The organism is Haloarchaeobius iranensis (genome assembly GCF_900103505.1).
In the GTDB taxonomy this organism is placed as follows: Archaea; Halobacteriota; Halobacteria; order Halobacteriales; family Natrialbaceae; genus Haloarchaeobius; species Haloarchaeobius iranensis.
Genome location: NZ_FNIA01000002.1, coordinates 54,273 through 107,508, shown reverse-complemented (window position 1 = coordinate 107,508; position 53,236 = coordinate 54,273). Strand labels below are relative to the sequence as shown.

Below are 53,236 nucleotides of genomic sequence, written 5' to 3'. Positions count from 1 at the left end.
CATTAATTTCACGGCAGTTCACCTATCAATCATATCGCGTGGCGGCGAGTCGGTCGGCTCCTTCGACACGCTTAATGTGGGGCTGTCCGAATCGGCGCGCATGAAGCGGCTCATCATCGACGGGGACCCCGGCATCCGGAAGGACGCCATCATCGACTACGACGGCGACGAGGTCCACTGTTTCTCGGTGACGCGCAACGGCGACTGGCACGGCCCCGAGCGCGTCCAGCTCTGGTGCATCGTGGGGAGCGAAGACGAGCACGACGACTTCATGCGGCGGAACTTCATCCCGCACCACCTGGACGTCGACCGCATCGAGGCCGAGGCGGTCGACGTCATCAAGGGCAAGGGCGAGCTCTCGGTCTGAGTCCCCTTCTCATCGACTGCTGTTCGCCGTCGCGAGTGCCGACTGGTCGACCTCGTAGATCACCACGTCCCCGAAGCGCTCCGCCACGGAGATGTAGGGCTCGTCGGCGAGGTCGTCGACGGGCTGGTGCTGCCGCTCGTGCGGGCCGACGTATACGTACTGCACGTCGTACCGGGCCAACACGTCGGCTCTGGCGGTGCTGTTGCCGGTGTACACCGTCCGGACATCGGCGACACGTGCCCGCCAGCCCGCCTCCGTATGATAGTTCGAGGCGTGGGTCCAGCCGGCGACCGTCGGTAGTCCGGTCATCGAGGAGACACCGCTGACCAGCTGTGTGGCGGGGGAGTTGACGCCGTAGACGTGCTCTCGGGTCGGCTGTTCGACGACCACGGGCCGGCCCTCGCGGTCGTCCAGCCACTCGATGGCCGCCGACTGGTTCGGGTAGGTGCCCTCGGTCCACGCCGTGCTGTCGAGCGTGTCCGCGCCCCGGCCTTCGAAGTGGCCGCCGAGCGCCAGCCCGCCGTACACGGAGAGCGAGACGACGAGGAGGACGGCGATGCCGACCGACGCGACCTGTCCGACGCGCCGGCCGCTCGGGGCCCGTCGCGCCGCGAGGCGCTCGCCGATGCCCCAGTCGGGCCACTGGCGGGCGACCACGTCGACGAGCATCACGCCGGCGGCGGTGCCCCAGAGCACCCACACCTGCATGTAGAACTTGAAGACGGTGTTGTAGCGCCCGCTGCCGGCCCGCTCGGAGACGAAGACGAACTCGACCATCGTCACGAGGCCGACGGCGGCGACGAGCAGCACCGTCTCGTAACCGAGGTCGCGGCCGAGTCGGAGCGTCACCCAGCCGAGCGCCAGCACGGGCGCGACGACGGCGAGCACTGCGAGGTCGACGACGATGGCTGCCGCCGCAAGCACGAGGAACACTGCCGCAGCGAGTGCGACGACCTGCGTGTCCGAGTCGAAGCCGGAGACGGCCGCGCCGACGGCGACGACGATGGTCGCGCCGTAGACGCCCAGCGTGCCGAAGGGCGAGCCGAGCGCGCCCGTCGCGGCGACGGTGACGCCGAGTGCGAGGACGAACAGCAGCGCGGCGGGGCCGCGTTCGTCGGGCTCGACCTGCGTGACCGCGAGCACCCCGACCGCGCCGACGAGCGGGACCGGCACCGGTATCCAGCCGCCGAGGGCGTTGGCGACGGCGACCGTAGCGAGGACCACGAGTGGCGCGACCATCCCGAGGTCGGGTTCGAGGTCCGGGTCGACCCTCGGTGCGAGGAAGGCGACGGAGACGGCCAGGAACGCGCCGTGGACGAGCAGCAGGCCCGCCGCGCCGCTGCGGTCGGGCAGTAACGCGAGCGACTGGCCGCTCGTCGCGCCGGTGAAGAAGGGGAACGCGACGAGCGCGCCGAGCAGGCCGACGGCGATGCCGGCGACGCCCGCTCCGAGCATCCGCAGTATCTCCGAGACGACGGGGCTGTCGGTCGCCGGCTCGACTCGCTCCCGGACCGACGCCGGCAGGAGCGAGACGGGGTGTGCCCCCGCGAAGAGCACCGCGAGCGTCGTCAGCCCGGCGACGGAGGGGTAGCTCCACGTATTCACCACCGCGAGCAGGCCCGCGAGCAGGGGCGCACACACGAACACGTACAGGCGACGACGCCGGACCTGCGCGGCGGGCGTCAGCCAGTAGGCGAAGCCGACCGCGGCGGTCAGCAGCAGCAGCGGCGTGCTCATCATGTGCGCGTGGAGGTCCCCGTTGATGAACGCGAACAGCGGGAACTCGTTGATGGTGTTCGGGATGACCCGGCTCGCCGGCCAGTAGTTGAACTGGTCCGGGCCGAGCGCGAGGTCAGCCCACGTGTGGCCGAACGCCCGGACCGCCTCCGGGCCGTCCTGTGCCGCGGGGTTCCTGTCGACGTACGTCTTCAAGCTCTCGGGCAGCAGCCAGACGACGAGCCGTGCGACCGGCGCGAGGTTGCTCGCAAAGCCGACGAAGAACAGCGCGAGCGCGCCGGCGATGGTCCGGGGAAGGTCGCGCTCGGCCGCGAGGTTCCGCGCGAGGCCGAACGCAGCACCGACGAGCGCGCCGTAGAAGGTCGCCAGCGCGAGGTTGTACGCGTACCGCGGCGCGATGCCGGTCAGGCGGGTCAGCTGTGCGGCGATGAGGTGGCCGCCGTAGTAGTACTGCACCCGGTCGCCCGCGAACCAGAAGTCCTCCGGCGGGAGGCTGTCGGCCCGGACGAGCGTCTTCAGCAGGCCGAAGTCGAGGAACTTCTCCCCGCCGCCGGCGTAGATGCCAGGCTCGGCGTTGCGGATGGCGACGACCAGCCCGAAGCCGACGGCGACCGCCGCCAGGCCGAGGCCGACCGACGACCAGTCCGGTTCGTGGTCGCGAGTCAGTGCGAACGCCGAACCGCCACCGAGCACCAGCAGCGACGCGCCGAGCGCCGGCCAGCCGAACGCCACCTGTCCGACGAGGTAGCTGACGACGCCGACGACGGCCAGCGCGAAGGGGAGGGCGAGGGTCCCGCCCCGGTCGGAGAGGGGCGCGAAGACCAGCGACGCGAGGGGTGCGGCGATGGCGGCCAGCCCGGCCACGGTGAGGAACCACAGCAGGACCAGCCCGTACTCCATGTTCGAGAACGGAGGCGGCGGCGGGTAAGGACTTTTCCCTTCGCGGTGTCGGTGGCCGGACGACACCGCCGTCGCCCGATGGCTGTCCCGTCGTCCCGGCCGGAAACGAATGGTTTTACTCCCCTGGGGGACGCGTTCCGAACAGATGAGCCGGTCCGTCGGCGTCGTCATCCCCGCGTACGAACCGGTGGTCGACAGTCTCGTCGACTACCTGCACGCCCTCCACGACCACCTCGACCCGGCGACGGTGCGTGTCGAGCTCGACGCCCCCGACGCGGCGACGGTCGCCGCACTCGAGGACGAGCCGTGTACCGTCCACGCGGTCGACCGGCGTCGGGGCAAGGGTGCTGCAATCACCTGCGGGTTCGAGGCGCTCGACACCGACGTGCTCGCGTTCGCCGACGCCGACGGCGCGACGCCCGCCGAGTCCATCGTCGACGTCGTCCAGCCCGTCGTCGACGGCTCCACGAAGCTCTCCGTCGGTTCGCGCCGGCACCCAGACGCGAACGTCCTCTCCCACCAGACGGTCGCCCGGCGCTATCTCGGCGACGGGTTCGCCTTCCTCGCGCGGACGCTTCTCTCCGTCCCGCTCTACGACTTCCAGTGCGGCGCGAAGGCCATCGACGCCGAGGCCTGGGCCAGCGTCCGCGACCACCTCTACGAACCCGGCTTCGCCTGGGACATCGAACTCGTCGCCATGGCGGGCGCGCTCGGCTACGAGCCCGTCGAGGTGCCGGTCACCTGGGAGGACCAGCCCGAGTCGACGGTCTCCCCGGTCGGGACGACGCTCGAACTCGGCGTCTCGCTGCTGAAGTCACGCCACCGCGTGAAGCGTCTCCAGGGGAGCGGCCTCCACCGCTTCGTCGCGTCCCGCCGGAGCACCCGCCTCTCCCTCGTCGACCGCCTCGGAGCCGAGACCGATGAGTGAGGACGATTCGGTCGCCGGGCCGGCGGACTCCGACGACGCCAGCGTCGACACGCTCGGCAACCGCCTCTCGGCGCTCGTCTCCGGCACCCGGTTCGGCCAGTTCGCCTCCGTCGGTGCCGTGGGCGCGCTGTTCGACGTGACCACCGCAACCGCACTCAGGGAGTTCGGCATCTTCCCCGAGCTCGCGGTGTTCGTCGGCATCGAGGTCTCGGTGCTGGTCATGTTCCTCCTGAACGACAACTGGACGTTCTCCAGGCAGGGCCACGGCGGGCTCGTGCCGACGCTGCGCCGGCTCGCCCGGTCGAACCTCGTACGCGTCGGCGGCATCACCGTCCAGTTGCTGACGTTCCGGCTTCTCTACCGGGTCTTCTTCGTGGAGGTCGCCGTCGTCGGGCTCGACGGCTGGTTCGTCGTCGCGAAGGTCACGGGCATCGGCGTCGGCATGCTGGTCAACTACGTCGCGGAGAGCCTGTTCACCTGGCGCGTCCACGCGGAATAAAGAGGCTGTCGGTCCCGATGCCTGGTGGGACGAACCCGCATACGGCGACCCAAACACAACCCTTAACTAGTGGACCGGGTTACGTGATGGTAGCGGGATGGGATAGCCAGGAGATTCCGGCGGGCTCATAACCCGCAGATCGGTAGTTCAAATCTACCTCCCGCTATTTTCCGACGCACAACGACGAGGAGCGTAGCGACGGGTCCGTTCGTCGGAAGATAGTTCGAGGAGATTCGAAGTCGGCGTAGTTCAAATCTACCTCCCGCTGGTTTCTGACGTGGACCAGTTACGTAGTGAAGCGACGCGTGTGGTGCCCGTCGCACGGAGCGGCCAGGGGTCTCCGGACGACTTTTCGCCGGCGTCCACGACACCCGAGTATGGACGTCAGGAACCCACGAGAGCGCTACGACGACCTCCTGACCGAGCGGCGCACGTGGGCGGTCGACGCGGAGACGTCCGCCGCCATGGACGACAACGAGGCGTACACGGCAGGCTGGGTGACTATCGATATCGCCTTAGACGACGACGGACGTGTGCTGCTGGTCTACAACGGTGACGACCGAAGTGGGGAAGGTCCTCGGCGAGGACGACGAGGCAATCGAGCGAGCGGACTGGTTCGACGAGTTACCCGACGAGACGCTTGAGCGGGAGTTCGCCGCGCGACTGCTGGACCTGATTCGAGAATAGCTGGAGACGAGAGAGGCGGGTTCGCTAGTCGTCGGCGACCTCGCTCGTCGCGGTCTCGACCGTCTCGGTACCGTCGACGAGGTGGCAGGCCGCGACGTGGTCCTCGTCGGTCCGTTCGAGCGCCGGCTTCTCGCGCTCGCAGACCGTGGAGAACGTGTCCGAGAGACGGTCGGCTGCCGATTCGAGGTCGTCGTCGAGCACGCTATCGACGGCGGCGGCGACGCTCTCCTCCGCAGTGGGGTCGTCGAGTTCGTCGGGGAGGTCGAACTCCGCGCGGAGCGCACGCCGGCGGTCGTCGCGGGTGATGTCGCCGGTCGCCGCGTCGCTCCGGCGGGCACGGGCGAGTTCGGCCGCGCCGTCGGCGTCCACGTCCCCACCCTCGACCTGGTGGCGGAAGTCGAGCGCGCGGCGGAACTGCTCCTGTGGCAGGTCGAGGTCGTCCGGCTGGATGACCTTGGGACAGCGCGTGTGGAACCGACAGCCCGACGGCGGGTTGTCGGGGCTGGGCACGTCGCCGGTGAGCTCGATTCCGAGGCCGCGCTGGCGCGGGTCCGGCGTCGGGATGGACGCCAGGAGCGCCTGGGTGTAGGGATGCTGCGGGTTCCGGAACAGCTCCTCGGTGGGTGCGACCTCGACGATCTCGCCGAGGTACATCACGGCGACCCGGTCGCAGATCTCCCGGATGACGCCCATGTCGTGGCTGATGAACAGCATCGACAGACCGAAGCGGTCCTGCAGGTCCCGCATCAGCGAGAGGATCTCGGACTGGATGGAGACGTCGAGCGCCGAGACCGGCTCGTCGGCGACGACGAACTCGGGGTTGACCACGAGCGCCCTGGCGAGCGCCACGCGCTGTTTCTGCCCGCCGGAGAACTCGTGGGGGTAGCGGTCGTAGTCGTCGGCGTCGAGGCCGACGCGGTCGAGCAGGTCCTCGGCGATCTCCCGGCGCTCCGCGGTGTCGTCGAGCCCGTGGATGAGTAGCGGCTCGGCGACGCTCTCGCCGACGGACATCCGCGGGTCGAACGAGCCGGTCGGGTTCTGGAATATCATCTGGGCCTTCCGGCGGAACCGCTTCAGCTGGGACCGCGAGAAGCCGACGATGTCGTTCGGCTCGCGCGCCTCCTCCTCGCCCCGGATGGCTCGGAGCTTCTCCATCGGCGTCTTGCGGTTCGTGTCCTCCGGGACCTCGCCGTGGTAGATGACCTCGCCGTCGGTCGGCTCCTCGAGTCGGAGCAGCGAGGTCGCGGCGGTCGACTTCCCGCAGCCGGACTCGCCGACGAGCCCGAGCGTCTCGCCCTCGTAGAGCGTGAAGTCGATGCCGTCGACGGCCTTCACGCGGCCGACCTCCCGGCGGAGGATGCCCTTCGTGACGGGGTAGTGCTTCTTCAGCCCCCGCACGGAGAGCACTGGCTCTCGGTCGTCGCTCATCGTCTCGTACCTCCGTCCGCGTCGCCCGAATCAGTTTCGGCACCGTCGACCGGTCCACCGTCGGCGAAGGTCTCACCGCCGGCGTCCGGGTCGGCGTCGCGGTCGGCCGGCGAGCGCACCACCGACGCGTCGTAGCCCGCCTGATAGAAGAGACAGGCGGCCTCGTGGTCGCCGCCGGAGACGGGCACGAGCGTCGGATGGTCGCCCGTGCGACAGTCGTCGATGGCGTGCGGGCACCGGTCGGCGAACCGACAGCCAGCAGGCGGCTCCTTCGGGTCGGGGAGCGACCCCGGGATACCGTCCGAACCGCCACCACGGCCGGGCAGGCAGTCGAGGAGCCCCTGCGTGTAAGGATGCGAGGGGTTCTCGAACACCTCGAACACGTCGCCGGACTCCATCACCTTCCCGGCGTACATGACGACCACGCGGTCGGCAACCTCGGCGACGACGCCGAGGTCGTGGGTGATGAGCAGGATGCCCATGTCGAGGTCGTCCTGCAGCTCCCGCAGCAGGCGGAGGATCTGCGCCTGGATGGTCACGTCGAGTGCGGTCGTCGGCTCGTCGGCGATGAGCAGGTCGGGGTTGGCCGCGATGGCCATCGCGACGACGACGCGCTGTTTCTGCCCGCCGGAGAACTCGTGGGGGTAGTCGTCGTACCGCTCGCCCGCCTTGGGGATGCCGACGCGGTCGAGCAGGTCGACCGCCCGTTCCCGCGCCGTGGCTTTCGAGACATCCTCGTGCAGACGGATGGCTTCCGCGACCTGCCTGCCGACGGTGTAGACCGGGTTCAGCGAGCCCTGCGGGTTCTGGAAGACGTGTCCGATGCGGTCGCCCCGGATATTCCGCAGGCGGCGCTTCGAGAGCTGCATGAGGTCGCGCTCGTCGAAGGTGACCCTGTCGGCGGTGACCCGCCCCGGCGGTTCCTTCACCAGTCGGGTGATGGACTCGCTGGTGACGGTCTTGCCGGAGCCGGACTCCCCGACGATACAGACTGTTTCGCCCCGGTCGACGTCGAACGAGACGCCGTCGACCGCGTGGACCGTGCCCGAATCGGTGTCGAACGTGACCTCGAGGTCACGCACTTCGAGTAGCGACATTATGAATCACTCCGTGGGTCGAGGACGTCTCTGAGGGCGTCACCGAGCACGCTGAACGAGAGCACCGTCACCGAGAGCACGATGACCGGGATGGTCGACATCCACCAGCCGTCGGGGATGTACTTCAGCTGGCTCGAGATGGTCTCCCCCCACGAGGGGAGCATGATGTTGTTCAGCGCGAGGAACGCGATGGCCGCCTCGGCCAGGATGAGGTTCGGTATCTGCCGCGTGACCGAGGTGAGGACCGTGTTCGACACGTTCGGGAGGATGTGCCGGCCCATGATGCGCCAGTGCCCCGCGCCGGCGCTCCGTGCGGCCGTCACGAAGTCCTCCTCGCGTCGCTGGATGACCTCCGAGCGGACGAGCCGTGCCGCGCCGGCCCACGAGAACAGCCCGAAGACGACGACGAGGACGAACAGGCTCCGGCCGTACACGTGGATGGTGATCATGTAGACGATGATCGCCGGCACCGTCTGCTGGATGTCCGTGTAGCTCATCAGCAGGTCGTCGACGACGCCGCCGACGTAGCCCGCGACCGTCCCGACGAACGTCGCAAGCGGGACGATGAGCATCGAGCAGATGAGCGCCACCTGGAGCGAGACGCGCATCCCGGTGAACACGAGGGGGATGAGCCCCTGCCCGTAGCGGGCCGTGCCGAGCGGGTAGTCCCAGGTGCCGTAACAGGTGGTTCCACGGCCGGGTGCCTCGGCGTACGCCGGGCAGGAGGTCGAACTGGCCCCGCCGGCGATCGGGTCGAACTGCAGCAGGTCGTAGACAACGACCTGGAGCAGTTCGATACCGACGACCAGCACGAGGCCGAACGCCGCCAGCACCAACGCGGTCGCGCGAAGCTGCTCGAATCCGAACGAGCGGCCGGAGAGGACCGCCCAGCGAAGGCCCCACGCGACACCAACCACCGCAGCGATACCGGCGGCGGTCCGGAAGCTCGACAGGGAGAACACGTTGAACACCGTCCCGACCAGCGTGAACGTCGCGAGGAAACCGAGCCCGACGCGGAGGAGCACGCGAGCCACGTCCCCGAAGCTGCCGAGTTCCCGCTCGCGGTCGAGCCTGTCGAGGAGCCCCCACGTCGCGAGCGCACAGAGCGAGCCCACGACCAGCAGCGAGAACAGGTCCACCCGCCCGAGCGGCGTCGCGGCGGACACCGGCGGTCGTGACGTCGCCGGGATGTCGGGACTCGGCTGCCCGGCCAGCAACGGCCCGAACACGCCACCGAAGAAGAACAGCGTCACGTAGCCGAGCGCGAAGGTCGCCGGCCGGTTGTTCGTCAGCTCGGCGAAGTACGCCTTCGTCCGGTCGAGGTTCTCGTACATCGGATACAGCACGTAGAAGACGAAGACGAGGAGCGACACGCTGAACAGCCAGTCGATACCGCGGACGTCCCAGGTGAACGGCGCCTCGAGACCCTCCGCGAGCCCCACGTTGTAGAACAGTGGGTCCGGCGACGCGACGGCGAAGTCGTACCAGAACGCCGCGAGGACGACAGCCAGACTGGCGAGGAACAGCGCCGAGCGCCGGCCGAACCCACCACCCGACGGTTCGACGGCGTCCCAGTCAACCTGCTCGAACCGTGCCCGTTCGTCGGCGTCACTTGTCGCCATCTATCCGACACACCACCTGATGACCGCCATGTTCACGACACCCAGATTCCATGCTGCTCAGTTCGTTCACAGAGGTGGATAAAAAAGCTAATAGAGGCTCAAATCCGGGCTTGACATATCCTCACGTCCGCGTCTTGCGATTCCGACCGGTTCTACCGGCGACGCCCCCCGTATTTATTAGCTCTGCTCCGACAGTCTGGGTCGAATGCTACGACAGGGTCACGGGTCGGTGGTGCGACCGTGAGCATGATCTGGCGGCTGGTGCGGCGTGGGGTGTTCGCGGTCGTCTCCGCCTACATCGTCATGACGGCGGCGTTCGCGGTCATCGCGTTCACGAACGACCCGAACGTCGGCCAGGTCGCGTGGGAGGCGTCGAACACGGGGCGTAACATCACCGAGGCCGTCCAGGCCTACCGGGAGGCGCGGAACCTGAACGACCCCATCTTCCAGCGCTGGGTGTCGTGGCTCGTCGGCATCACGACCGGCGACTGGGGGCTCTCCTACTCCACCGGCCAGCCCGTCCTCGACGTCATCTGGAGCCGGATGAAGTACACGCTGTTCTACCTCGTCCCCTCGGTCTTCGTCGCGACCGTGATGGGGATCAGCTTCGGGCTGTTCTCCGCGTTCAGACAGCACTCGTTCAGCGACCGCATCGTGACTGCCGCCGCCTACCTCGGTCTCGGCATCCCGAACTTCTGGCTGGCGACCGTGCTGTTCAGTGCCGCAGTCGCACAGCACCAGATCATCGCGTTCCCCGAGCTCCCCATCACCTCGGCGGCGCTCTACTCGTTCGACTTCACGCTGCTGTACGGGTTCATCCCGTGGCTGGACCCGAACACGACTCAGGGATTCTTCGTGCTCCCGGTCATCACACTCACGACCGCGCTCCTCGCCGGGCAGCTTCGCTACACGCGCTCGGAGTCGCTGGAGTACATCGACATGGAGTTCGTGAAAATCGCCCGCGCGAAGGGTGCTGGGCCGTTCCGTGTCGCGCGACACGTCCTGCGGAACGCCGCCATCCCGCTGCTCTCGCTGTTCCTCACGGAGATGCTCAGCGTGCTCGTCCTCGGCGTCCTGGTCATCGAGGAGGTGTTCAACATCCCCGGCTTCGGCAGTCTGATGCTCCAGGCGGTCGGTGCCCGCGACATGCCGCTCATCATCGGGGTGACGATGGTCGTCGCGTTCATCGGCATCGTCGGGAACTTCCTGCAGGACGTGGCCTACACCGTACTCGACCCGCGCGTCGGGAGCGAAACCGACTAGTCGTCCCCGTCGTCGTCGACGATGACGACCTCGCCGTCGACCACGTCGACGTTGATGAGCGTCTTCACGCTGTACGGCGACGACTCGACCTTGTTCTCGCCGCCGACCTTCTTGATGACCGCGACGGAGTCAACGACGTCCGCGCCGATCTCGTCGAGGGCGCCGAGCACCGCCGCCAGCGTGCCGCCCGTCGAGAGCACGTCGTCGAGCACGAGCACGCGGTCGCCCGCATCGACGTCGTTGATGAACATCTCGTTCTCCGAGTAGCCGGTCTGCTGGGCCAGCGACACCTCACCGTCCAGTCCGTACTCGCGCTTCCGGATGACCGTCAGCGGGATGTCAGTCATCAGCGACACCGCCGTCGAGATGTGGATACCCATCGCCGCCGGTGTGACTATCTTGTCGACGTTCTCCAGGTCCGCCTTCCGGATGATTCGGATGACGATCTCACGGAGGAGTCCGGGGTCCAACTGCGGCACGCCGTCGCTTATCGGGTGGACGAAGTAGTGGTAGCCGTCTTTCTCGATGATGGGCGCATCGCGCAGGGACTGGCTGAGTCTGTCCATGTCGTAGCTACACGAAGCAGTAATAAAAGCTGGCGATTGTGACCGCCGTTGCGCCCGTTCACCCGATCTGACGCTCGCCGAGGATGGCGGACTGCCCGTCCTTCTCCCAGACGATCCGGATCGTATCACCGACGGCGACGTTGCTCGAGTTCGTCTCCAGCGCGAGGCTGTCGCCCCCCTCGAGCCCGTCCGCCCACTCGTCGGCCCCGCCCAGCACGTAGTTCGAGCCGGTGCTGCCACCCTCCCAGGCGACATCGCCCTCGACGTACACGGTGACGTACTGCGCGTCGACGGGGTTCCCGCCCTCCTGTGTCAGCGTCAGCGTCTCGTTACCGCTCCCGTCGACCGCGAACTCGTACTGGACGACCGCGTTCGGCGTCTGCTGGGTCACCTGCGACCCGATGCCCAGCACGAACACGCCGACAGACGCGGACAGCACGACCGTCAGCGCGACCATGAGGACCACGCCGATGACCGGCGACAGTGCGTCCTCGTCCGCCAGCATCCCCCTGAAGTTCATCGGTCCGGAGTTGTCGGTGAGGCATGATAAGACAAGTGGCCAACTGTGGTAGACGCGTGGTCGCGACGCCGGCGCTGTCGGGTAGTTCGGAGGAAGAGAGGCGTCGTCGATTGCACTCGCTACGGGCCGACGCTGCTGCTGGTCCGGGACTGGCCGCTCGAAGCGGATTCCCACCCCGGTTCCAGCATGTCGCCCGTCGCAGCCGTGTCGTTGCGGTAGTCGACGCCGTGGTCACTCGAAGTCCAGCTCGGACGGGACCTCCAGGTCGCCGAGGCGCATGTTGCGTTCGTAGTAGATGTGGACCGAGGCGGAGACCGTCAGCGTCAGCGCGATGAGCGTCGCCCAGGCGACGTCGGGGAGGAGCGTGAAGGGGTAGACTCCGCCCCAGATAGCCGCACAGAGCGCCGTGCTGACCGCGCCGAGGGAGAGGTAGTACTCGCGCCACGGGAGCTCGCTGCCGGGGACGATCTCGAGGTAGATGGAGAGGTCCTGGGTCCGTGCGGTCGGCTCGATGAGCCCCGAATCGGAGTCGTAGTCGATGATCTGTGCCTCCGCCATCCGCGGGAGGTGCGTCTGCTGGAGCGTCGTGTACACCCGCTTTCGCTGCTCGGAGCTCACCTCCTCGCAGGGGGTCCGGTACTCCCAGGACGCTACTCGTGTGGCGAGGTCCCCGAGTTCGACGGGCTCGCCCTTTCGCTTGAGGTACTGGAGGACGTACCGACGTCGCTGGTTCCGGAGGACGTCGAATATCTCGCCCTTCGACAGGCCGCCGTCGGGCAGAGCTGTGGAGGTATCAGCGTCGGCGGAATCCTCGGGCATTGGTGTGCGGACCTCGTGTCGGGGCTTGGAGCGGTCGTACGTTGTTGCCTCCGCCGTACATTCTATCCTACCGTGCACCCGGAGTGTACATAACGTTTCGTACTGCGGTCCGACCAACGCATCGAAGTCGATGCTGGATGATGGTCTCTAGCAGGAAGTACCACGTTCCCGTGTCCTCGCAGACTCTGAAAGACGGGTCGCTGGCGACGCCGTTACCACCCCGTCTAACCCATTTGAGAACTCTTAAGGTCCGCATTTCGTTCTACTCGACTAGCAATGACACCGGACCTCTGGGTCCTCCTCGCCCTCGTGGGACTGCCGTTCCTCGGGGCCGCGGCGGTGCCCCTCGTCTATCGCATCCTCGGGGAGCGCACGGCGTACTTCGCGGCGCTGGTCGCACTCGCCTGTCTGGGCCTCGTCGGGTTGCTGTACGGCACCGAGGGGGCACAGTCGGTCGACTGGGTACCGGCGCTCGGCATCGAGCTGCGCTTCTACGTCGACGGACTCGCGCTGCTCATCGCCACGCTCGCGAGCGGCGTCGGCGTCTGTATTCTCACCTACTCGGGCGGCTACATGCACGGCGAGCCGGGCCAGCCGAAGTACTACGCGACGCTGCTGGCGTTCATGGGCTCGATGCTCGGCGTCGCGCTGGCGGCCGACCTCATCACGCTGTTCCTGTTCTGGGAGCTGACCAGCCTGACCTCGTTCCTGCTCATCGGCCACTACACGACGGAGTCGTCGTCGCAGTACGCCGCCCGGAAGTCGATGCTCATCACGGTCGCCGGGGGGCTGTTCATGCTCGTCGGCTTCGTCCTCCTGCACGCGGTGAGCGCCGACGCGCTCGGGTCGGCGACCTGGGCGCTCGCCGGCGAGGGGTCGATGCTCGAGAACGCCGGGGCGATGCGGGAAGCGCTCGAGTCCGAAGGCCTGTTCGTCGTCGTGCTCGCCCTGCTGGGTATCGGCGCGGCCGCGAAGTCCGCACAGGTCCCGCTGCACATCTGGCTGCCGAACGCCATGGAGGCACCGACCCCGGTCTCGGCGTTCCTCCACTCCGCGACGATGGTGAAGGCCGGCGTCTACCTCGTCGGCCGCATGCGGCCGCTGTTCCTGCCGGCCGACGCCCACCCGGGGAGCCTCGAACTGTGGACGCTCGGCTTCGCCGCGCTCGGTCTGCTGACGATGACCGTCACGGCCATCCTCGCGGTCGCCGCGACCGACATCAAGGAGCTGCTCGCGTACTCGACGGCGTCCCACCTGGGCCTCATCATCGCGGGCTTCGGCTTCGCGGGCCACCTCGGCGCGGAGACCGGTGCGTTCCACATCCTGAACCACGCGTTGTTCAAGGCGACGCTGTTCCTCGTCGCCGGCATCGTCGCGCACGAGGCCGGTACACGGAAGATATCGGAGCTGGGCGGGCTGCGCGAGGACCTGCCCATCACGGCGGGTATCGCGGCCATCGCGTCGCTCGGGATGGCCGGCGTCCCGCCGTTCAACGGCTTCTACTCCAAGGAGTTCCTCTTCCACGCGGCGTGGGAGACGGGCGCGGCATCGGGTGGGCTCTACTACCTGATTCCGGTCGTCGCCGTCTTCGGGAGCGTGTTCACGTTCCTCTACTCCATCCGGTTCCTGATGCTGTTCTTCGGCGAAAAGCCGGACGAGCTCGGACACGTCCACTCGCCGCCGGTGGCGATGCTGGCACCGCCAGCGCTTCTGGCGGCGCTCGCGGCCGTGGTCGGTATCGGTGGTATCACAGGGACGTTCGACGTGCCGCTCGGCCCGCTCGAGGAGTTCGTCGGGAGCGTCATGCACGCGGTCGAACCCGCGGGCGCGGAGGAGACCTCGTTCCACTACTACCTGCCGACCACGGTGACGCCCTGGGCGATCATGAGCGCGCTCACCATCGCGTTCGGGGCGGCGCTGTACCCGCAGTACGGCCGGCTCCACGACGGCATCCGGTCGCTGCTGCGTGGTCCGGTCCGCGCGAACTGGTGGTACGACACTGCCACGGAGGAGCTGAACCCGACGAGCACGGCCGTCCGCGACCGCGTCCAGAACGGGTTGCTGCGGACGTACGCGACGTGGGTCGCCGCCGCCTTCGCCGTTCTCACGTTCGCGGGCTACGTGGGGGCCAGCGTCGACGTCCCGGTCCCACAGGAGCCCGCGACCTACCTGCCGCTCGCGCTCACGGCTGTCGTGCTCGTCGCATCGGTGACCGTGTTCGGAGACCTCTCACTGCGTGTCGCGACCACGGTGGCCGGCGTGCTCTCCGTGCTCGCGCTCGGAATCTTCGCCTGGGCCATCTTCGGCCTCGGCCTGACGCCAGCCGAACTCGCGACCCAGCCGCCGGTCGTGTTCGTGCTCGCGCTGGCGGCCGTCGCGGGCATCGCAGTCTCGCGTGCCCCGTCACACATCGCCGGCGTACTGACGCTCTCCATCCTCGGGTTCATGGTCGCAATCTTCTACATCCTGCGCGACGCACCGGACCTCGCGCTGACCCAGCTGGTCGTCGAGACGCTCGTGCTCGTGATATTCCTGCTCGTGCTCGACAAGCTCCCCGCGTTCTACGGCGGCTGGGACCGGGGGCGGATGGCCAGAGACGGCGTGCTCTCGCTCGCTGTCGGCGCGGTCGTCACGACGACCGTACTCGTCACGACTGCGGCCAGTCCGAACGAGGAGTCCGTCATCGCACGCGGCCTCGCCGAGGCCTCGTACCCCGAAGCCGGCGGGAACAACATCGTGAACGTCATCCTCGTCGACTTCCGGGCGTTCGACACGATGGGCGAGATCGCGGTCGTCTCGATGGCCGCGCTCTCTATCGTCACGCTCATCGCCCTCCGGGAACGAGGTGAGACGAGATGAGCTACGGCGACGACACGACGGTCATCGCACGAACCGTTGCCCGCATCACGCTGCCACTCGTGCTCGTGGTCGCCATCTCGCTGCTGTTCCAGGGGCACAACCTGCCGGGCGGCGGGTTCATCGCTGGCGTCCTCACAGCGGCGGCGTTCGCGCTGGTGTACATCGTGTTCGGGATGGAGTACGTCCAGGAGACCATCTTCGGCGACGAGTACGAGCCCGACGGTAGCGTCGCCGGCCCGGCGGTCGTCGACCGCTACCGGACGCTGTTCGGCGTCGGACTCGCGGTCGCCGCCGGCACCGGCCTCGGTGCGATGGCGTTCGGGAAGCCGTTCCTGACCCACACGGACGAGGTGGTGAAGCCGTCCACCGAGTACGTCGCCTGGATTCCGGGCGCCGACTTCATCTTCGGGACGCTGTTCAAGTTCCACTGGGCGACGGCGTTCCTGTTCGACATCGGCGTCTACTTCGTCGTCGTCGGTGGGCTCCTCGCGATTCTCGCGGTGGTGGGGGGCGAATGACCGAGTTCGTCCTCGCCCTCGTGCTCGGCCTGCTGTTCGCGCTCGGGACGTTCCTCGTCCTGCGGCGCGACGTGGTCCGGGTCGTCTGGGGCGTCTCCATCATCTCGCAGGCCGCGAACGTCTACCTGGTGACGATGGGGCTGCTCGACGGGTCGGTTCCCGTGCTCGAGGGCCACGGCGAGGGTGCAGGGGCCGTGACGGACCCGCTCGTGCAGGCGCTCGTCCTGACGGCCATCGTCATCGGCTTCGGGACGACCGCGTTCGCGCTCGTGCTCACCTATCGGGTGTACGAGGAGCACGGCACCATCGACCTGCTCGAACTCGGAGGTGAGACCGATGGCAACTGAACAGCTCGTCGTCGCGCCGCTGCTCGTCGCGCTCGTGACGGCCATCCTGACGCTCGTCGTCCACCGGTACGTCCGTGCCCAGAAGGCCGTCAGTGCACTCGGCGGAGTCGCGTACGTCGGTGCGGTCGCGATGCTGATTCAGCGAGTGCGCTCCGGTGCCGGCTCGCACGGCGTCGAGGGCGTCCTCACCTACCAGCTCTCCAACTGGGGCGCGCCCTTCGGCATCACGCTCGTCGCCGACGACCTCTCGGCGTTCATGCTCGGCCTGACGGCCGTCGTGAGCCTGCTCGCGCTCGCGTTCTCCATCCTGTACGTCGACGAGGCGGGTCAGCGCGTCTCGTACCACCCGCTGTACCACTTCATGCTGGTCGGGGTGACGGGGTCGTTCCTCACAGCCGACATCTTCAACCTGTTCGTCTGGTTCGAGGTGATGCTGATGTCGAGCTACGTCCTCGTCGTCTTCTACTCCGGCCCGCGACACACGAAGGCGGCGCTCCAGTACGTCGTGCTCAACCTCGTCGGGAGCGCGTTCATGCTGCTCGCCATCGGCGGCCTCTACTCGACGACCGGCACGCTGAACATGGCCGATATGGCGCGCCGGCTGGCCGACCCCGCGAGCTTCGGAATCACCCTCGCGCCCGTGCTCGGCCTCTCCGCGGTGCTGTTCGTCGTGTTCGCGCTCAAGGCCGGTATCGTCCCGTTCCAGTGGTGGGTGCCCGCGGCGTACCGTGCCGCCCCCGCCCCTGTCTCGGCGATGCTCGCGGGCGTCGTCAAGAAGGTCGGCATCTACGCCATCATCCGGCTCTACTTCACCGTGTTCGCCAACGCCGCGCCGATGGACCTCGCACTGCCCGGTGTCGTCGGCGAGTCCACGCTCGCGTTCTTCGGCCCGGTGCTGTTCATCATGGGTGCGGCGAGCATCATCCTCGGTGGGGTCGCCGCGGTGAACCGCGACAACGTCGACGACCTGCTCGCGTACTCCAGCATCGGCCAGGTCGGCTTCATCGTCATCGCGCTGGCGTTCGCCGCCGGCGGCGTCGTCGCCGGCTGGCAGGCACCCGAGCCGTACGGGAGCGTCGCGGTGCTCGGGCTGGCGGCCGCACTGGTCTACTCGCTGAACCACGCCCTGGCCAAGGCCGCGCTGTTCCTGGCCAGCGGCGCGGTGTACGAGTCGGTCGGCTCCATCGAGTTCGAGGACCTCGGCGGCATCGCCGGCCGCATGCCGCTGCTCTCGGCCGGCTTCTTCGTCGCCGCGCTCAGCCTCGTCGGTATCCCGCCGCTGGTGGGCTTCTTCGGGAAGTTCCTCGTCTTCGACGCGGCGGTCAACGCCGGCTCGAACCTCGGCATCGGGCTGGCGCTGCTCGGGGCCATCCTGACCATCGCCTACGTCACCCGCGCCTGGAACCGCGGGTTCTGGGGCGAGCGTAGCGAGGCTGTCGAGCAGGCGACGCCGCAGTACGGGCTGTTCGCGACGGTGCTCGTGCTCGCGGTGGTCGCCCTCGGGGTCGGCGTCGCGTTCGACCCGGTCGTCGAGGCGGCAATCGACGCAGCGAACGCCGCACTCGAGACCGGCGACTACATCGAGGCGGTCGGGCTGGAGGACAGCCTCACGAGCGACGGAGGTGGTCACTGATGTCCCAAGACGAGACGACGAGCGTCGAGGAGACCGACACGGAGACGTACGACATCGAAGAGAACCAGGCCGAGCGGGCGCGGAAGTGGCCCGCCATCGGCGTCGCACTGGCGGTCCTCTGGCTGTTCGTCCGGGGCGTCCACTTCATAGACAAGCCCGGCCTCGCTGCCGGCGAGTTCGTCATCGGGCTCGCGGTGGGGCTCCCCATCGCCTACGGCATCCGCGGCATCTACGCGCCGACGTACGGGCTGCGACGCTCGCTGTCGGTGCTCCCGGCCGCCGGCATCTACCTCAGCCTGTTCCTCTGGGAGCTGGTGACGGCGAACGTCGACGTCGCACGTCGGGTGCTCTCGCCCTCGATGCCCATCGAGCCGAACGTCGTCGAGGTGCCGCTGCGCGTCGAGTCGGACGTCGCCATCACGACCATCGCGAACTCGATCACGCTCACGCCTGGCACACTCACCATGGACTACGACGAAGAACGCAACTCGCTGTTCGTCCACGCGCTCGCCGCGACCGACGAGGAGTCGGTCGTCGAACCGATCCGCCGCTGGGAGGACTACGCGCTCGTCATCTTCGACGAGCGCCTCTCCCCCGGCTCGCCGGTGCCGGAGCCCGAGGGGGGTGCGGACGATGCTTGACGCGGCCGTCGGAGACTGGTTGTCCGTCGTCGCGCTGACGGCCGGCCCAAGCGGCCCTGACTGGCTCGTCCCGTTCCTGAACCTCGGGCTGTTCGTCGCAAGCGCCGTCACGCTGCTCTGCGCTTACCGGGTCGTCCGGGGCCCGACGACGCCCGACCGGGTCGTCGCGCTCGACACCATCGGCACCAACGTCGTCGCCATCGCCGTGCTCTGGGCGATGATCCGCGGACGGGGTCTGTTCGTCGACGTGGCCCTCGTGCTCGCCATCATCGGCTTCGTCAGCACCATCGCCGTCGCACGCTACGTCACGGAGGGTGACATCGTCGAATGACGCTACTCGAGACCATCCAGTACGCCGCAGTCGCCGGGTTCGTGCTCGTGGGAAGCTTCTTCCTGCTCGTCGGGACCATCGGGCTCATCCGCTTCCCGAACGTCTACAACCGCCTGCACGCGACGAGCAAGGCGGCGACGCTGGGCGCGGCGTCGATGTTCGTCGCCGGCTTCATCTACTTCGGCGGGCAGGGGGTCGCTCTGGAGGCGCTCGTCGCGATCGTCTTCCTCTTCCTCACCGCGCCGACCGGCGGCCACCTCATCTCCCGCTCCGCGCGGAAGATGGGCGTCGACTTCACCGACGACGTCGAGTGGCCGATCCACGGTGCGGGCATCGAGCGCGAGGAACCCGAGGAGACGGAGGACTGAGGGGCCGGGCCCCAGCGAGCTGTGCCTCTCGAACCAGCGGCTCTCGGTCGTCGCTGCCTCGAAAGCGTACACTGACCGGACAATCCCTCGTCAGAACGTCGCTGCGAGCGCCCGCGCGACCTCCAGCCCGAGCGCGGACTTCTCGCCGCTGAACTCGGAGTACCCCTCCTCGTGGACGAGCAACGCGCGGCTCGACTCGCTGCCCATGACGCTCGCGTCGTTGGCGACGACGAACGCGAGCCCGGCGCGCGAGGCCGTCTCCCTCGCCGCCGCGACCATCGCCTCGTCGTCGCCGCTCGTCTCCGTCTTGAACCCGACCATCCGCAGGTCGGAGTGCTCGGCGCGAACGCTGTCGAGCAGCTTCGGCGTCGGCGACAGCGACAGGGAGAGCTCGTCCTGCCCGGAGCGGATCTTCTCCTCGGCGGGTTCGACCGTGTAGTCGCCGATGGCCGCGACCGAGACCAGTGCGTCGGCCGCGGTCCCGCCGTCGCCGTCCGCCCCGTCGCTCTCGACTGCGGAGAGCGCGGCTGCCGTCATCTCCGCAGCGCTCTCGACCGGGACGAGTTCGGCGAAGCGGACCGTCTCGACGGCCTCGCCGGTGGTCAGCGCGTGCGGGCCGACCGCCCCGTGAATCAGCGTCACATCCGCACCGAGGACGTAGCAGGCCCGGGCGACCGCACGCCCCGTCCGCCCCGAGGAACGGTTCGTCAGCACGCGCACCGGGTCGATGGCCGCCACCGTCGCGCCGCTCGTGACGACGACGTGCCGGTCGGCCAGGGGTGCGTCGCCGGCAGCTCTGGCGACGCCGAGCGCGATGGCGTCCTCGGTCGCTATCTTCGCCTTCCCCTCCTCGACGCGCGGGTCGACGAAGTCGACGCCCCACGAGCGCAGGGTGTCCATCGCCTCCAGCACGCCCGGGTGGTCGTACATCGGCTCGTGCATCGCCGGCGCCACGACGACCGGCACGTCGGCCCCGAGCGCGGTCGTCGCACAGGTCGTGACGGGCGTGTCGTCGACCGCCGACGCTACCTTCCCGACCGTGTTCGCCGTCGCCGGCGCGAGCAGGAGGACATCGGCCCAGCCCTCGCGGCCGCAGAGCTCGACGTGTTCGACCCGTCCGGTTATCTCGCCGACCACGTCGTTCTCGGTGGCGAACTCGACCGCCCACGGGTGGATGATTCCCGTCGCACTGTCCGTCATCACGGCACGGACGGACGCCCCGCGGCGGCGCAGCTCGTGTGCCAACTCGACCGTCTTGACGGCGGCTATCGACCCGGTGACCCCAAGGGCGACGTTCACTCCGTCGAGCATAGCCCCGGCTTCGTGGCCCTGGCTCATGTGTGTTCGGTGCCCTCCCGGTCGGCCGCGACGCTCGGATGCATCGTCGGGTCGTCGTCGAGCGGCTCCGTGTACGCCCGGAGCGCGTCGCGGGCGCGCTCGTCGCGCTCCAGCCGCTGCGCATCGGCGATCTCCTCACAGCCCGGCGGCACCTCGCGCCCGCGCTCGGTGAAGTACCCCTCCGGCGTCACCCAGTCGTGGTAGAAGTTCACGTCGGAGTCGTGGACGATGGTCCGCCCGACCGTCGCCCCGTGGCCCGCACAGACGATAGCCTGGTGGTACTGGTCGGCGAGGCGACCCGCGGCGTAGATGCCGTCGACGTCCGTCCGCCCCTCGCGGTCGACCTGCACGAACGTCTTGCTCCCGCGTGTCTCCGTCTCCACGCCGAGTCCGTCGAGGTACGACGCGTCGGACCACGATGCGGCGACGACCCGGTCGGTCGGGAAGGACGCGTCGTCGTCGACGGTGACGGTGAAGCCGCCGCCCGGTCCGCCCTCGACGTCGGTGACCAGCCCGTCGCGGAACGAACAGCCCCCGATGCGGGCCTGCTCGCGTGTCCGTTCCAGCAGGCGGCGCGCGTCGACCCCGAGCGGGAACCCCGGGTAGTTCTCCAGATGGGCGTTCCGTCGCAGTATCGACTCCTCGTCGTCGACGACTACGGTCGCCAGGTCAGCACGAGCGGTGAAGATGCCCGCGGCCAGCCCAGCGACCCCGCCGCCGACGATGCAGACGTCTACGTCCATACGTGCGGGTCGGATGCGAGAGAAGATAAAGCGGTCGAGAGTTATCGGACCCGCCGCCGTAGGAGCGAGACGACGGCGAAACCGGCGACTACCCAGAACGCGGGGTTCGCCGTGCGCATCGTCGGGTCATCGACCGGGGAGCTCATCGCACCGACCGCGCCGAGGACACCACCGCTACTACCACCGTCACCGCCATCGCCGCCGCTTGACTGGTCCAGAAGCGGATTGCCAGTGTCGCCGGCTGCGGCGTCGCTGGACCCGCTGCTGCCCCCGTTCGCAGCCGAGGCGGGGTCGCTTCCGGGCTCGTCGCTGACCTGCTGTTGGTCGCCGGACTGCTGGCTCCCGTCGGTGGACTGCCCGCCGTCCTCGCTCTCCGGTCCTCCCGAGTCGGTTCCCTCCGACTCGTTGGCACCCGCGTCGTCGCTCGACTCGTTCCCAGCCACGCCGTCGTCCCCGCCACTGCTGCTCTCGTTCCCCGTGACACTCTCGTCCGTGGCGTTCTCGCCAGTGTTCTCCCCTGCGTCGTCCCCGCCGTCGCCGCTCTCACCGCCGCTTCCCTCGTCCGCGTCGTCGCCGATACTCCCGTCTTCGGTGTTCTCGTCCGTGGTGCCATCACCGTCGCTGCCGTCGGAACTCCCGTCGTCGCCGCTACTCTCGTCGTCAGTTCCGTCGTCACCGCCGGAACTCCCATCGTCACTGCCGTTGTCACCGCCGGAACTCCCATCGTCACTGCCGTTGTCACCGCCGGAACTCCCATCGTCACTGCCGTTGTCACCGCCGGAACTCCCGTCGTCGCCGCCCCCTATCTCACCGCCGCTGTCACCACCGTCGCGACCATCGCCGCCGTCACCACCATCGCCACCGCTGCCACCGTCGCCGCTATCGTCGCCGTCGTCGCCACCGCTGCCACCGTCGCCACCATCACCGCCGTCGTCGCCACCGCCACCGTCACCATCGTCGCTATCGTCACCCTCGTCACCGCCGCCACCGCCGGCACTTCCGACGGTGACGGTTGTCTCGTTCGTCGCGGTGTTCCGGTCGGCGTCGCCCACGAACGCCTGGATCGTCACCTCGCCCGTCGTTGCGTCCTCGGGGACTGACAGGGTGACCGTCGGCGATACCGACTGTCCAGCCTCGAGCGATTCCCACGCCCAGCCGACGCCCCGGCCGGAGAACTGGCCGCCGTCGTCGCTGTGTCCCGTGATGGACCAGTTCCGGGGGGTCTGTGCCTCGACCTGCACGTCGCTCGCAGCTTCGTCGCCCTCGTTCGTCGCAGTGAACGAGACCGTGACGGTTCCGCCGGGCTCCACGGTCCCACCCTCGACAGCGATGTCGAAGGTAACGGCCGTCTCGTTGCCCCGTTCGCCCGATTCACTCGCGGTCGCCACCGGTGCGAGCGGGAGCGTGCATGCGACGACGACCAGCAGCAGCGCCGTCACCCAGCGTTTCTTTACCATCTGTTATTCGAAATTTTAAGCCGTGGTTGTGTTTATATCTTTTTGTCGCGCGGGCGTCATCGCCGACTTCGCTGACGGAAAGGCTTACGTTCGAACTATCGGTAGAACTAGTGTGGAACGCGTCGAGGTCACGACGGTCATCTACGCCCCGCCAGAGCGTGTCTTCGAGTTCCTCGTGGACTTCCCGGGCTACGCGCGCTACTCCGAGTATCTCAAGGACGTGCGGCAGAACGGTGACGGAGGTGCCGGGACCCGGTACCAGCTCGAGTTCGCCTGGTGGAAGCTGACCTACACCGCCCACTCCGAGGTCACGGCCATCGACCGCCCGGAGAGCATCGAGTGGCGCATCCTCAAGGACATCGACGCCGTCGGACAGTGGCGCGTCGAGCCCGACCCGGACGCAGCTCCGGAGGGCGAGGAGCACGCCTGCAGGGTCCACTTCGTGGTCAAATACGATCCGGACTCGGCGCGCGCCGGCGACATCAGGATACCGCGATTCGTCTCCATCTCGTGGGTCATCGACAAGGTCAAACCGAAGATCCGCAGCGAGGCGAAACGCATCGTCGAGCGGGTCGTCAGAGACGTCGAGGGACGCTATCGCGATGTCGAGGTAACCATCGACACCAGTGGGGATTGAAACCCGAACCCTCTTGTCACCCCCAGCGGTAGACGCGTGCAACTGGACTGAGGTCGGATGTACGTAATCGTAATCGGAGCCGGCGAAGTCGGAAGCAACATCGCGGCGAGCCTCGCGGACTCCCACGAGGTGGTCCTCATAGACCGCGACGGGGACGTGGTGGACTCGCTCACGTACGAACTCGACGTGCTCCCGCTGGAGGGCGACGGCACCTCCCTGGACACGCTGGAGGAGGCCGGCATCGCCCAGGCGGACATGGTCATCGCCTGCACGGACGGCGACGAGACGAACATCGTCGCGTGTGCGACGGCGAAGACCGTCAGCGACGCGTTCACCATCGCCCGGGTGAAGCGCACCGAGTTCCTCGACACCTGGAGCGGGGTCGAGGGGGCCTTCGGCGTCGATTTCATGGTCTGTACGGACCTGCTGACCGCACAGAGCATCGTCCGCATCGCCGGTCTGCCCGGCGCGCGCGACGTGGACTCGTTCGCCGACGGCTGCGTCCGCATGGCGGAGTTCGAGGTGAGCGAGGGCTCGCCCATCGCGGACGAGACCGTCGCCGACGCCGACCGCTTCGAGTCGCTCACCTTCGCGGCCATCCTCCGGAACGGCGACGTGACCATCCCCCGCGGTGACTCCGTCATCGAGGTCGGCGACAAGGTCATCGTCATCGGCAACCCCGAGAGCGTCCGGCAGTTCGCTCGGTCGCTCACGCCAGCCGAAGACCTCGGTGAAATCGAAGACGTGTACATCATCGGCGGGAGCGAGATCGGCTTCCAGACCGCCCGCCTGTTCGAGGAACGGGGCATCAGGCCCCACATCGTCGAGGCGGACCCGGGGCGCGCTCGCGACCTCGCCGAAGAACTCACTCGGAGTATCGTATTCGAGAACGACGCGACGGACGTGGAGTTCCTCCACGAGGAGCACGTCGACGAGGCCGACCTCGTCGTCACCACGCTCGAGTCCGACGAGAAGAACCTGCTCGTCTCGCTGCTGGCCAAGCGCGTCGGTGCCACACGCACGGTCACCGTCGTCGAGAACGGCCGCTACGTCGACCTCTTCGAGACGGTCGGCGTCGACGTGGCCGTCAACCCGCGCGAGGTGACCGCGGAGGAGATAACGCGGTTCACCCGCGAGGAGCATACCGAGAACATCGCCATCATCGAATCCGACCGCGCGGAGGTGCTGGAGGTCGAGGTCGACGGCGAGAGCCTCCTCGCGAACCGGACGATCGCCGACGCCGCCGCCGACCTCCCCGAGGGCGTCGTCGTCGGTGCGGTGACCCGTAACGGACAGTTCATCACCCCCCGCGGGAACACGGTCGTCGAGGTCGGCGACCACGCGGTCGTGTTCGTGGACACGAACGTGCTCGACGACGTCGCGAGTCGATTATGAAACTGCGGGTCGACTGGCGGGCGGGCGTCAGCCTCGTCGGCACCGTCCTCAAGTACCTCGCCGTCACGATGGTCGTCCCCATCGTCACGGGGCTCGTCTACGGCGACGCGTTCGTCCCGTACATCCTCCCGTTCTTCGTGACCGCCGCGATTGCCGTCGGGCTGGGTGCGGCGATGGAACGACTCGACCCAGACCCTGACATCGGTGCCCGTGAGGGCCTGCTGATGGTATCCCTCACCTGGCTCGTGGTCTCCATCGTCGGTGTCGTCCCGTACGTCCTCGAAGGACTCACCTACCAGAACGGACAGCTCGTCTACCTCATCGACTCGACGCTGCACCACCCCGAGAACGCCCTGTTCGAGTCGATGAGCGGGTTCACGACGACCGGCGCGACGGTGATGGGGACCATCGACCCCACCTACCACTCACGGGGACTGATGCTCTGGCGACAGATGACCCAGTGGCTCGGTGGCATGGGAATCGTCGTCCTCGCGGTCGCCATCCTCCCCGAACTGTCCGTCGGTGGTGCACAGCTGATGGACGCCGAGGCTCCCGGCCCCGGCATCGAGAAGCTGACTCCGCGTATCGCGGAGACGGCACGGGCGCTGTGGGTCATCTACGCCGGTATCACGCTCGTCGAGATACTACTGCTCTACGGGCTCAACGAGGCCGGCATGGCCCCGAACATGACGCCGTACAACGCCATCTCCCACGGCTTCACGACGATGTCGACCGGCGGCTTCTCCCCGGAGGCCCGCAGCATCGAGGCGTTCGGCGCCGCGGTCCAGTGGCTCATCGTTCCGTTCATGGTCGCCGCCGGCACGAGCTTCCCCCTGTTCTGGCACGTCTCGCGTGGGAACGTCCGCAAGCTCGTCGATGATCCCGAGTTCCGCCTCTACACCGGCGTCATGGGTGCCCTGTCCGCACTCGTCGCCGGCTTCCTCTTCGTCGACGTGGGGCTGACCGACGCGGCGACCGAGGCGACCCGCGCGGCCTACGAGGGCGTCAACGAGAATTTCCTCCCCCATACGTTCCCCATCGCCGGTGACGTCGAGGCCGCGCTCAGGCAGGCGACGTTCCAGGCCGTCTCGCTCACGACCTCGACGGGCTACGCGACGATGGACTTCAACACCTGGTCCGGCCCGGCGAAGTACGCGCTCGTGTTCGCGATGTTCATCGGCGGCTCCGCCGGCTCGACCGGTGGGGGCATCAAGGTCGTCCGCTGGCTGGTCATCCTCAAATCGCTGCGCCGAGAGCTGTTCAGCACCGTCCACCCGTCGGCGGTCAAGCCGGTTCGTCTCGGCGGCCGCTCGCTCGACGAACGCGCGATTCGAGGTATCTACGGGTTCACGTTGCTGTACATCGTCATCTTCTTCGTCGGCGCGCTGGTGCTCGCCGCGGACGCTGCGTTCTTCGGCGCGGGGAACCTCGCGGTTGACGAGGCCATCACGGCCTCCGCCGCGACGCTCGGGAACATCGGGCCGGGACTGGGGGCCATCGGCCCGATGGGGAGCTACATCGACTTCACGCCGCAGTCGAAGCTGTTCATGGTCGGGCTGATGTGGGTCGGCCGCCTCGAGATCTTCCCCGTCCTCGTCCTGCTGACGCGGGCCTACTGGCAGTCCTGACGGGGACGAAGGTTCAAGTACCGGGCCGCGGCCAACGACGGCGTGTCCTGACGAACCGCCGTCCGTCGGTTCCGCGGGTGCGTGGCACCCCGACGGACGGGCGACCGTGCCGCCTGTTCGCCCCTACGGATTCAGCCCCTTGAGTGCCGACCGCGCGAGCACCAGCACCGGGATGATCTCCAGTCTGCCGACCCACATGTTGAACAGGAACATCACCTCGGCGACCACGGGCATCTCCGGGCCCGTGATGCCCGCCGAGAGGCCGACGTTGCCCTGTGCGCTGGCCACCTCGAACAGCGCGTCGGCGTAGCTCGCCCCGGTGACGTTCACGAGCATCAGGCTCGACCCCAGCAGGAGGATGACCCACAGGAGGCTGACGATGGCCGCCTCCGCGAACTCCCGGTTCATGTCGTCGGCGTCGAGCCTCCGGCCGTCGAGCTCTGTGCTGACGACCGCGCTCTTCGGCAGGAACACGCGGGAGAACTGCCACTGGATGCCCTTCGAGACGGTGTAGCCACGGATGATCTTGATGCCGCCCACGGTCGACCCGGCAGCACCGCCGATCGTCATCCCGACGGAGATCAGCAGCTTCCCCCCGTCCGACCACTGCCCGATTGGTGAGGACTGGAAGCCGGTACACGTCAGTGCGCTTATCCACTGGAAGGTGCCGTCGCGGATGGCGTCGAACTCGGCGGTCGAGAGGGTCGGAACCGGCGAGGGGACCGTCGCACGGTAGCCCTCGACCGGGAGCTCGACCAGCAGGTTCTGCGCCGAGAGCGCCACGACCCCCGCCGCGAGGAGCAACAGCAGCCAGCGCGTCTGGACGTCCTCGTACAGTTCCGAGTACTCCCTGTCGTGGAGCAGGCCGTAGTGGATAGGGAACGCGATAGCGCCGAGGGTCATCATCGGCAGTAGCACCGTCTCGACCAGCGGTGAGTTGTACGTCTCCATCGAGTCGTCGGTGACGGAGAACCCACCCGTGGAGAGCCCGGTCATGGCGTGGTTGAGCGCCTGCCAGAACGTCTCGAAGAGCGGCAGGTCCTGGGTCCACCAGAGCGCCAGGAAGAGGACGCCGATGGAGAGCAGCGTGTAGCCGACGAATATCTTCCACACCGTCCGGACCGTCGATACGACCGATGGGTGGATCTTCTCCTCGCGGGCCTCCGAACGGTAGAGCGCGTAGCTCCCGCTGCCCGGTCGTGAGAGGATGGTGACGGTGAGGACGATGACACCCACGCCGCCGACGTACTGGATGAGCGAGCGCCACCACTGTACCGAGCGCGGCAGCGACGGCTCGTGGGCCGCCATCGTCAGGCCGCTACCCGTCCAGCCGCTCATCGACTCGAACATCGCGTGCAGCGGGTTCCGGAAGTAGAGCAAGCTCGACCGGCTCGTCGCACCGGCGACGGCTACCGGGTCCCAGCTCGCGCCCGCCGGCACGTAGCCCGCCATCGTCGCCACCGGTGTCAACCAGGCGACCAGGAAGAACGCGAGTCCGCCGAAGACGGCCGTCGCGAACCAGCCGCTCGCCGCGATAACCATCCCGTGTTTCATCTTCGGGTCGGGTGCGTCCGCGAACAGCCGACGCCAGCTCTCGCCGACGCCGGCGGCGACACCGCCCGCGAGCAGGAAGCCGAGCGCGGGCGCGAACTCGCCGAAGACGAGGGCGACGACGACCGTCAGCGACAGCAGCCCGGCCTGCATCAACAGCAGGGTTCCAACGTCACGGAGGATGACGGCGAGGTCGGCCGGCACGCCCGCAACCCGTTGATTCCGTGGCATCTATTTCAGCTCGTGGTCCTCGTAGTGTCCGAACACGTCCGTCACGTCCGGCGTCGCCCCCTCGGCGGCGTAGACGGTCAGCAGGTCGCCGGCCTCGATGCGGGTGTCGCCCCGCGGCGTGATGGGCGAGCGGTCGTCGACACCGTCGCGCTCGATGGCGACGATGAGGAAGTCGTCCGTCAGCAGGTCGCTCTCGTTCGCCTCACGGAGCGTCTTGCCGTCGATGGGTGCGTCAGTATCGACCGTGATCTCGAACACCTCGGCCGTGTCCCCGACCTTCATGTAGTCCTTGATGGATGGCCGCTTCACCGCCCGGTAGAGGTACTCCGCGATGAGGCTCTGTGGGTTCTCCATCGTGGAGACGCCGATTCGCTCGAACAGCTTCATGTGTTCGGGGTTGTGGACGACGCTGACGATGGCGGGAACGTCGCGTTCCATCGCGAGCAGGGAGACCATGATGTTCGTCGCGTCCTGGTCGGTCGTCGAGATGAGGGCGTCCGCGCGCTCGATACCGGCCTCGTCAAGCGTCTCGGAGACGGTCGCGTCGGCGTTGAGGACGAGACAGTCGTAGCGAGTGGCGGCCGCCTCGGCCTTCTCGGAGTTCCTCTCGACTACGACGACTTCGTTCCGGTCGCCCGTGGCGATCTCGATCAACGGGGTCCCGATGTTCCCCGCGCCGACGATGATGACGTACATGACTGCTCGCTTCCTGCGGGACGAAAGAAAACCTACCGTTCGGTCGCTACTGCGGGGTCTCGTAGTCGCCGCCGTAGCGGAGGAACAGATACGCGAGCGAGAGGGTCGTCAGCATGGCCGCGACGGTACCTACGGCGAGGGACATCGCGCTGTCCGGCAGGCTCGGGCCGCCGCCACCCTCACCGCCCGGTGCCTGACCGGACTCGTTGACGATGATGGTGCCCTTCATGCCGAGGCCAGCGTGGGGGTCGCACTGGTACTCGTAGGTGCCCATCGTCTCGAACGTGTACTCGTAGCTGAACCCGGTGTTCTCGGTGGGCATGTGGCCCTCCCAGTCCGAGCCCTCGGGCACCGACGTCGGGTTGATGTTGTGGTTGTCAGACTCCCACTCGAACGTCACCGTCGTCCCCGGACTGATGTAGAGCGGGTCCTCCGTCCCCGGCGTGTAGACGTAGTCGCCGTTCGGGCCGACCGCGACCGTCGCGCTGCCGCCGCCACCGCCGTCTTCGCCCTCCTGTGCGGTTGCGACGCCAGCGGATGCGGCGGCCGCCGTCGCGCCGGCCGCTCCCTGCAGGAATCGCCGACGCGAGACCGGTGTGTCTGAGTTCATAGCCGGAGGTTAGGGATGCCCCGTACTGAATTCTTCGATACGGGTCACAGCGTGTAGTCGTGCGACCCGTCCTCGTCCTCGAGGAACGCGGCGGTGAGCTCGATGGTACCCGAGATGTCGTCGGCGTGTGCGACCTCGGTGGGCGTGTGGAGGTACCGCGTCGGGATGGAGACCGCGCCGACCGGAACCGAGCCGTGTGCGCGCTGGAGGCCACCGGTGTCGGTGCCACCGGTTGGGAGCACCTCGAACTGGTGGTCGATCCCCTCCTGCTCGGCAACCTCGCGGAGCCGGCGGTGGACCTTCCGGTTCGTGATCACCGAGGAGTCCTTGAGCTTGATAGCGGTCCCGGCACCGAGGTCGGTCACGTGGTCGTACTCGTCGAAGTCGCTGAGGTCGTTCGCGACGGTCGTGTCGAGCGCCAGCGCGAGGTCCGGGTCGAGGTCGACGCCGATGGTCTGCGCGCCGCGGAGGCCGACCTCCTCCTGGACGGTGGCGACGAAGTGGATCGTCGCGGTCGGGTCCTCGATGCGGCGCGCGAGTTCGAGCAGCGCGAAGACGGAGACGCGGTTGTCGATGGATTTGCCGGAGATGCAGTCACCGAGTGGCTGGGTGCGCTGGTCCATGGTGACCAGGTCACCGACGTCGACGCGCTCCTCGACCTCGTCCGTCGGGAGGCCGACGTCGACGCGCACGTCGTGGACGTCGCGCTCCTCGCCGTCGTCGCTGCCCCCGGCGTGGGGCGGTACGGAGCCGATGACGCCCGGCAGTTTCCCCTGTTCCGTCTGGACCACGACGCGCTGGGCCCGGAGGACCTCGGGGTCCCAGCCGCCGAGGGCGTCGATGGCGAGGAACCCCTTCTCGTCGACCCGGCGCACCATGAAGCCGATCTCGTCCATGTGGGCGGCGACGACGACCTCGCGGTCGGCCTCGCCCTCGACGGTACCGACGACGTTGCCCATCGCGTCGCTCTCGAGGCTGTCGACCTCGTCCTCGAGCTCGCGCCGGACGATGTCGCGGACGTTGCCCTCGTAGCCGGGCGGGCCGTGGGTCTCTGTGAGTTCGACGAGGAGTTCGTAGTCGAAGTCGTACGGATACATGCCATCGAGTCACGGTCGGGGGGACAAAAACGAGTCGGAAGCGGCCGTCCGGGAGGCGCGGGGTAGCTTGCCGCTGGCCGTCAGCGACGGAGCCGTGCCAATCGGCCGACGGAGAGCCGGTGGAGCAGGTCGCGCTTGATGAGCGCGAAGCCGGCGAAGATGACGACGAAGCCGAGCAGCGTGGTCCCGTCGACCACGCTCCCGAGGACGACCCAGGCGACGACGGTCGCGACGACGGGTTCGAGGTAGCCGACGAGGTTGAGTTCCGTGGGCCCGAGTCGCTCCAGCAGCTCGAAGTAGAGCAGGAAGGCGACGACGCCGGACGCGAGCGCGAGGTAGGCGAGCGACGCGACGGCGGTGCCGGTCCACTCGATGGCGAGGACGGACTCGCCGCGGACAGCGCTGCCGACGTGGAGCATGGCCGCCCCGACGAGCATCGCCCAGGCCTGCTTCGTCTGTACCGGGAGGCCGGTGTCGAGCGGGCGCGTCAGTACCGAGCCGAGGGCGAAGCTCGTTCCGGCGCAGAACACGAGGAGTACGCCGACGAAGCTGGACGACAACGCGGTCCCGGGCTCGGGCTGGACCACGACGAAGACGCCCGCGATGCCGACGAGGAAGCCGACCGCGCCGAGCGGCTGGAGCGGGTCGTCGACGTCCAGCGCGCTCCCGAAGCCCGCGGTGAGGATGGGCGAGAGACTGATGACGACGGCGGCGACCGCGCCGGAGACGTGCTGTTCGCCGAGGTAGAGGAGTGCGTGGTACGCGGCGAAGACGAACAGCGCCGTGACGCCGGTCTGGAGCCACTCCGTCCGCCCCCGGGGCCGCCAGCGGTCGACCGACCAGACCGCGTACGCGAGGACGAGTACACCGGCCACGTCGTACCGGAGCGCGGCGAACAGGAGCGGGGGGAAGTGGTGGAGTCCGATCTCGATAGCGACGAACGACGCCCCCCAGAGGGTGGCCAACAGTACGAACAGTCCACTCGTATCCGGGACTGCCTTCGACTGAATCGCATCTAGCATAGTGAAATCTGCAAATGTGGGCGGATAAAAAGGAATCGGGTCAGACGCTCTAACCTGCCAATTCTATTGTATGGATGCGAATATAATAGAACTGGGTTCAAAATTCGGGCTTGGAATGAATTTCGTATCTAAAATTCTCTGTGGCAAACCTTCTTTAGCACGCCCCTGCACGGAGGAACCATGGACGAGCGCGACATCAGGCTCCTGAAGGCGATCGCCGAGCTGGGAACCGGGAGTCCGGACAAGCTCCACGAGGAGACCGGGATTCCGGTGTCGACGATCCACTATCGGCTGAACAACCTGCGGGAGGACGGCATCGTCGAGAACGACCTCTACGACCTCGACCTGGACGCGTTCGGGCTGAGCGTCACGGTCATCGTCGAGGTGCTCGCGGATTACAGCGGTACGCACTCCGACGTGGCCGACGGCATCCGCGAGATAGAGGGCGTGACACAGCTGTTCTCGACAATGGGCGAGACGGACTTCATCGCCATCGCACGCGTCGGGGACGCCGACATGGTCGGCGACTTGATGCGCTCGTTCGAGGAGGTGCCCGAGATCGAGCGCACGAACTCGACGTACGTCATCGACACGCTCTGGGACGACGCTCGCGGGCTCGAGAGCTACAGCATGGAGACGCTACTGTCCGAGTTCACGGACGACTGAGAAACCTGGCGCGGTTCGGGTCGACCGAGGAACGGCCCGGTCAGTGGCCGACCTGGGGGTCCTCGGGGAGCTGCCGGCGCTGCTCGCGCAGTTGGCGGGGCATCTCCTCGTAGACGTGCTCGAACATCTCCTCGGGCTCGTAGCCGGTGTGCTCCTCGGCGGCCTCGACGGCCCGGGCGACCTCCTCGGTGGCCCACTGCTCGACGGCCTCCTGGTCCTCGTCGGACCAGCCGAACTCCTCCTCGAGGTACGTGCGCGAGCGGTCGAGCGGGTCCTCCTGGAGCCAGTCGGCAGCGTCGTCCTCGTCGCGGTAGACGGACGGGTCGTCAGTCGTGGTGTGCGCGCCGCGGCGATACGTGACGGCCTCGATGAGCGTCGGGCCGCCGCCGTTTTTCGCCTTCTCCAGCGCCTCGGTCACGACGTCGTGGACGGCGAACACGTCGTTGCCGTCGACGCGGACGCCCTCGAAGCCGTACGCCTGAGCCTTCTGGGCGATGGTGGCGCTGGCGGTCTGGCGCTCGCGCGGCACCGAGATGGCGTAGCCGTTGTTCTGACAGAAGAACACGGTCGGGGTGTCGAAGACGCCGGCGAAGTTCATCCCCTCGTGGAAGTCGCCCTCGGAGGTCGCACCGTCGCCGAAGGAGACCAGGGAGGCGACGTCGTCGCCCTTGTACTTCGCCGCCATACCGACGCCGACGGCGTGGGGTAGCTGGGTCGCGATGGGGATGGAACTGGTGAACGTGGTGAGGTCGTCGCCGTCCTCGCGGTCGACGTACTGGCCGTCGCCGAGGAGGTGGAGCAGGACTTCGCGAAGGTCGATGCCGCGCTCGACGAACATCGCGTGGTCCCTGTAAGTCGGGAACAGGTAGTCCGGGTCGGCCATGGCGGCGGCCGCGCCGACCTGTGCCGCCTCCTGCCCGCGCATCGGCGCGTACGTGCCGATACGGCCCTGCCGGTGGAGGCTGATCGCCTTCTCGTCGAATGTCCGTGCGAGCACCATGGACTCGTAGAGCGCTTTCGCTTCTGTCTCCCCGAGCTGGCGATCTCCGACGGCGGAGCCGCCCGGCGACATCACACGGACCAGGTTTTCAGCCTCACTTGACATTGTAGTTCACCTGAGAGTCTATCGGACAATCGGCCCTATACGTAATAAAACATCGCCCCACTGCCGCTTCGGTGTGGAATTTATTGCCTTATTTATATACTATCCGGATTCTCGCCAGGATTCGTCGGTGAACCTCGGCAGGAATCTGACGAATCGTAACTCGTGTGCCGGAGTCACAATCCTTACGCGGGGCCGCAGCGAGTGGCGGATATGAGCAACTGGATCGGTCGTACCTTCACGAGCGACACCGGGTGGGAGCACCTCGCGACGCTGGTCGACATCGGCAATCGGATGGCCGGAAGCGAGGGCGAACGGGCCGCCGCGGCGGCGACACGGGACGCACTCGCAGCGGTGGGCGCACGCGACGCACACCTCGACGAGTTCGAGATACAGGGCTGGGAGCGCGGCGACAGCGCGGTCCGTGCCGACGGCGCGACGTACGCCGAGGCCCACGAGTGCATCGCGCTGCCGCGCAGTCCCGCCGCCGAGGTCTCTGGGGCCCTCGTCGACCTCGGCTACGGCCTCCCAGCCGACTTCGAGGAGGCGGACTGCGACGGGAAGGTCGTCGTCGCCCGCAGCGACGTGCCCGACCACTACGACCGCTACCTCCACCGCCGGGAGAAGTACTACCACGCCGTCGAGGCCGGCGCGGCCGCCTTCGTCTACCGCAACCACGTCGAGGGCTGTCTCCCGCCCACCGGCTCCGTGGGGACCGACGAATCACCTGTCGGCGACATCCCCGCGGTCGGCGTCTCCGCCGAGACCGGTGCCCAGCTGGTCCGCCGTCACGAGGGCGACGAGCTCACCGTCTCCGTCACCGCGGAGACGCCCGACGCGACCAGCCAGAACGTCCACGCCGAACTCGGCCCCGAGACCGACGACGTGGTCTACGTCACCAGCCACGTCGACGCCCACGACATCTCGACCGGCGCGATGGACAACGGTGCCGGCACCGCGATGGTCGTCGAGCTCGCCCGCATCCTCGCGGAGCTCGAGTCCGACCTCGAGACCCGCGTCCGCTTCGTCGCCTTCGGTGCCGAGGAGGTCGGCCTCGTCGGCTCCGCGCACGAGGCGGACCGGGTCGACCTCGACGACGTGACGGCCGTCGTCAACGCCGACGGCGTCGCCCAGGGCCGTGACCTCGCGCTCTACACCCACGGCTTCGACGCACTCGAGGACGCCGTCGAGACCGTCGCCGACCGCTTCGAACACCCCGTCGAGACCGTCCCGAAGCTGGGCCCCCACAGCGACCACTGGCCGTTCACCCAGTGGGGCGTCCCCGGCTACCACGCCTACGGCAAGAGCGAGGGCTCGGGCCGCGGCTGGGGCCACACCCACGCCGACACCCTCGACAAGCTCGAGGTCCGGGACCTCCGCGAGCAGGCCATCCTGCTGGGCGCGCTCACGGTCCACGTCGCGGCCGAGGCCGTCGAGATTCCGCACAAGGAGCCCGAAGAGATCGCGGCGGCACTCGAAGACGAGGACCTCGCCGAGGGCATGAAGATCACCGGCGACTGGCCCTACGACGAAGCGTGAGCCCGCCATTGGAGTTCGTCCGAACAGTCGACGTGTTCCACGGTCGGCGGGCTACCTGACCACTCGAACTGCCGGTGTTCTCGCCGACCACCAACGCCGCTGCTGGCAGGAGTGAGTTGTAGCCTTTTTGTCGGCGCGGGCGCGAGTACTCCGCATGGAGAGTGCCGCCCGCGACAGCGACGAGCCGCCGACCGTCGGCGTCGTCGGGACGCAGGAGGAGACGGTCGAACGCATCAGGACCGCCGTCTCGGAGGCGAACGCGGTCCCGCTGGCCGGCGACCCCGCCAGCGTCGGTGACGCCGCGTTCGTCGTCGCGGTGGGCGAGCGGGCGCTCGGGGACCTCGCGAGCGCAGCGGTCGACGTCCCGGTGCTGCCCGTCGCTGCCGGCGCCGGCGTTCGGTCGGTCGCAGCCGATGCGGCGACGACAGCCATCAGGGCCGTCATCGAGGACGATGTCGCACGGACCACGCGGCGCGCGCTCGCGGTCCGCGTCGGCGACGAGCGCCACGACGCCGTCTTCGACGTGACGCTCGTGACGACCGAACCCGCGCGTATCTCGGAATACCGCGTCGCTGCCGACGGCGAGGAGGTCAGCCAGTTCCGCGCGGACGGCGTCGTCGTCGCCACCCCAGCCGGAACCCGCGGCTACGCCCGCGCGGCCGGCGCACCGGTCGTCGCCGGCGCAACGGGGGTCGCCACCGTCGTGCCGATCGGGCCCTTCGCCATCGACACCGACCACTGGGTCGTTCCCCAGGAGGACGTGGTCCTGTCCGTCGAGCGCGACGAGGGGAGCGTCTCGTTGCTCGTCGACGACCGGCCCGCCAGCACGGTCGACCCCGCGGTCCCGGTTCGCCTGTCGCCCGGGCACGAGCTGGAGATTCTCTGCCCGCCACAGAGCGAGCCACCGTGGTAGCCAGCTTTGGAAAAACTCTAATGTCCTAACGTCCGAGGTTGGAGTATGGACCCTAACGTGATGCTCGGCCCGGTCGACCAGCTCGGGCGCGAAGTCGTCTCAGGCGTGTTGGTGATCGAGTTCGTCCTGCTCGGACTCGTCGTCGCCAACATGCTGACCCGTCTCCTCGCGTACCGCCGCAACGTCGCGGAAGCAGCCGAGGAGGACGTGGAGTCGCTGAGCCGCCACCCGCTGCACGAGGCGACCAACGTGTTGCTCCTGCTCGGGACGTTCTACTACACGACCGTCGCTCCCCACGGCGGCATCGTCCTCTCGATGTTCGTCGTCGGCCTCGTCATCGCCGACGTCTTCGAACACGAGGTCCGCAGCGTGGACCTCCGCAAGGACGACAAGCTCCGAGCGCCGAAGGGCGCGCTCGGCATCTCCGCGTTCACGCTGGCCTACGCCGGCTTCCAGTCCCTGTTCTTCCTCGTCTCGGACTACTGGGGCGCCATCGTCTGAGGCGGCCCCGTCGTTCGTTCTTCACTGCCCACCAGCCGCTGGCTCGTCCGCCGAGCCGTCACCGACGCGGAATGCCAGCGGCGATGACGACGGCCGCTCGCTCGTGACACTGTCGCCGCAGCCGGCGTGAGTCGCGCGCTGTGCCGCCCGGTCCAGCCTGGCAGTGGATTTGTCCCGTCCAGGCTCCGCACTACGGCCGTGGTCTCACCTGCTCGAATCCGCGGGCCCGCTGGCACCCCCGCGACTGGTATCCCGGGTCGTCACCTGCACGCCGCTCGTGACACGTGCTGTATCGCTTCGGCTCGTGGCTGTGGCGGTGACAGAAAGAGGGTCTCGTGGCGAGACGGCTCCGACAGCGGCAGTCGTTCGTGGTCAGTTCGCGAGTCGGGCGCGTGCTTCACGTGCGGCCGGCAGGACGATCCAGAACGTCACCGCGCCCAGGATCATGAACCAGAAGAGACCCTCCTTGACGATGAGGGCGATTGCCTCCAGTGCGCTCGGGTCAGCCGGGTCCGCACCGAGGAGCTGGGTGTCCTCGAAGCCGGGGGTGTTGTACCAGCCGGCGAGCACCATCCAGATGAGGCCGGAGGCCGTCGCGATGGCCAGGCCCTTCATGAATTCGTCAGCCATTATCGGATTCTTCGTCGGTGTCGTCTTTAGACTTTCCCATTCCCGCGGTCCGAAAGCGCGTCGAGAACGCGTAGATGGCCGCGCCTGCGACGATGAGCCCGAGCCCGAGCAGCGCAAGCAGCAGGTTCACCTCCGAGAGCGCCGCGCTCGCGTTGTTCGTCGCGGTGTCGAGCACGATGAACCCGAGGATGACCCCCGTCATCGCGAGCATCGTCGCGAACACCGTGACGGTCTTGTACAGCCGCATCGGGACCTCGACCTCGCGGCCGCGGCCGCCCGACGACTCCTCGGACGCTGCTGATTCGTGCGGCTCTTCGGTGTCTACGTCGTCCATGAGAGGAGATAGGGTGGTTTACTTCGGCGGCCGGAGGCGGTAGTACCGGCGGTTCAGGCTGTACATGTAGCCCTCCTGCATCGCCCGGAACACCGTGTAGGAGATGAGTCCCAGCACGGGCGGGATGAGGAACGTCAGGTCGAACAGCAGGTGGGAGTCCATCGGGAGCAGGTTCTTGACCGACAGCGCGGCGATGGTGAACGCGAACGCGACACCCATGACGCCGATACCGGCCCAGAACGGCTGCTCGACGGGACGGCGCGCGCTCCCCTTGTTGAGGAACGGCACCATCGCGATGAAGCCGACGACGACGATGTTCGCGACGACACCGTACGTCCGGTCGGCCATCAGCTTCTCGCCGCCCAGGATGGACAGCTCGGGGTTGAGCGGGCCGAGCTTCAGCAGGCCGAACGACCAGTAGAGGTACCAGTCGGGCAGGATGATCGCCGGCGTCGTGGACGGGTCCGCCGGCGGGCCGATGTGTGGCGGGAGCGTGGCCGAGAGGAACAGGATGAGCCCCACGAAGAAGCTCGTCAACGCGAAGTTCCGTATCATCTCGTGTGGCCACGCCGGGAAGCCGAGCACGTCACGCTCGACGTAGTCGGACTCCATCCGGAGGTCCTGGTCCTCGCGGCGTGCCCGCTCGAAGTACTCGTAGGTCAGCCGGGAGAGCCCCTGTGTGCGCTCCTTGCGCTCGCTCCACGTGGGGGTCTCGTCGTCCGGCGCGACGATACCGGTACCGCTGCCGTCCGCGATCGGTTCGGAGTCGTTGTCTTCTGCCATGGTTAGTGCGGTTCCGCGATACCCTGCATCCAGACGATGCCGATGTGCAGTGCGATCAGCGTCGTCACCACGAACGGCAGGACGAACACGTGCAGGATGTACATCCGTTGCAGCGTCGACTGCGTCAGGGTGAAGCCGCCGAAGATGAGCTGCGCGACCCACTCACCGGCGAGCGGGATCGAGAGCGACATCTCGACGCCGATCTGGCCGGCCCAGAACGCGAGCTGGTCCCACGGGAGCAGGTAGCCCGTGTACCCGAACACCATCGTCAGCGAGATGAGGATGATGCCGAGTATCCAGTTCAGCTCGCGGGGCTCCTTGTACGCGCCGGTGAAGTACACACGGAGCATGTGCAGGAACACGGCCGCGACCATCACCTGTGCGGACCAGCGATGGAGCGACCGGAGCATGAACCCGAAGTTCAGGTCCTGCATGATGAACACGATCTGGTTGTACGCCGCCGACGGGTCCCCCGCGGTCGACGGGGAGTAGTAGAACCCGAGCAGTGCGCCCGAGATAGCCGCCACCACGTACGCTATCGTGGAGAACGACCCGAGCGCGTACAGCGGGTACCAGTACCAGAACTTGTTGTCGAGGTTGTACTGCTCGGTGTGGCTCTTGGGCATCTGGAGGTTGACCTTGTAGTAGAGGTCCTCCAGCAGCTCGAGGTAGTCGACGATCCGGAGCCGCTTGTCGAGCCAGATGAGCGTCAGCAGATACGTCTTCTCGACGGGGGTGAGGTCCTTCGTCTTCATCCACCCCTGATGGTCGTATTCGTCTTTCTTTTGCAGGCTCATGGTGTCAGTCCCTCGCCGGCCGCGGCAGGGCCACGAAGTTCGTGCTGATGATGTTGAACGGGTCGTATACCGACTGGTGGCACTGGCAGTAGACGGCGTCCGCTGCACCGAAACTCTCCGCGCCAGCCTGGCCCTTGAACGCCGGCACGCAGCAGAAGTGCGTACACTTGTTCAGGTGGGCCATGACGCCGCTGTCGGTCGTCTGGGCCAGCCACTCGTTGTCTTGGGCAGCCTCCTCGATGCGGCTCGAACGGATGACCTCGATCGCCATCGTCTCGGAGGGTTCGAGTCCCTCGGAGCGCCAGCTACCACTGGCGGGCTTGCCGATGCCGGCGGTCCCGATACCGTTGCCCCACGTCTCGTAGTCCGAGAAGTGGCTCAGCTTCATCTTCTGCCCGCCGCTGACCTCCTCGTTCTGCCACGTGAACTTCGAGTTGCCGTTGTAGCGGAAGTAGTTGGTCAGGTCCGAGTTCTCCTCGGTGGCGTCGGGGTAGACGCCAGGGTAGGTCTGTACTCCACAGTACTGGAACCACTCCGAGGAGTACGTCTCGCCCGCGATGTCCTCCCGCGCGACCTTGATCGTCTTCCCCTGCTCTTCGACCTCGCTGACCTCGGGCCAGCGACCCTTGATGTAGGCGTCGTCCTCGCCGGGGATCTCCTCGAGTTCGATGGGGATCTGGGGCATCCCGCGCGGTGCGGGCCCGTCGGTGTTCTCGATGGCGCGGAACGTGACCGAACCACCGCCACCGCCGCTGGACGACGTCGTGCTGTTGACGGCCGCTGCGCCCGCTGTGGCGATGCCGGCGAGCGATGCGCCACCGACGACGCCCTTCACGAAGCGACGGCGGTCCGATTCGACCGGATATTTATCTTCGTCTACTGGCATGGTTATCTCTTGTAGTAGGGGTAGACCGCACGTTTGAGTGTGTCGAGCGCGCTGGCGTCTCCGAGCTCCGCCCCGTCGACGTCCTCCTCGCGGATGTAGAGGTCTTCCCACTTCCGACGGCGCTTCTTGACGATCATCACGTCAGGCAGGAACTCCTTGCGGTAGAGCAGGAGGATGAACGCGAGGTCGATGAAGATGATCGCGAGCAGGAACCCGAGGTACATGTTCCCCTCGCCGCTCAGGCCCCAGCCGTTGACGAGGCCGTAGGTGAACAGGCCGACGAAGACGACCTCGATGACGGTCAGCAGGACGATGGCGACTGCTGCGGCGGTGCTCTCTCTGGCCGGTTCGTATCGGTGGATGTCACCGTAGTTGCTTCCTTTCGTGGACATTTGTCAGTCCCTCCCTGGGCTGCTGCTGTGTGCGGACTCGCCGTACTTGAGCACGTAGAACGTGAACATCAGCGAGCTCATGATGGCCAGGATGGTCGCGATACCGACCCAGTGAGCCTGGATCGGCACACCCATGTGCTCGGGGTCGACCTCGCCGCCACCTTCGCCGCCCGGTGCCTGGCCGGACTCGTTGACGATGATGGTGGCCTTCATGCCGAGGCCGGCGTGGGGGTCACACTGGTACTCGTACGTGCCGAGGGTCTCGAACGTGTGTTCGTACGTGAACCCGGTGTTCTCGGTGGGCATGTGGCCCTCCCAGGACGCACCTTCCGGCACCGACGTCGGGTTGATGTTGTGGTTGTCCGACTCCCACTCGAACGTCACCGTCGTGCCGGGCGAAATGTAGAGGGGTTCCTCCGTCCCCGGTGTGTACACGTAGTCGCCGTTCGGGCCGACGGCGACGGTCGCTGTTCCGCCGCCACCGCCGCCAGGAGCAGCGGTCGTGCCGTTCGTCGTGCCGTTGTCCGAGGAGTTGTTACCCTCCTGGATGCCGAACGAGCCGGACGACCCTGTCTCCTCCTGGGCGGCGGCGGCCGCACTCGCGGCTCCAGCGCCGCCGGCAACGCCGCTGGCAGCCATCAGAAAGTCCCGCCTATTCATACATACGATGGTCAGGATTGGGTTTGCTTAAACCCACCGATGCAAGGGTCACAGCGCCTACGATTCGGAGTCGGCCGTGTCGTCCACGCCCGCGGAATCGCGGGGGTCGCCCTCCGGCTCGACCGGGAGGAACGACGGCCGCTCGCCGTCCTCGAGACCGATGGCTCGAAGCCGGTTGCGGTACTCCTCCGCCCGGAACCGGTCCGAGAGTCTGGCGTTGGCCACGGTCAGGAACAGCGCGAGGCCAGCGAGAGCGAACACCATCGCCATCACGATCATGATCCCGCGGGCGAGGGCGTCGCCGGACCCGCTGGTCGCGAAGAACGCACCGGCGACGAGCCCGAGCGCCGCGACCAGCAGCGAGGCCGCGACGATCTGGAGCATGTTGTTGCCGAGCTGGCCGCTCCCCTCCGGAATCTCGTCGGGGTGTGGCAGCACCGCCTCGGCGGGCGGCTCCGTGGGCTCGTACTCGTCCATCGAGCAGAGGGCGACGGTCGGCTTGACGTCCCGGAGGACGGTCCCGAAGCCGTCGATGGAGCCGTCGGGGAACACCATCGCGTACCCCTCGTCGGAGTACGCGAGCAGGACCTCCTCGCCCTCGTACGTGACGCGCTCGATGACGGCGAACACGTCCCGGCTGGCGATCTGTGCGTTGAGGTCCTGCTCGACGCGGTCGAGCAGCTCCTCGCCGACGATCCACGTCTCGGGGTCGAACGCGGCGTCCCACTCCTCGTAGCTCATCTCCGCCATCTCGGCCGGGCCGAAGTCGTCGAAGTCGTACTTCTCCTCGACCTGCCGGCGGAGCTCCTCGTCGGAGAGCGCGTCCGCGTCGGCCGTCTCGCCCGCGTCCGACGGCTCGACGGTGCCAGTCCGCTCGGTCCTCTCTTCGGACGTCGAGCCGGCGGCCTGGTCCCAGCTGGCCTGCTCGTCCTCGCCCTCGGACCGGGACGGTCCAGCGTCGGTCATTACCCCGACGTTGGTCCCGAACCTGTAAACGCTTTCCGACGTCCGGCCCGGACCGGATTCCGACCTTTTAACGCGGCGCGAGACGGAGGTCCGCGCATGGTCGAGGACCTCACCGTCGCCACGGTCGCGCTGACCATGGTCTCCGCGAGCTTCCCCTTCTACCTCTACGGCGCGTGGATCATGATCGACACGGAAGTCGTCACGTGGGACACGCTCGTCTACCACCTGAAGTTCATCGTGACCGGGCTGGTCCTGAACACCGTCCCGGTCGTCGCGTGGATGGGCCCCCGGCTGCTCGACCAGCTCGGCGGGCTGGCCGCGCTGCACGCGTTCCTCGGCCTCCAGGCGTACGCCCTCCTGCTCTTTGCGCTGACCGGTATCTACCACATCCTGCAGGCAAAGCGTCGGCACAACCTCTACGCGGACCCGGACCAGGATATCGCGCTGGACGAGATACACGAGAACATGCCCGCGTGGCGGTTCCGCCTCCGCGTCGGGGTCTTCGGCTACGTCATGTTCTGGCTACTGGCCTACGTCGTCGGCATCATGCGCTACGTCGTCCTCTACCAGCTCCTCTGAGCCTCACCAGGGCTCGCCCGACGCGAGGTCGACCGCCGAGTCGCCCTTCTCTGACGGGCAGATGTCCGCGAGCTCGCAGCCGTCGCAGTCGGCCGAGCGCGCCCCACAGACCGCCCGCCCGTGGTCGATGAGCAGGTGGGTGAACTGCTGCCACTTGTCCCGGGGGACGACCTCCTGCAGCTCCGGCTCGATGGTCGCCGGACGCTCGGCCTCGGCCAGCCCGAGCCGCCGGGAGAGCCGCTGGACGTGCGTGTCCACGACGATGCCCTCGACGATGTCGTGCCCGTGCTGGAGCACGACGTTCGCGGTCTTGCGCCCGACCCCGGGGAGGTCGGTCAGCGCCGACATCGTGTCCGGCACTTCGCCGTCGTGCTCCGCGACGAGAAGCTCGCCGATGCCCTTCAGGTAGCCGCCCTTGTTGTTGTGGAACGTGATGCCGTAGATGTCCTCGGCCAGCTGTTCCTCGGTCGCCGCGGCGTAGTCCTGGGCGGTCTGGTACTTCTCGAACAGCTGCTCGGTGACCTCGTTGACGCGCTCGTCGGTGCACTGCGCGGAGAGGACGACCGCGACGAGCAGTTCGAGCCGGTTCGAGAAGCGAAGCGAGATGGTCGAGTCCGGATACTCCGCCTCCAGTCGTTCGACCACTTCCTCGGCCTGCGCCGACCGCGGTTCCAGTGGGGTTCCCATGGTGCCGTGTTCGGCGGCTGGCGTTTCAGCGGTTCGGTTCCGGCTAGCAGTGGTGTCTGGAATCGCTTGTGTTGTTGATGGTGTCGCATCGGTGGACGCGACCACCGAGTAGGTCCCGTCCGTCGTGGGACTCTCTTGACCCGATACCAGCCAGAAAGCCCCGACGTGCTCGGTCGCAGGCTCCCTGCGCGTCTCGTCCCTCGCGCGCTGGCGGCTCGACGCGCTCGCTGCGCTCGCGCAGTCTCGCCAGCGCGAGCCGGTGATGAAAGGTTTACAACTGGTGTAACCTTCGGACAGGAATAACGGCCCTGTCGCGTCTCACAGAACCATCGAAAAGCCACGCCCGCGACCTACTCGAAGCTCCCGGACCGAATCTCGCGTTCGGCGTCGTCCAGTGCTCGCTCGGCGTCGAAGTCCTCGACGACTTCGCGCAGCGTCGCCTCGTCGATGTCTGCCAGTTCCCGGGCGTGCGCCGTCATGTTCGGTAGCGCCCGGACGATGTTGTCGACGATGGGGACGGTTGCCGTTCGGGCCGAGCGCGAGCCGGGGTTGAGGTCGACGACGAGCTCGGTCTTGCCCATCGCGGCGAGCGCCTCGGCGCGGTCGCCGTCCTCCAGCGGGACGAGCACCACGTCGGCGTCGTGGATGCCGTCGGCGTCGACCTTGCCGCGCTCGTGGGAGAGCCCGGGGATGCGTGCGTCGGCGGCCAGTCCCTTGACCTCGGTCGCGCCGTGCTCCCGGAGGTGGTCGACGATGGCCTGCATGCGCTCCGCAGTGCGGTTGAACAGGTTCACCTCGATGTCAGCGCCGGTCGCCTCGGCGAGTGTGACCGTCTCTTCGGGGGCGAGTGCGGCCACGTTCCCGTTGACCGAGAGCACCGCGTGGTCCGCGAGCAGGAGGTGCGCGGCGGCGACGCGCTCGGCCTCGTCGGCCGACTCCGTCGTCCGCTCGCCGAGGAGGTAGTCGAACGCCTCGCCGCGGCCCTGTGCGATGAGTCCCTGTCGGCTGGTGATGCCCCTGTCGACACCGGCCTCGATACGGTGTCTGGTCAGCAGCGACTCGTACCGAGGGTGGTCCTCGGGCACGTCGACGTGTTCGCTCATGGCGGCCACTCCGCGCCCGACTGTGAAAAACGCTCACGATTCGAAGTGCTCGCCCGTCACGGCCAGCGAGACGAACGCCGTCGCGCCGAGACCGGTGCCGACGAGGAACGACGGGTCACCGGTGACGGCCGCCCCGAAGGTCGAGAGGCCGACGACCGGAACCAGGACGAGCAGCAGCCCGACTCGGCCTGCGGGCCGTCCCAGCGCGGTGACCCTGGCGAGGCCGAGCAACAGCAGGCCAACGATGAACAGCGGCACGGACTGGACTGGGGTCGGCGCGTTCAGCAACCCGAACGCCGCGAGTGCGAGCGCGAGCAGGGCTGTCGCGAAGATGGCGACGACGACGGAGCCAGGGATGCGCTGGTCGGTCATCGGTCGCACTGGGACCGCAGGGCAGGAAAGCACGTCGGTTGCGGTCGGCCGTGTCGGGTCACTTCAGCATCGCCCCGGCCGGATGGGTCGCACACACCGACGGTTCGTAGCCGGCATCGGAGAGACCGGTGCCGAACGCGAACACCGTCTCGCCGAGCATCGCCATCGACGCCTGGCCGTCGGCCGCCAGCACGTCCTGGACGACCTCGGTCACCGCGGGCGTGAGCAGTTCCGCCTCGCGGGCGAACCGCCGCGACGCGTGGACGAAACTCGCGAGGGTCGGCTCCTCGACGACGCGGGAGAGCGCCCGTTTCCCGGCTTCGGAGAGCAGCGTGGTATCGCCCGAGAGCACGTCCTCCGTCGACAGCTCCCCCATGGAGACGTACTCGACCCGGGCCCGTGCGGGGATTCCGTCGAGGTGGTTGTCCTGTGGCCCACCCGGCTCCAGACGGATGGGGACACCGCCCCGCGCCTGTGCGACCACGTCGCCGAGCCCGGAACCGGCCTGTACGTCGGCACCGTGGGCGATGGTCACGAGTTCGTTCTCGGAGAGCTGCCGACGATAGACGCGGTTCGCCGCCAGCGCGGTGCCGAGCGCCAGCGCGCCGGAGACGCCGAAGCCGGAACCCAGTGGTAGCTCCGTCTCGGCCGCGACGACGGCCGGTGCGGAGAGCGCGTCGAGCACCCGGTCGACCGCCTCGACCTCGACTGCGTCGCCGTTCAACGTCAGCGACGGCCCGTTGCCCTGCTGGACGGTCACCTCGACGCCGTCGGTCAGGGTCAGTCCGGCCCCCCTCGAGCCGGCCTTCGTCGGGTCGGAGTCGTCCGGGTGTGCGCTGAAGAAGCCCGTGATGTGTCCCGGAACGAACGCCCGTGCCTCCTCGGTCATGGCACACCATCCGCGACGGGTGCCTTAATCCGTTTTCATCTCGGCCAGTCTGCCGCTTCCGAGGCCGGACTCAGGAACGCCAGGTACGCCAGCAGCCCGGGCGGCCCGGTGAGGAACACGGCGACGGTCAGGCCGGCCGCGGCCGTCCGACTGTGGTAGTCGGAGTCGTAGCAGACCCACGCGGCGATACAGCCCCAGCACAGGGCGACGAAGATAGCGAGTCCGAACAGGAGGGCCATCCCGGACATATTTTCGTGCTGTATTGGGCAGTACAAAAGTGTTTCGTGCGGAGTGTCTGGAAGAACGGCCGACAGGACAGTCGCGTCGGCAGGTCGTCCGTGCCCGTGACTCTCCGAATTCGGGGGCTGTCCACTGAGAGTCGCTGCGCTCGTCTCACAGGCTCGCCAAGTCTTCCCCTACGGGCTCAGACGTTGGCGATCGCGCGGGAACAGCACAGCTTCGCGGATGTTGTCCAGCCCGAGCATCGTCATGACGAGACGCTCGCCGCCGAGGCCCCAGCCGGCGTGCGGGGGCATGCCGTACTTGAACATCTTCGTGTAGTACTCGAACTCGTCGGGGTCGAGGCCCTGCTGCTCGAAGCCCTCGACGAGGTGGTCGTAGCGGTGTTCGCGCTGGCCGCCGGAGACGAGCTCCATGCGCGGGTGCATGAGGTCGAAGCCCGTCGAGGTCTCCGCGTCGTCGTCGTAGTCCTTGATGTAGAACGGCTTGATCTCGCTGGGCCAGTCGACGATGAAGTAGTGCTCGCCGACCTCCTCGCCGAGCACTCGCTCGGCCTCGGTCGAGAGGTCGTCGCCGTAGACGAGGTGGTCGTCGAGCTCGCCGGTCGCGTTGATGCGGTCGAGCGCCTCCTCGTAGGTGAGCCGCGGGAACTCGCCGCTCGGTGCCTCGAACTCGTCGGCGATGTCGAGCATTTCGAGCTCAGCCTGACAGTTCTGTGCGACGGCCTCGTAGGCGGCCTTGACGATGCCCTCGACGACGTCCATCGCCTCGGTGTGGTCGTGGAACGCGCCCTCGAAGTCGATGGAGGTCGCCTCGTTCAGGTGTCGGGGCGTGTTGTGCTCCTCGGCGCGGAAGATGGGACCGATCTCGAACACCTTCTCGAGGCCGGAGCCGGCCATCAGCTGCTTGAACAGCTGCGGGCTCTGGTTCATGAACGCCTCCTCGCCGAAGTAGGAGATGGGGAACAGCTCGGTGCCGCCCTCGGTCCCCGTGGCGACGATCTTCGGCGTGTTGATCTCCGTGCAGCCCTCGTCGCGGAACTGCTCGCGGACCGCGCGCAGGACCTCGGCGCGGATCTCGAAGACGGCCTTCACGTCGGGCTTGCGGAGGTCGAGCGTGCGGTTGTCCAGCCGGGTCGGGAGCTCGGCGTCGACCTTGCCGGACGGGTCGAGCGGGAGCTCGGGGTCGGCGGGTGCGATGACCTCGAAGCCGTCGGGCGTGACCTCGACGCCGGTGGGGGCGCGGGGCTCCTCGTCGACGGTGCCGGTGACGCTGACGACGCTCTCGCGGGCGGCGTCGAGACCGGCCTCGACGAGGTCGTCGTCCATCTCGTCCTTCTCGAACTTGATCTGAATCTTCCCCGTCTTGTCCCGGAGGATGAGGAAGGCGATGCCGCCGAGGTCGCGGATCTCGTGGACCCAGCCGGCCACTGTCACGTGGTCGCCGGGCTCGGCGTCCGCGGTGTACGTTCGGTTCTCCATACCACCGGTTTCCGGAGGGGTAGCCTTAAACACCGTCTTTTCGGTCGACGGTCCCGGCTCAGAACCCCCCGTATCGGAGGGAGACCATGCTGGCGACGACGGCGAGCTGGAACACGCCCTGGACCCCCGCGAGCTTCGCGTTGCGCATCCCGATGCGGCTGATGACCTCGGTGTCGGGGTCGTCGGACGTCATCTCGCGGTACATCTTCACCTCGCCGGGCAGCAGGACCCCGAAGCCGAGGACGCTGAGGACCGTGACGATGGCCAGGGCGACGGCGATGACGTGACTCGTCATCTCGAAGGCGGGGAGCGTCGTCCCGAGATAGGCGACGCTCACCAGCAGCGAGAGGCCGAAGGCGACGAGCCAGCGCCGGTCGCGGAACGCGTCGAACTGCCAGCCGATGCTCAGGAGGGCCGGCAGGAGGGTGAACGCGGTGAACAGGGCCAGCCACGGCTGCGCGTTCGGGAACACCTGGACCCGGAGCGCGAGCGTGATACCGCCGACGATGGTGACGAGAGCCAGCGACGGCATCAGGAACGTCATCTTCGGCGTGAACCGTTCGAACACCGACGAGCGTGCGTCGACGGCGAGACCACCCAGCACCGGCCCGAGCACCATCGCCATGAACAGGTCGATACCGGTCCACAGGACACCGGCCATCACGTGGACGTAGGTGTGCTGCTCGCGCGTGCCGACCGTGGCAGCCAGCAGGAGCGCGAGCACCGGCAGGAGGATTGCCCCCGCCGCGAACGCCGGATTCGCTCTCGACCCCATACCCCGAACCGTCCCGCGAACCGTCTCCGTCATGCGTGGCCGGTCGACGCCCGGCGACAAAAATATTGCCCCAGTGACACTATATTCCGGGGGCGTCGGGGTGTTACCATCGTTAATTGGCGGCCGTGACAGTGCTAACAGTCGTGTCCGGCACGCCAACCTTTTAGAGGGAATACACCCTTGGCCAACACGAGCCATGGCAAATCTTGTCACAGAGATCGCCGACACCGCGTCGGCGCATCCGGACACGACGGCACTACACTACGACGGCCAGGAAATCAGCTACCAGGAGTTCTGGGGGCAGGTGGGCCAGTTCGCCGCCGGACTACAGGCGGCCGGCATCGAGCCCGGCGACAGGGTGGGGATCTACCTCCCGAACCTGCCACAGTTCGTGGTCGCGTTCCACGGCACGCTCCGGGCCGGCGGCATCGTCGTCCCCATCAACCCGCAGTACAAGACCCGGGAGATCAGCCACCTCCTGGGGGACAGCCGTGCGAAGGTCGTCGTGACCATCGGCGACCTCGTCCCGTTCGTCAGCGAGGTCCAGGACGGGACCGACGTCGAGGAGATCGTCGCCATCGGCGGGCACGACGACGCGACCGCCTTCCGCGAGTTCCTCGCCGCAGGCGCACCCGACATCGTGGACCGGGACGACGACGACGTGGCGGTCCAGCCGTACACCTCCGGCACCACGGGGCAGCCGAAGGGAGTGCTGCTCACCCACGAGAACCTGCACTCGAACGCGGAGATGGCCGCCTCGCTCGTCCCGGACGGCGTCCGGACGGACGACAAGGCACTCGGGGTGCTCCCGCTGTTCCACATCTACGGGATGACGGTCGTGATGAACGCGACCCTGTTCAGCGGCGGCGCGTACTACCCGCTCCCGTCGTGGGACGCCCAGCAGGCCATGGAGCTGCTGGCCGCCGAGGACCTCACCATCATGCACGGCGTGCCGGCGATGTACAACGACGTCATCAACCAGCCCAACGCCGAGGAGTTCGACTTCTCGTCGGTCCGGCTCTGTGGCGTCGGCGGCTCCGGCATCCCGGTGGAGGTGCTCCGCCGGTTCGAGGAGCTCTACCCGACCAAGATCTACGAGGGGTACGGGCTCACCGAGACCAGCCCTGTCACGCACTTCAACAGCCCGGAGAAGGGCCGCCGCGTGGGCAGCATCGGCAAGACGCTGCCCGGCGTCGACTCCCGCGTCGTCGACGCGGACTTCGAGGAGATCGCACCGGTCGAGGAGGGGCCGGTCGACGAGGACGAGGTCGACCTCGACGAGATAACCGGCGAGCTCGTCATCAGCGGTGCGAACGTGATGCAGGGCTACTACGGGCTACCCGACGCCAACGAGGACGCCTTCACCCACGCGGACGGCAAGCGCTGGTTCCACACCGGCGACATCGGCTACCACGACGAGGACGGCTTCTACTACGTCGTGGACCGCGAGAAGCACATGATCGTCAGCGGCGGGTACAACATCTACCCGCGCGAGGTCGAGGAGCTCCTCTTCGAGCACCCCGACATCGCCGAGGCGGCTGTCGTCGGCATCCCCGACGAGCGCCGCGGCGAGACCGTGAAGGCGTTCGTCGTGGAGACCCCCGACGCCGACCTCACCGCCGACGAGGTGCGTGAGTACTGCCTCGAACGCCTCGCCGAGTACAAGCACCCCCGGGAGGTCGCGTTCGTCGACGAACTCCCGCGCACGACGACGGGCAAGGTCCAGAAGTTCGAACTGCGGGAGGCCGACGAATGAGCGACGCCGTCCTCGTCGACATCGAGGACGGTGTTGCCACCATCACGCTGGACGAGCCCGACCGGCGGAACGCGTTCTCGCTGGACATGTCCGCGGGACTGCGCGACGCCCTGGACGAGGTCGAGGAGAGCGACGCCCGCTGCGTCGTCGTCGAGGGCGCTGGCGAGGCGTTCTCGGCCGGGGGCGACGTGGAGCTGATGTCCCAGACCGCGACGGGGGCGGTGCCGCTCGACGAGAGCGTGCGCACGCTGGAGAAGACGACCAGCGAGACGATGGCCCGCGTCGTCGCGTTCCCGCTCCCCACCGTCGCGAAGGTCGACGGCCCGGCGGTCGGCGCGGGAGCGAACCTCGCTATCGCCTGCGACGTGCAACTCGCCAGCGAGGACGCAGCAATCGGCTTCGTCTTCCGCGAGGTCGGGCTCGCGGTCGACGCCGGCACGTCGTACCTGCTCCCGCGCGTCGTCGGCACGAACGTCGCCAAGGAGCTCGTGTTCACCGGCGAGGTCCTGGGTGCCGAGCGCGCCCACGAGCTCGGCCTCGTAAACCACGTCTACGACGCCGACGAGTTCGACGCGGAGGTCGCGGCGTTCGTCGAGCGCATCGCCAGCGGCCCGACAGTCGCGCTCCGGCACTCGAAGCGCCTCATCGACGAGGGGCTCCGTCGGACCGTCGACGAGGCCATGGTCGCCGAGGCGACCGCGCAGGGGCTCTGCTTCGACACGGACGACCACGCCGAGGGCGTCACCGCCTTCGTCGAGAGCCGTGAGCCGGAGTTCGAGGGCTCCTGAGACGCGGCCCCGGCGCACGATACAGCCGACCGAACCGAAGCCGTTTCACCACAAGAGCGAGAGGCCACCGACATGACAGACGACGACGCACCCGACTGGACGTTCAAGGAGCGCGACGTGGTCATCCTCCGCGAGCTCGCTGCCAACCCACAGCGTTCCTCGCGCGAGCTGACCGACATCCTCGAATCGGAGTACGGCATCGACGTCTCGCACGTCACCGTCAGCGAGACCATCCGGAAGATGCGCGAGCACGGGGTCTTCCGGGAGGCCATCATCCCCAACGAGGAGTACTTCATCTTCGGGCTGTTCGAGTTCAAGTTCGACCCCGAGCACTTCGCCGACGAGTGGCGCGACGCCATGGAGTACATCCGCGACAGCGAGCACACGCTGTTCTACTTCCTCTCGGACGGGGAGTACCAGTGGAAGTCCGTCATGATGTTCCCGACCAGAGAGGAGGAGTCCCGCTGGATCCACGAGTTCTACAAGCGCCACGGCAAGGTCGTCTCGAACCTGCGCAACTCCGTCATCCACAACGTGCTGAAGTTCGGGACCGACCCCGAGATCTTCGAGGCACTCGACGAGGAGCACTGACTACGCGACGAGCGCGAGCAGTTCACAGGAGAGCACGACGGTCCCGTCCTGGTCGACGACCTCGGCCTCCTCGCGGACGACACCGGCGGCCTCCGGGTGGTCCGGGCGCTCCTCCAGTTCGACGACCTCGGTCTCGACGTGGACGGTGTCGCTGACGAACGTCGGACCGCGGAACCGGAGGCGGTCCACGCCGTAGAACGCGACGACGTCCGAGCCCTCGTCGCCACCGGCCGCGCGTTCCTGCCAGAGGAGGCCGGTCGCGATGGAGAACACGAGCGCCCCGTGGGCGATGCGCTCGCCGTAGCCGGACTCCCGCATGCGCTCGGCGTCGGTGTGCAGGTGGTTGAAGTCGCCGCTGACGCCGGCGAAGTTGACGAGGTCGGCCTCCGTGATGGTCCGGCCGGCGGTCCGTCGGCTGTCGCCCACCTCGGTGTCGGCGAAGCTCATGCCTCCCCCAGCAGGCGGTAGCTCGTCCGACCGACGGCGACGTCCTTCGTCTCGCCGTCGTGTTCGGTCGTGATCAGCCCGTCGGTGACGCCCATCGAGTCCCCCGCCCGGATGACCTCGGCCTCGACGCGCAGGTCGCCCGTGGCTGGACGGAGGTAGGACACGTCGAGGTCCGTCGTCGTCAGTCGCGCGGCGGCGGGGTCGTCGAACGTCGTCCGCAACGCGAAGCCGCTGGCAGTGTCGACCAGCGAGGCCGTGATACCGCCGTGGACGACCCCCTCGGAGGCCGGGTTCGTCAGCTTCTCGTCGTAGGGCACGGCGAAGACGACGCGGCCGTTCTCGACCGTCTCGACGGCGAGCCCGAGCCACGAGAGGAACCCGTGGCTGTCGATGTACTGCTGGTAGGCCGTCGCGACGTCGTCGTGGGCGAACTCCGGGCGGCTCATCGACCCTCGAACTCCGGCTCACGGTCCTGTGCGAACGCCGTCGTGCCCTCGACCACGTCGTCGGTGCTCATCAGCAGCCCGAAGCCCTGGCTCTCCAGGGCCAGTGCGGCCGCGAGGCTCGCGTCGTCGCCCTCGTTCAGGACCGTCTTGGCCACCTTCAGGCCGACCGGTGGCCCCGAGAGCAGGTCGTCCAGGAACGCTTCGACGGTCGCGTCGAACTCGTCGGCCGGCACCGCACGGTTGACCAGCCCCCAGTCCTCGGCGCGCTCGGCGCTGATGCGGTTCCCCCGGAACACGAGTTCCTTCGCGCGCGTCTCGCCGAGGATGCGGAGGAGTCGCTGGGTCCCCCCACCGCCGGGGATGAGCCCGAGCCGTATCTCGGGGCAGCCGAACTCCGAGCCGGTCGTCGCGATTCGGAGGTCACAGGCCAGCGCGAGTTCGAGCCCGGCGCCGAGGCAGTAGCCGTCGACCTTCGCGAGCACGGGGCGCGGGAAGTCGTTGACCGCCTCGAACGCGGGCGTCACATCCATCACGTCGGTCGGTTCCACGTCTGCGAACCCGCCGATGTCCGCGCCGGCGCTGAACGCCCGGTCCCCGGCCCCCTCGATGGTCGCACACCGTATCTCGTCCGTGTCGACCGACCGGAACAGGTCGGCGACCTCGTCGAGGAGGTCCGTCGAGAGGGCGTTCATGCGCTCCGGGCGGTCGAGCTCGACCGCGAGCAGCCCCTCGTCGTCGGTCTCGTAGTTCAGCAGCCGGTACGGTCCCGGCCCGTCGCCGGTGTCGTACTCGTAGAAACCCTGGCCCGCGTCCTCACCGATGCGACCGGCCTCGACGAGTTCGACGAGGTAGTCGGCCGGCTCGTACCGCTCGGCCCCGGTCGCCTCCTGCAGCTCGCGGAGCTTCGCCAGCACGACGTCGAGGCCGAGCTCGTCGCCACGCCGGCACGGACCCGTCGCGAAGCCGGCGCCGAGTCTCGTCCCCGTGTCCACCGCCTCCGGCGTCGCCACGTCGTCGCCGACGAGCTTCGCCGCCTCGTTGACCATCCGTGCCTCGACTCGCAGGGTGTCGAAATCGCCGGCGTCGTCGGGCTCGTAGTCCGCGCCGTCGCCGTCCTCGTAGGAGTAGTAGCCACTGCCGGTCTTGCGGCCGAGGTCGCCGGCCTCCACCTTCTCCTCCGCGATGGGTGGGACGGGGATACCGCCCTCGGTCCGGACGTGGTACCCCACGTCGATGCCGGTCAGGTCGGCGAGTTCGAACGGCCCCATCGGGTAGCCTCGCTCGTGGACCATCGCGGCGTCCGCCGCCCGGATGGTGGCCTCGCCCTCGGAGACCATCCAGGCAGGTTCGCCGCCGTAAGGGCCGAGGATACTGTTGA

At 67.9% G+C, this 53,236-nt stretch carries 57 protein-coding genes and 1 tRNA gene (1 of these 58 running past the window's edge); 24 read left to right on the top strand and 34 right to left on the bottom strand.

Going from position 1 to position 53,236, the window contains the following annotated elements; genetic code table 11:
* The first annotated feature begins 100 nt into the window (after positions 1–100).
* On the top strand, positions 101–367 hold the full coding sequence (locus tag BLT27_RS01975) for an HAH_0734 family protein (RefSeq protein WP_089731354.1): 267 nt from the start codon (positions 101–103) through the stop codon (positions 365–367).
* Positions 368–376: 9 nt separating this feature from the next.
* Here BLT27_RS01975 and BLT27_RS01970 read toward each other — a convergent pair whose 3' ends face one another.
* On the bottom strand, positions 377–3,004 hold the full coding sequence (locus tag BLT27_RS01970) for a DUF2298 domain-containing protein (RefSeq protein ID WP_175526343.1): 2,628 nt from the start codon (positions 3,002–3,004) through the stop codon (positions 377–379).
* Positions 3,005–3,149: 145 nt separating this feature from the next.
* On the opposite strand from BLT27_RS01970, the gene BLT27_RS01965 reads away from it, so the two are divergent.
* The 4 genes from BLT27_RS01965 (at position 3,150) to BLT27_RS20355 (ending at position 5,118) form a co-directional block, all read left to right on the top strand.
* The gene (locus BLT27_RS01965) at positions 3,150–3,932 is read left to right on the top strand and encodes a glycosyltransferase (RefSeq protein ID WP_089731510.1); all 783 of its coding nucleotides are present in this window, start codon (positions 3,150–3,152) and stop codon (positions 3,930–3,932) included.
* Positions 3,925–4,431, top strand: coding sequence for a GtrA family protein (locus BLT27_RS01960; protein ID WP_089731352.1), 507 nt, complete (start codon positions 3,925–3,927; stop codon positions 4,429–4,431). Before BLT27_RS01965 ends, BLT27_RS01960 begins: the two co-directional genes overlap by 8 nt.
* Positions 4,432–4,522: 91 nt before the next feature.
* A tRNA-Met gene (locus BLT27_RS01955) sits at positions 4,523–4,597 on the top strand.
* Positions 4,598–4,983: 386 nt separating this feature from the next.
* Positions 4,984–5,118, top strand: a complete 135-nt coding sequence (locus BLT27_RS20355) for a hypothetical protein (RefSeq protein ID WP_281241445.1) — start codon at positions 4,984–4,986, stop codon at positions 5,116–5,118.
* 24 nt (positions 5,119–5,142) lie between these two features.
* Here the strand turns inward: BLT27_RS20355 and BLT27_RS01950 are convergent, their stop codons facing one another.
* From BLT27_RS01950 to BLT27_RS01940, 3 genes are read right to left on the bottom strand one after another with little or no spacing between them, the layout of a single operon-like run.
* Positions 5,143–6,546 carry an ABC transporter ATP-binding protein gene (locus BLT27_RS01950; protein WP_089731351.1) on the bottom strand — a complete coding sequence of 468 codons (1,404 nt, stop codon included), beginning with the start codon at positions 6,544–6,546 and terminating at the stop codon, positions 5,143–5,145.
* Complete coding sequence (locus BLT27_RS01945) at positions 6,543–7,643, bottom strand: ABC transporter ATP-binding protein (RefSeq protein WP_089731350.1); 1,101 nt, start codon at positions 7,641–7,643, stop codon at positions 6,543–6,545. Before BLT27_RS01945 ends, BLT27_RS01950 begins: the two co-directional genes overlap by 4 nt.
* Positions 7,643–9,265: an ABC transporter permease gene (locus tag BLT27_RS01940; protein WP_089731349.1), complete on the bottom strand. Its 1,623-nt coding sequence runs from the start codon at positions 9,263–9,265 to the stop codon at positions 7,643–7,645. Before BLT27_RS01940 ends, BLT27_RS01945 begins: the two co-directional genes overlap by 1 nt.
* A 246-nt stretch (positions 9,266–9,511) precedes the next feature.
* On the opposite strand from BLT27_RS01940, the gene BLT27_RS01935 reads away from it, so the two are divergent.
* Complete coding sequence (locus BLT27_RS01935) at positions 9,512–10,528, top strand: ABC transporter permease (RefSeq protein ID WP_089731348.1); 1,017 nt, start codon at positions 9,512–9,514, stop codon at positions 10,526–10,528.
* Here the strand turns inward: BLT27_RS01935 and hpt are convergent.
* From hpt to BLT27_RS01920, 3 genes are all read right to left on the bottom strand, one after another.
* Positions 10,525–11,094, bottom strand: a complete 570-nt coding sequence (gene hpt, locus BLT27_RS01930) for a hypoxanthine/guanine phosphoribosyltransferase (RefSeq protein WP_089731347.1) — start codon at positions 11,092–11,094, stop codon at positions 10,525–10,527. The two genes, BLT27_RS01935 and hpt, sit on opposite strands and share 4 nt — an antisense overlap.
* Positions 11,095–11,152: 58 nt before the next feature.
* Entirely contained in the window at positions 11,153–11,614 is a 462-nt protein-coding gene (locus tag BLT27_RS01925) for a type IV pilin domain-containing protein (RefSeq protein ID WP_089731346.1), read from the bottom strand.
* Between the two features lie 231 nt (positions 11,615–11,845).
* On the bottom strand, positions 11,846–12,433 hold the full coding sequence (locus BLT27_RS01920) for a DUF7344 domain-containing protein (RefSeq protein WP_089731345.1): 588 nt from the start codon (positions 12,431–12,433) through the stop codon (positions 11,846–11,848).
* Between the two features lie 276 nt (positions 12,434–12,709).
* Here BLT27_RS01920 and mbhE point away from each other — a divergent pair, with 276 nt between their 5' ends.
* Genes mbhE through mnhG form a run of 7 tightly spaced genes read left to right on the top strand, consistent with a single transcriptional unit; the run spans position 12,710 to position 19,130 of the window.
* Positions 12,710–15,292 (top strand): hydrogen gas-evolving membrane-bound hydrogenase subunit E, encoded by a 2,583-nt coding sequence (gene mbhE / locus BLT27_RS01915; RefSeq protein ID WP_089731344.1) that lies wholly within the window; start codon positions 12,710–12,712, stop codon positions 15,290–15,292.
* Positions 15,289–15,810, top strand: coding sequence for an MnhB domain-containing protein (locus BLT27_RS01910; RefSeq protein ID WP_089731343.1), 522 nt, complete (start codon positions 15,289–15,291; stop codon positions 15,808–15,810). Before mbhE ends, BLT27_RS01910 begins: the two co-directional genes overlap by 4 nt.
* On the top strand, positions 15,807–16,157 hold the full coding sequence (locus tag BLT27_RS01905) for a sodium:proton antiporter (RefSeq protein ID WP_089731342.1): 351 nt from the start codon (positions 15,807–15,809) through the stop codon (positions 16,155–16,157). Before BLT27_RS01910 ends, BLT27_RS01905 begins: the two co-directional genes overlap by 4 nt.
* Complete coding sequence (locus BLT27_RS01900; protein ID WP_089731341.1) at positions 16,147–17,790, top strand: complex I subunit 5 family protein; 1,644 nt, start codon at positions 16,147–16,149, stop codon at positions 17,788–17,790. Before BLT27_RS01905 ends, BLT27_RS01900 begins: the two co-directional genes overlap by 11 nt.
* Positions 17,790–18,431, top strand: a complete 642-nt coding sequence (locus tag BLT27_RS01895; RefSeq protein ID WP_089731340.1) for a Na+/H+ antiporter subunit E — start codon at positions 17,790–17,792, stop codon at positions 18,429–18,431. The genes BLT27_RS01900 and BLT27_RS01895 overlap by 1 nt, the downstream gene beginning before the upstream one ends.
* The gene (locus BLT27_RS01890; RefSeq protein ID WP_089731509.1) at positions 18,424–18,762 is read left to right on the top strand and encodes an MrpF/PhaF family protein; all 339 of its coding nucleotides are present in this window, start codon (positions 18,424–18,426) and stop codon (positions 18,760–18,762) included. The genes BLT27_RS01895 and BLT27_RS01890 overlap by 8 nt, the downstream gene beginning before the upstream one ends.
* Positions 18,759–19,130, top strand: coding sequence for a monovalent cation/H(+) antiporter subunit G (mnhG, locus tag BLT27_RS01885; protein WP_089731339.1), 372 nt, complete (start codon positions 18,759–18,761; stop codon positions 19,128–19,130). The genes BLT27_RS01890 and mnhG overlap by 4 nt, the downstream gene beginning before the upstream one ends.
* A 90-nt stretch (positions 19,131–19,220) precedes the next feature.
* On the opposite strand, the gene coaBC is transcribed toward mnhG, so the two are convergent.
* Genes coaBC through BLT27_RS01870 form a run of 3 tightly spaced genes read right to left on the bottom strand, consistent with a single transcriptional unit; the run spans position 19,221 to position 22,668 of the window.
* Positions 19,221–20,441, bottom strand: coding sequence for a bifunctional phosphopantothenoylcysteine decarboxylase/phosphopantothenate--cysteine ligase CoaBC (coaBC, locus tag BLT27_RS01880; protein ID WP_089731338.1), 1,221 nt, complete (start codon positions 20,439–20,441; stop codon positions 19,221–19,223).
* Between the two features lie 23 nt (positions 20,442–20,464).
* Complete coding sequence (locus tag BLT27_RS01875) at positions 20,465–21,211, bottom strand: FAD-dependent oxidoreductase (RefSeq protein ID WP_089731337.1); 747 nt, start codon at positions 21,209–21,211, stop codon at positions 20,465–20,467.
* Positions 21,212–21,252: 41 nt separating this feature from the next.
* Entirely contained in the window at positions 21,253–22,668 is a 1,416-nt protein-coding gene (locus BLT27_RS01870; RefSeq protein ID WP_089731336.1) for an NEW3 domain-containing protein, read from the bottom strand.
* Between the two features lie 112 nt (positions 22,669–22,780).
* Here BLT27_RS01870 and BLT27_RS01865 point away from each other — a divergent pair, with 112 nt between their 5' ends.
* The 3 genes from BLT27_RS01865 to BLT27_RS01855 are packed head-to-tail and all read left to right on the top strand — an operon-like array spanning position 22,781 to position 26,328.
* Positions 22,781–23,305 (top strand): type II toxin-antitoxin system RatA family toxin, encoded by a 525-nt coding sequence (locus BLT27_RS01865; RefSeq protein WP_089731335.1) that lies wholly within the window; start codon positions 22,781–22,783, stop codon positions 23,303–23,305.
* A gap of 57 nt (positions 23,306–23,362) precedes the next feature.
* Positions 23,363–24,700, top strand: a complete 1,338-nt coding sequence (gene trkA / locus BLT27_RS01860; protein WP_089731334.1) for a Trk system potassium transporter TrkA — start codon at positions 23,363–23,365, stop codon at positions 24,698–24,700.
* Positions 24,697–26,328, top strand: coding sequence for a TrkH family potassium uptake protein (locus BLT27_RS01855; protein ID WP_089731333.1), 1,632 nt, complete (start codon positions 24,697–24,699; stop codon positions 26,326–26,328). The genes trkA and BLT27_RS01855 overlap by 4 nt, the downstream gene beginning before the upstream one ends.
* Before the next feature lie 123 nt (positions 26,329–26,451).
* On the opposite strand, the gene BLT27_RS01850 is transcribed toward BLT27_RS01855, so the two are convergent.
* From BLT27_RS01850 to BLT27_RS01830, 5 genes are all read right to left on the bottom strand, one after another.
* A complete protein-coding gene (locus BLT27_RS01850; RefSeq protein WP_089731332.1) occupies positions 26,452–28,110 on the bottom strand; it encodes a TrkH family potassium uptake protein in 1,659 nt (552 codons plus the stop codon).
* The gene (locus BLT27_RS01845) at positions 28,111–28,806 is read right to left on the bottom strand and encodes a potassium channel family protein (protein ID WP_089731331.1); all 696 of its coding nucleotides are present in this window, start codon (positions 28,804–28,806) and stop codon (positions 28,111–28,113) included.
* A gap of 46 nt (positions 28,807–28,852) precedes the next feature.
* On the bottom strand, positions 28,853–29,416 hold the full coding sequence (locus BLT27_RS01840) for a plastocyanin/azurin family copper-binding protein (protein WP_089731330.1): 564 nt from the start codon (positions 29,414–29,416) through the stop codon (positions 28,853–28,855).
* Positions 29,417–29,460: 44 nt separating this feature from the next.
* On the bottom strand, positions 29,461–30,513 hold the full coding sequence (locus BLT27_RS01835) for a M42 family metallopeptidase (RefSeq protein WP_089731329.1): 1,053 nt from the start codon (positions 30,511–30,513) through the stop codon (positions 29,461–29,463).
* An 80-nt stretch (positions 30,514–30,593) separates the two neighbouring features.
* Complete coding sequence (locus BLT27_RS01830) at positions 30,594–31,535, bottom strand: DMT family transporter (protein WP_089731328.1); 942 nt, start codon at positions 31,533–31,535, stop codon at positions 30,594–30,596.
* Between the two features lie 180 nt (positions 31,536–31,715).
* Here BLT27_RS01830 and BLT27_RS01825 point away from each other — a divergent pair, with 180 nt between their 5' ends.
* Positions 31,716–32,201 carry an Lrp/AsnC family transcriptional regulator gene (locus tag BLT27_RS01825; protein WP_089731327.1) on the top strand — a complete coding sequence of 162 codons (486 nt, stop codon included), beginning with the start codon at positions 31,716–31,718 and terminating at the stop codon, positions 32,199–32,201.
* A 40-nt stretch (positions 32,202–32,241) separates the two neighbouring features.
* Here the strand turns inward: BLT27_RS01825 and pdhA are convergent, their stop codons facing one another.
* Positions 32,242–33,306 carry a pyruvate dehydrogenase (acetyl-transferring) E1 component subunit alpha gene (pdhA, locus tag BLT27_RS01820; RefSeq protein ID WP_245707586.1) on the bottom strand — a complete coding sequence of 355 codons (1,065 nt, stop codon included), beginning with the start codon at positions 33,304–33,306 and terminating at the stop codon, positions 32,242–32,244.
* A gap of 210 nt (positions 33,307–33,516) precedes the next feature.
* On the opposite strand from pdhA, the gene BLT27_RS01815 reads away from it, so the two are divergent.
* The 3 genes from BLT27_RS01815 to BLT27_RS01805 all read left to right on the top strand — a co-directional run bounded on the left by BLT27_RS01815 (position 33,517) and on the right by BLT27_RS01805 (position 36,256).
* Complete coding sequence (locus BLT27_RS01815; protein WP_089731325.1) at positions 33,517–34,842, top strand: M28 family peptidase; 1,326 nt, start codon at positions 33,517–33,519, stop codon at positions 34,840–34,842.
* Positions 34,843–34,996: 154 nt separating this feature from the next.
* Positions 34,997–35,755 carry a diacylglycerol kinase catalytic domain-containing protein gene (locus tag BLT27_RS01810; protein ID WP_089731324.1) on the top strand — a complete coding sequence of 253 codons (759 nt, stop codon included), beginning with the start codon at positions 34,997–34,999 and terminating at the stop codon, positions 35,753–35,755.
* A 45-nt stretch (positions 35,756–35,800) separates the two neighbouring features.
* A complete protein-coding gene (locus tag BLT27_RS01805; RefSeq protein ID WP_089731323.1) occupies positions 35,801–36,256 on the top strand; it encodes a DUF7313 family protein in 456 nt (151 codons plus the stop codon).
* A 372-nt stretch (positions 36,257–36,628) separates the two neighbouring features.
* Here BLT27_RS01805 and BLT27_RS01800 read toward each other — a convergent pair whose 3' ends face one another.
* From BLT27_RS01800 to BLT27_RS01765, 8 genes are read right to left on the bottom strand one after another with little or no spacing between them, the layout of a single operon-like run.
* On the bottom strand, positions 36,629–36,886 hold the full coding sequence (locus BLT27_RS01800) for a DUF7314 family protein (protein WP_089731322.1): 258 nt from the start codon (positions 36,884–36,886) through the stop codon (positions 36,629–36,631).
* Positions 36,879–37,220, bottom strand: coding sequence for a DUF7315 family membrane protein (locus BLT27_RS01795; RefSeq protein WP_175526342.1), 342 nt, complete (start codon positions 37,218–37,220; stop codon positions 36,879–36,881). The genes BLT27_RS01800 and BLT27_RS01795 overlap by 8 nt, the downstream gene beginning before the upstream one ends.
* Positions 37,221–37,238: 18 nt before the next feature.
* On the bottom strand, positions 37,239–38,003 hold the full coding sequence (locus BLT27_RS01790; protein ID WP_089731321.1) for a cytochrome b family protein: 765 nt from the start codon (positions 38,001–38,003) through the stop codon (positions 37,239–37,241).
* A gap of 2 nt (positions 38,004–38,005) precedes the next feature.
* On the bottom strand, positions 38,006–38,800 hold the full coding sequence (locus BLT27_RS01785) for a cytochrome b (RefSeq protein ID WP_089731320.1): 795 nt from the start codon (positions 38,798–38,800) through the stop codon (positions 38,006–38,008).
* Between the two features lie 4 nt (positions 38,801–38,804).
* Complete coding sequence (locus BLT27_RS01780; RefSeq protein WP_089731319.1) at positions 38,805–39,686, bottom strand: Rieske (2Fe-2S) protein; 882 nt, start codon at positions 39,684–39,686, stop codon at positions 38,805–38,807.
* A gap of 2 nt (positions 39,687–39,688) precedes the next feature.
* Entirely contained in the window at positions 39,689–40,078 is a 390-nt protein-coding gene (locus tag BLT27_RS01775; protein ID WP_089731318.1) for a DUF7318 family protein, read from the bottom strand.
* A gap of 3 nt (positions 40,079–40,081) precedes the next feature.
* Complete coding sequence (locus BLT27_RS01770) at positions 40,082–40,738, bottom strand: plastocyanin/azurin family copper-binding protein (RefSeq protein WP_089731317.1); 657 nt, start codon at positions 40,736–40,738, stop codon at positions 40,082–40,084.
* A gap of 57 nt (positions 40,739–40,795) precedes the next feature.
* A complete protein-coding gene (locus BLT27_RS01765) occupies positions 40,796–41,704 on the bottom strand; it encodes a DUF7319 domain-containing protein (protein ID WP_089731316.1) in 909 nt (302 codons plus the stop codon).
* A gap of 96 nt (positions 41,705–41,800) precedes the next feature.
* Here BLT27_RS01765 and BLT27_RS01760 point away from each other — a divergent pair, with 96 nt between their 5' ends.
* Complete coding sequence (locus BLT27_RS01760) at positions 41,801–42,283, top strand: DUF7321 family protein (RefSeq protein ID WP_089731315.1); 483 nt, start codon at positions 41,801–41,803, stop codon at positions 42,281–42,283.
* 3 nt (positions 42,284–42,286) lie between these two features.
* On the opposite strand, the gene nth is transcribed toward BLT27_RS01760, so the two are convergent.
* From nth to BLT27_RS01725, 7 genes are all read right to left on the bottom strand, one after another.
* Entirely contained in the window at positions 42,287–42,970 is a 684-nt protein-coding gene (nth, locus tag BLT27_RS01755) for an endonuclease III (protein WP_089731314.1), read from the bottom strand.
* Between the two features lie 350 nt (positions 42,971–43,320).
* Positions 43,321–44,073, bottom strand: a complete 753-nt coding sequence (locus tag BLT27_RS01750) for a 4-phosphopantoate--beta-alanine ligase (RefSeq protein WP_089731313.1) — start codon at positions 44,071–44,073, stop codon at positions 43,321–43,323.
* Positions 44,074–44,106: 33 nt separating this feature from the next.
* Complete coding sequence (locus BLT27_RS01745; RefSeq protein ID WP_089731312.1) at positions 44,107–44,445, bottom strand: hypothetical protein; 339 nt, start codon at positions 44,443–44,445, stop codon at positions 44,107–44,109.
* A gap of 58 nt (positions 44,446–44,503) precedes the next feature.
* On the bottom strand, positions 44,504–45,334 hold the full coding sequence (locus tag BLT27_RS01740; RefSeq protein WP_089731311.1) for a pantoate kinase: 831 nt from the start codon (positions 45,332–45,334) through the stop codon (positions 44,504–44,506).
* Between the two features lie 35 nt (positions 45,335–45,369).
* Positions 45,370–45,582, bottom strand: a complete 213-nt coding sequence (locus BLT27_RS01735; protein ID WP_089731310.1) for a hypothetical protein — start codon at positions 45,580–45,582, stop codon at positions 45,370–45,372.
* A gap of 168 nt (positions 45,583–45,750) precedes the next feature.
* A complete protein-coding gene (gene aspS, locus BLT27_RS01730) occupies positions 45,751–47,055 on the bottom strand; it encodes an aspartate--tRNA(Asn) ligase (RefSeq protein ID WP_089731309.1) in 1,305 nt (434 codons plus the stop codon).
* 58 nt (positions 47,056–47,113) lie between these two features.
* Complete coding sequence (locus tag BLT27_RS01725) at positions 47,114–47,830, bottom strand: hypothetical protein (protein WP_089731507.1); 717 nt, start codon at positions 47,828–47,830, stop codon at positions 47,114–47,116.
* A 196-nt stretch (positions 47,831–48,026) separates the two neighbouring features.
* Here BLT27_RS01725 and BLT27_RS01720 point away from each other — a divergent pair, with 196 nt between their 5' ends.
* The 3 genes from BLT27_RS01720 to BLT27_RS01710 all read left to right on the top strand — a co-directional run bounded on the left by BLT27_RS01720 (position 48,027) and on the right by BLT27_RS01710 (position 50,965).
* Positions 48,027–49,586 carry a long-chain-fatty-acid--CoA ligase gene (locus BLT27_RS01720; RefSeq protein ID WP_089731308.1) on the top strand — a complete coding sequence of 520 codons (1,560 nt, stop codon included), beginning with the start codon at positions 48,027–48,029 and terminating at the stop codon, positions 49,584–49,586.
* Complete coding sequence (locus tag BLT27_RS01715; RefSeq protein WP_089731307.1) at positions 49,583–50,374, top strand: enoyl-CoA hydratase; 792 nt, start codon at positions 49,583–49,585, stop codon at positions 50,372–50,374. Before BLT27_RS01720 ends, BLT27_RS01715 begins: the two co-directional genes overlap by 4 nt.
* Before the next feature lie 72 nt (positions 50,375–50,446).
* Complete coding sequence (locus tag BLT27_RS01710) at positions 50,447–50,965, top strand: winged helix-turn-helix domain-containing protein (protein WP_089731306.1); 519 nt, start codon at positions 50,447–50,449, stop codon at positions 50,963–50,965.
* Here the strand turns inward: BLT27_RS01710 and BLT27_RS01705 are convergent, their stop codons facing one another.
* The 3 genes in view from BLT27_RS01705 to BLT27_RS01695 are tightly spaced (each overlapping or abutting the next) and all read right to left on the bottom strand, a layout consistent with a single transcriptional unit that may run on beyond the window.
* Entirely contained in the window at positions 50,966–51,412 is a 447-nt protein-coding gene (locus BLT27_RS01705; RefSeq protein WP_089731305.1) for a MaoC/PaaZ C-terminal domain-containing protein, read from the bottom strand.
* On the bottom strand, positions 51,409–51,858 hold the full coding sequence (locus BLT27_RS01700) for a PaaI family thioesterase (RefSeq protein ID WP_089731304.1): 450 nt from the start codon (positions 51,856–51,858) through the stop codon (positions 51,409–51,411). The genes BLT27_RS01705 and BLT27_RS01700 overlap by 4 nt, the downstream gene beginning before the upstream one ends.
* Positions 51,855–53,236, bottom strand: partial view of a 3-hydroxyacyl-CoA dehydrogenase/enoyl-CoA hydratase family protein gene (locus BLT27_RS01695; protein WP_089731303.1) — the 3' portion only. 577 nt of this gene lie beyond the right edge of the window; 1,382 of the gene's 1,959 nt are visible here — the last part of the coding sequence; its start codon lies beyond the right edge, outside the window — the gene reads right to left on this strand; it ends in the stop codon at positions 51,855–51,857. The genes BLT27_RS01700 and BLT27_RS01695 overlap by 4 nt, the downstream gene beginning before the upstream one ends.

What these genes read in the sequence shown, in the direction of transcription:
- BLT27_RS01975 (WP_089731354.1), top strand. Translation starts at nt 101, where the DNA reads ATGAAGCGGCTCATCATCGACGGGGACCCCGGCATCCGGAAGGACGCC.
- BLT27_RS01970 (WP_175526343.1), bottom strand. Translation starts at nt 3,004, where the DNA reads ATGGAGTACGGGCTGGTCCTGCTGTGGTTCCTCACCGTGGCCGGGCTG.
- BLT27_RS01965 (WP_089731510.1), top strand. Translation starts at nt 3,150, where the DNA reads ATGAGCCGGTCCGTCGGCGTCGTCATCCCCGCGTACGAACCGGTGGTC.
- BLT27_RS01960 (WP_089731352.1), top strand. Translation starts at nt 3,925, where the DNA reads ATGAGTGAGGACGATTCGGTCGCCGGGCCGGCGGACTCCGACGACGCC.
- BLT27_RS01950 (WP_089731351.1), bottom strand. Translation starts at nt 6,546, where the DNA reads ATGAGCGACGACCGAGAGCCAGTGCTCTCCGTGCGGGGGCTGAAGAAG.
- BLT27_RS01945 (WP_089731350.1), bottom strand. Translation starts at nt 7,643, where the DNA reads ATGTCGCTACTCGAAGTGCGTGACCTCGAGGTCACGTTCGACACCGAT.
- BLT27_RS01940 (WP_089731349.1), bottom strand. Translation starts at nt 9,265, where the DNA reads ATGGCGACAAGTGACGCCGACGAACGGGCACGGTTCGAGCAGGTTGAC.
- BLT27_RS01935 (WP_089731348.1), top strand. Translation starts at nt 9,512, where the DNA reads ATGATCTGGCGGCTGGTGCGGCGTGGGGTGTTCGCGGTCGTCTCCGCC.
- hpt (WP_089731347.1), bottom strand. Translation starts at nt 11,094, where the DNA reads ATGGACAGACTCAGCCAGTCCCTGCGCGATGCGCCCATCATCGAGAAA.
- BLT27_RS01925 (WP_089731346.1), bottom strand. Translation starts at nt 11,614, where the DNA reads ATGAACTTCAGGGGGATGCTGGCGGACGAGGACGCACTGTCGCCGGTC.
- BLT27_RS01920 (WP_089731345.1), bottom strand. Translation starts at nt 12,433, where the DNA reads ATGCCCGAGGATTCCGCCGACGCTGATACCTCCACAGCTCTGCCCGAC.
- mbhE (WP_089731344.1), top strand. Translation starts at nt 12,710, where the DNA reads ATGACACCGGACCTCTGGGTCCTCCTCGCCCTCGTGGGACTGCCGTTC.
- BLT27_RS01910 (WP_089731343.1), top strand. Translation starts at nt 15,289, where the DNA reads ATGAGCTACGGCGACGACACGACGGTCATCGCACGAACCGTTGCCCGC.
- BLT27_RS01905 (WP_089731342.1), top strand. Translation starts at nt 15,807, where the DNA reads ATGACCGAGTTCGTCCTCGCCCTCGTGCTCGGCCTGCTGTTCGCGCTC.
- BLT27_RS01900 (WP_089731341.1), top strand. Translation starts at nt 16,147, where the DNA reads ATGGCAACTGAACAGCTCGTCGTCGCGCCGCTGCTCGTCGCGCTCGTG.
- BLT27_RS01895 (WP_089731340.1), top strand. Translation starts at nt 17,790, where the DNA reads ATGTCCCAAGACGAGACGACGAGCGTCGAGGAGACCGACACGGAGACG.
- BLT27_RS01890 (WP_089731509.1), top strand. Translation starts at nt 18,424, where the DNA reads ATGCTTGACGCGGCCGTCGGAGACTGGTTGTCCGTCGTCGCGCTGACG.
- mnhG (WP_089731339.1), top strand. Translation starts at nt 18,759, where the DNA reads ATGACGCTACTCGAGACCATCCAGTACGCCGCAGTCGCCGGGTTCGTG.
- coaBC (WP_089731338.1), bottom strand. Translation starts at nt 20,441, where the DNA reads ATGCTCGACGGAGTGAACGTCGCCCTTGGGGTCACCGGGTCGATAGCC.
- BLT27_RS01875 (WP_089731337.1), bottom strand. Translation starts at nt 21,211, where the DNA reads ATGGACGTAGACGTCTGCATCGTCGGCGGCGGGGTCGCTGGGCTGGCC.
- BLT27_RS01870 (WP_089731336.1), bottom strand. Translation starts at nt 22,668, where the DNA reads ATGGTAAAGAAACGCTGGGTGACGGCGCTGCTGCTGGTCGTCGTCGCA.
- trkA (WP_089731334.1), top strand. Translation starts at nt 23,363, where the DNA reads ATGTACGTAATCGTAATCGGAGCCGGCGAAGTCGGAAGCAACATCGCG.
- BLT27_RS01855 (WP_089731333.1), top strand. Translation starts at nt 24,697, where the DNA reads ATGAAACTGCGGGTCGACTGGCGGGCGGGCGTCAGCCTCGTCGGCACC.
- BLT27_RS01850 (WP_089731332.1), bottom strand. Translation starts at nt 28,110, where the DNA reads ATGCCACGGAATCAACGGGTTGCGGGCGTGCCGGCCGACCTCGCCGTC.
- BLT27_RS01845 (WP_089731331.1), bottom strand. Translation starts at nt 28,806, where the DNA reads ATGTACGTCATCATCGTCGGCGCGGGGAACATCGGGACCCCGTTGATC.
- BLT27_RS01840 (WP_089731330.1), bottom strand. Translation starts at nt 29,416, where the DNA reads ATGAACTCAGACACACCGGTCTCGCGTCGGCGATTCCTGCAGGGAGCG.
- BLT27_RS01835 (WP_089731329.1), bottom strand. Translation starts at nt 30,513, where the DNA reads ATGTATCCGTACGACTTCGACTACGAACTCCTCGTCGAACTCACAGAG.
- BLT27_RS01830 (WP_089731328.1), bottom strand. Translation starts at nt 31,535, where the DNA reads ATGCTAGATGCGATTCAGTCGAAGGCAGTCCCGGATACGAGTGGACTG.
- BLT27_RS01825 (WP_089731327.1), top strand. Translation starts at nt 31,716, where the DNA reads ATGGACGAGCGCGACATCAGGCTCCTGAAGGCGATCGCCGAGCTGGGA.
- pdhA (WP_245707586.1), bottom strand. Translation starts at nt 33,306, where the DNA reads ATGTCAAGTGAGGCTGAAAACCTGGTCCGTGTGATGTCGCCGGGCGGC.
- BLT27_RS01815 (WP_089731325.1), top strand. Translation starts at nt 33,517, where the DNA reads ATGAGCAACTGGATCGGTCGTACCTTCACGAGCGACACCGGGTGGGAG.
- BLT27_RS01810 (WP_089731324.1), top strand. Translation starts at nt 34,997, where the DNA reads ATGGAGAGTGCCGCCCGCGACAGCGACGAGCCGCCGACCGTCGGCGTC.
- BLT27_RS01805 (WP_089731323.1), top strand. Translation starts at nt 35,801, where the DNA reads ATGGACCCTAACGTGATGCTCGGCCCGGTCGACCAGCTCGGGCGCGAA.
- BLT27_RS01800 (WP_089731322.1), bottom strand. Translation starts at nt 36,886, where the DNA reads ATGGCTGACGAATTCATGAAGGGCCTGGCCATCGCGACGGCCTCCGGC.
- BLT27_RS01795 (WP_175526342.1), bottom strand. Translation starts at nt 37,220, where the DNA reads ATGGACGACGTAGACACCGAAGAGCCGCACGAATCAGCAGCGTCCGAG.
- BLT27_RS01790 (WP_089731321.1), bottom strand. Translation starts at nt 38,003, where the DNA reads ATGGCAGAAGACAACGACTCCGAACCGATCGCGGACGGCAGCGGTACC.
- BLT27_RS01785 (WP_089731320.1), bottom strand. Translation starts at nt 38,800, where the DNA reads ATGAGCCTGCAAAAGAAAGACGAATACGACCATCAGGGGTGGATGAAG.
- BLT27_RS01780 (WP_089731319.1), bottom strand. Translation starts at nt 39,686, where the DNA reads ATGCCAGTAGACGAAGATAAATATCCGGTCGAATCGGACCGCCGTCGC.
- BLT27_RS01775 (WP_089731318.1), bottom strand. Translation starts at nt 40,078, where the DNA reads ATGTCCACGAAAGGAAGCAACTACGGTGACATCCACCGATACGAACCG.
- BLT27_RS01770 (WP_089731317.1), bottom strand. Translation starts at nt 40,738, where the DNA reads ATGAATAGGCGGGACTTTCTGATGGCTGCCAGCGGCGTTGCCGGCGGC.
- BLT27_RS01765 (WP_089731316.1), bottom strand. Translation starts at nt 41,704, where the DNA reads ATGACCGACGCTGGACCGTCCCGGTCCGAGGGCGAGGACGAGCAGGCC.
- BLT27_RS01760 (WP_089731315.1), top strand. Translation starts at nt 41,801, where the DNA reads ATGGTCGAGGACCTCACCGTCGCCACGGTCGCGCTGACCATGGTCTCC.
- nth (WP_089731314.1), bottom strand. Translation starts at nt 42,970, where the DNA reads ATGGGAACCCCACTGGAACCGCGGTCGGCGCAGGCCGAGGAAGTGGTC.
- BLT27_RS01750 (WP_089731313.1), bottom strand. Translation starts at nt 44,073, where the DNA reads ATGAGCGAACACGTCGACGTGCCCGAGGACCACCCTCGGTACGAGTCG.
- BLT27_RS01745 (WP_089731312.1), bottom strand. Translation starts at nt 44,445, where the DNA reads ATGACCGACCAGCGCATCCCTGGCTCCGTCGTCGTCGCCATCTTCGCG.
- BLT27_RS01740 (WP_089731311.1), bottom strand. Translation starts at nt 45,334, where the DNA reads ATGACCGAGGAGGCACGGGCGTTCGTTCCGGGACACATCACGGGCTTC.
- BLT27_RS01735 (WP_089731310.1), bottom strand. Translation starts at nt 45,582, where the DNA reads ATGTCCGGGATGGCCCTCCTGTTCGGACTCGCTATCTTCGTCGCCCTG.
- aspS (WP_089731309.1), bottom strand. Translation starts at nt 47,055, where the DNA reads ATGGAGAACCGAACGTACACCGCGGACGCCGAGCCCGGCGACCACGTG.
- BLT27_RS01725 (WP_089731507.1), bottom strand. Translation starts at nt 47,830, where the DNA reads ATGGGGTCGAGAGCGAATCCGGCGTTCGCGGCGGGGGCAATCCTCCTG.
- BLT27_RS01720 (WP_089731308.1), top strand. Translation starts at nt 48,027, where the DNA reads ATGGCAAATCTTGTCACAGAGATCGCCGACACCGCGTCGGCGCATCCG.
- BLT27_RS01715 (WP_089731307.1), top strand. Translation starts at nt 49,583, where the DNA reads ATGAGCGACGCCGTCCTCGTCGACATCGAGGACGGTGTTGCCACCATC.
- BLT27_RS01710 (WP_089731306.1), top strand. Translation starts at nt 50,447, where the DNA reads ATGACAGACGACGACGCACCCGACTGGACGTTCAAGGAGCGCGACGTG.
- BLT27_RS01705 (WP_089731305.1), bottom strand. Translation starts at nt 51,412, where the DNA reads ATGAGCTTCGCCGACACCGAGGTGGGCGACAGCCGACGGACCGCCGGC.
- BLT27_RS01700 (WP_089731304.1), bottom strand. Translation starts at nt 51,858, where the DNA reads ATGAGCCGCCCGGAGTTCGCCCACGACGACGTCGCGACGGCCTACCAG.